The sequence below is a fragment of the Massilia yuzhufengensis genome, from assembly GCF_900112225.1.
GTDB classification, from domain to species: Bacteria; Pseudomonadota; Gammaproteobacteria; order Burkholderiales; family Burkholderiaceae_D; genus Telluria; species Telluria yuzhufengensis.
Genome location: NZ_FOLD01000028.1, coordinates 1 through 56,874 on the forward strand (window position 1 = coordinate 1; position 56,874 = coordinate 56,874).

Annotated in this window: 52 protein-coding genes and 1 pseudogene (1 of these 53 only partly in view); 26 read left to right on the top strand and 27 right to left on the bottom strand. The window is 66.7% G+C overall.

The features are described 5' to 3' along the window. Positions 1-185: 185 nt before the first annotated feature. Positions 186-1,214, bottom strand: a complete 1,029-nt coding sequence (locus tag BM031_RS19435; RefSeq protein WP_091876212.1) for a CDP-6-deoxy-delta-3,4-glucoseen reductase — start codon at positions 1,212-1,214, stop codon at positions 186-188. Between the two features lie 228 nt (positions 1,215-1,442). Here BM031_RS19435 and BM031_RS19440 point away from each other — a divergent pair, with 228 nt between their 5' ends. The 4 genes from BM031_RS19440 (at position 1,443) to BM031_RS19455 (ending at position 3,888) form a co-directional block, all read left to right on the top strand. Next, the gene (locus tag BM031_RS19440; RefSeq protein ID WP_091876213.1) at positions 1,443-2,150 is read left to right on the top strand and encodes a DUF2189 domain-containing protein; all 708 of its coding nucleotides are present in this window, start codon (positions 1,443-1,445) and stop codon (positions 2,148-2,150) included. A gap of 28 nt (positions 2,151-2,178) precedes the next feature. Next, positions 2,179-3,126, top strand: coding sequence for an SDR family oxidoreductase (locus BM031_RS19445; RefSeq protein ID WP_091876214.1), 948 nt, complete (start codon positions 2,179-2,181; stop codon positions 3,124-3,126). 2 nt (positions 3,127-3,128) lie between these two features. Next, positions 3,129-3,356 (top strand): hypothetical protein, encoded by a 228-nt coding sequence (locus tag BM031_RS19450; RefSeq protein ID WP_091876215.1) that lies wholly within the window; start codon positions 3,129-3,131, stop codon positions 3,354-3,356. A 265-nt stretch (positions 3,357-3,621) separates the two neighbouring features. Next, the gene (locus tag BM031_RS19455; RefSeq protein ID WP_091876216.1) at positions 3,622-3,888 is read left to right on the top strand and encodes a hypothetical protein; all 267 of its coding nucleotides are present in this window, start codon (positions 3,622-3,624) and stop codon (positions 3,886-3,888) included. Between the two features lie 56 nt (positions 3,889-3,944). Here BM031_RS19455 and BM031_RS19460 read toward each other — a convergent pair whose 3' ends face one another. The 3 genes from BM031_RS19460 to BM031_RS19470 all read right to left on the bottom strand — a co-directional run bounded on the left by BM031_RS19460 (position 3,945) and on the right by BM031_RS19470 (position 8,802). Beyond that, positions 3,945-4,625 carry a glycine-rich domain-containing protein gene (locus BM031_RS19460; protein ID WP_229409049.1) on the bottom strand — a complete coding sequence of 227 codons (681 nt, stop codon included), beginning with the start codon at positions 4,623-4,625 and terminating at the stop codon, positions 3,945-3,947. A gap of 317 nt (positions 4,626-4,942) precedes the next feature. Then, entirely contained in the window at positions 4,943-6,805 is a 1,863-nt protein-coding gene (locus BM031_RS19465) for a sensor histidine kinase (protein WP_229409051.1), read from the bottom strand. 239 nt (positions 6,806-7,044) lie between these two features. Further along, positions 7,045-8,802 carry a glutamine--tRNA ligase/YqeY domain fusion protein gene (locus BM031_RS19470; protein ID WP_091876217.1) on the bottom strand — a complete coding sequence of 586 codons (1,758 nt, stop codon included), beginning with the start codon at positions 8,800-8,802 and terminating at the stop codon, positions 7,045-7,047. A gap of 142 nt (positions 8,803-8,944) precedes the next feature. On the opposite strand from BM031_RS19470, the gene BM031_RS26255 reads away from it, so the two are divergent. The 6 genes from BM031_RS26255 to BM031_RS19495 all read left to right on the top strand — a co-directional run bounded on the left by BM031_RS26255 (position 8,945) and on the right by BM031_RS19495 (position 12,927). Continuing rightward, complete coding sequence (locus tag BM031_RS26255) at positions 8,945-9,067, top strand: hypothetical protein (protein WP_267873330.1); 123 nt, start codon at positions 8,945-8,947, stop codon at positions 9,065-9,067. A gap of 107 nt (positions 9,068-9,174) precedes the next feature. Further along, a complete protein-coding gene (locus BM031_RS19475; RefSeq protein WP_091876218.1) occupies positions 9,175-9,465 on the top strand; it encodes a DnaJ domain-containing protein in 291 nt (96 codons plus the stop codon). Between the two features lie 61 nt (positions 9,466-9,526). Further along, the gene (locus tag BM031_RS19480) at positions 9,527-10,036 is read left to right on the top strand and encodes a hypothetical protein (protein WP_091876219.1); all 510 of its coding nucleotides are present in this window, start codon (positions 9,527-9,529) and stop codon (positions 10,034-10,036) included. Further along, positions 10,033-10,827, top strand: a complete 795-nt coding sequence (locus BM031_RS19485) for a hypothetical protein (protein WP_091876220.1) — start codon at positions 10,033-10,035, stop codon at positions 10,825-10,827. Before BM031_RS19480 ends, BM031_RS19485 begins: the two co-directional genes overlap by 4 nt. Positions 10,828-10,844: 17 nt before the next feature. After that, positions 10,845-11,717, top strand: a complete 873-nt coding sequence (locus tag BM031_RS19490) for a hypothetical protein (protein WP_091876221.1) — start codon at positions 10,845-10,847, stop codon at positions 11,715-11,717. A gap of 10 nt (positions 11,718-11,727) precedes the next feature. Beyond that, entirely contained in the window at positions 11,728-12,927 is a 1,200-nt protein-coding gene (locus BM031_RS19495) for an MFS transporter (RefSeq protein ID WP_091876222.1), read from the top strand. 108 nt (positions 12,928-13,035) lie between these two features. Here the strand turns inward: BM031_RS19495 and BM031_RS19500 are convergent, their stop codons facing one another. The 7 genes from BM031_RS19500 to BM031_RS19530 all read right to left on the bottom strand — a co-directional run bounded on the left by BM031_RS19500 (position 13,036) and on the right by BM031_RS19530 (position 19,220). Next, a complete protein-coding gene (locus BM031_RS19500) occupies positions 13,036-13,578 on the bottom strand; it encodes a DUF2812 domain-containing protein (RefSeq protein ID WP_091876223.1) in 543 nt (180 codons plus the stop codon). After that, positions 13,575-13,913: a PadR family transcriptional regulator gene (locus BM031_RS19505; protein WP_229409053.1), complete on the bottom strand. Its 339-nt coding sequence runs from the start codon at positions 13,911-13,913 to the stop codon at positions 13,575-13,577. The genes BM031_RS19500 and BM031_RS19505 overlap by 4 nt, the downstream gene beginning before the upstream one ends. 169 nt (positions 13,914-14,082) lie before the next feature. Next, positions 14,083-15,378, bottom strand: a complete 1,296-nt coding sequence (locus BM031_RS19510; protein WP_307187327.1) for a Xaa-Pro dipeptidase — start codon at positions 15,376-15,378, stop codon at positions 14,083-14,085. Positions 15,379-15,478: 100 nt separating this feature from the next. Then, entirely contained in the window at positions 15,479-16,303 is an 825-nt protein-coding gene (locus tag BM031_RS19515) for an alpha/beta fold hydrolase (RefSeq protein WP_091876226.1), read from the bottom strand. A gap of 110 nt (positions 16,304-16,413) precedes the next feature. Beyond that, positions 16,414-17,160: a LytR/AlgR family response regulator transcription factor gene (locus BM031_RS19520; RefSeq protein ID WP_091876227.1), complete on the bottom strand. Its 747-nt coding sequence runs from the start codon at positions 17,158-17,160 to the stop codon at positions 16,414-16,416. Further along, entirely contained in the window at positions 17,157-18,311 is a 1,155-nt protein-coding gene (locus BM031_RS19525) for a sensor histidine kinase (RefSeq protein ID WP_091876228.1), read from the bottom strand. The genes BM031_RS19520 and BM031_RS19525 overlap by 4 nt, the downstream gene beginning before the upstream one ends. Positions 18,312-18,338: 27 nt before the next feature. Next, the gene (locus tag BM031_RS19530) at positions 18,339-19,220 is read right to left on the bottom strand and encodes a hypothetical protein (RefSeq protein WP_091876229.1); all 882 of its coding nucleotides are present in this window, start codon (positions 19,218-19,220) and stop codon (positions 18,339-18,341) included. A gap of 266 nt (positions 19,221-19,486) precedes the next feature. Between BM031_RS19530 and BM031_RS19535 the strand changes: the two genes are divergently transcribed. Beyond that, positions 19,487-19,810 (top strand): hypothetical protein, encoded by a 324-nt coding sequence (locus BM031_RS19535; protein ID WP_091876230.1) that lies wholly within the window; start codon positions 19,487-19,489, stop codon positions 19,808-19,810. A 50-nt stretch (positions 19,811-19,860) separates the two neighbouring features. Here BM031_RS19535 and BM031_RS19540 read toward each other — a convergent pair whose 3' ends face one another. Genes BM031_RS19540 through BM031_RS19560 form a run of 6 tightly spaced genes read right to left on the bottom strand, consistent with a single transcriptional unit; the run spans position 19,861 to position 24,583 of the window. Next, a complete protein-coding gene (locus BM031_RS19540; RefSeq protein WP_091876231.1) occupies positions 19,861-21,114 on the bottom strand; it encodes a CaiB/BaiF CoA transferase family protein in 1,254 nt (417 codons plus the stop codon). Between the two features lie 35 nt (positions 21,115-21,149). Continuing rightward, positions 21,150-21,509 (bottom strand): adenosylmethionine decarboxylase, encoded by a 360-nt coding sequence (gene speD, locus BM031_RS19545; RefSeq protein ID WP_091876232.1) that lies wholly within the window; start codon positions 21,507-21,509, stop codon positions 21,150-21,152. After that, complete coding sequence (locus tag BM031_RS25620; RefSeq protein WP_177207825.1) at positions 21,506-21,667, bottom strand: hypothetical protein; 162 nt, start codon at positions 21,665-21,667, stop codon at positions 21,506-21,508. The genes speD and BM031_RS25620 overlap by 4 nt, the downstream gene beginning before the upstream one ends. A 10-nt stretch (positions 21,668-21,677) precedes the next feature. Next, positions 21,678-23,120: a DUF4178 domain-containing protein gene (locus tag BM031_RS19550; RefSeq protein WP_091876233.1), complete on the bottom strand. Its 1,443-nt coding sequence runs from the start codon at positions 23,118-23,120 to the stop codon at positions 21,678-21,680. A gap of 10 nt (positions 23,121-23,130) precedes the next feature. Beyond that, positions 23,131-24,156 carry an SPFH domain-containing protein gene (locus tag BM031_RS19555; RefSeq protein ID WP_091876234.1) on the bottom strand — a complete coding sequence of 342 codons (1,026 nt, stop codon included), beginning with the start codon at positions 24,154-24,156 and terminating at the stop codon, positions 23,131-23,133. Between the two features lie 40 nt (positions 24,157-24,196). Next, positions 24,197-24,583 (bottom strand): DUF350 domain-containing protein, encoded by a 387-nt coding sequence (locus BM031_RS19560; protein WP_091876235.1) that lies wholly within the window; start codon positions 24,581-24,583, stop codon positions 24,197-24,199. 65 nt (positions 24,584-24,648) lie between these two features. Between BM031_RS19560 and BM031_RS19565 the strand changes: the two genes are divergently transcribed. Both BM031_RS19565 and BM031_RS19570 read left to right on the top strand, forming a co-directional pair. After that, positions 24,649-26,160: a polyamine aminopropyltransferase gene (locus BM031_RS19565; protein ID WP_091876236.1), complete on the top strand. Its 1,512-nt coding sequence runs from the start codon at positions 24,649-24,651 to the stop codon at positions 26,158-26,160. Further along, positions 26,160-27,761 carry an NAD(P)-binding protein gene (locus tag BM031_RS19570; RefSeq protein WP_091876237.1) on the top strand — a complete coding sequence of 534 codons (1,602 nt, stop codon included), beginning with the start codon at positions 26,160-26,162 and terminating at the stop codon, positions 27,759-27,761. The genes BM031_RS19565 and BM031_RS19570 overlap by 1 nt, the downstream gene beginning before the upstream one ends. A gap of 121 nt (positions 27,762-27,882) precedes the next feature. Here the strand turns inward: BM031_RS19570 and BM031_RS19575 are convergent, their stop codons facing one another. Next, a complete protein-coding gene (locus tag BM031_RS19575; RefSeq protein ID WP_091876238.1) occupies positions 27,883-29,490 on the bottom strand; it encodes a methyl-accepting chemotaxis protein in 1,608 nt (535 codons plus the stop codon). A 290-nt stretch (positions 29,491-29,780) separates the two neighbouring features. On the opposite strand from BM031_RS19575, the pseudogene BM031_RS25625 reads away from it, so the two are divergent. Next, positions 29,781-30,392, top strand: a pseudogene (locus BM031_RS25625) (PAS domain S-box protein); the annotation flags it as partial. A gap of 178 nt (positions 30,393-30,570) precedes the next feature. Continuing rightward, the gene (locus tag BM031_RS19590; protein ID WP_091876239.1) at positions 30,571-32,103 is read left to right on the top strand and encodes a response regulator; all 1,533 of its coding nucleotides are present in this window, start codon (positions 30,571-30,573) and stop codon (positions 32,101-32,103) included. Here BM031_RS19590 and BM031_RS19595 read toward each other — a convergent pair. From BM031_RS19595 to BM031_RS19615, 5 genes are read right to left on the bottom strand one after another with little or no spacing between them, the layout of a single operon-like run. Next, the gene (locus tag BM031_RS19595; RefSeq protein WP_091876240.1) at positions 32,100-33,356 is read right to left on the bottom strand and encodes an EAL domain-containing response regulator; all 1,257 of its coding nucleotides are present in this window, start codon (positions 33,354-33,356) and stop codon (positions 32,100-32,102) included. The two genes, BM031_RS19590 and BM031_RS19595, sit on opposite strands and share 4 nt — an antisense overlap. Before the next feature lie 9 nt (positions 33,357-33,365). Next, positions 33,366-33,731: an Hpt domain-containing protein gene (locus BM031_RS19600; protein WP_091876241.1), complete on the bottom strand. Its 366-nt coding sequence runs from the start codon at positions 33,729-33,731 to the stop codon at positions 33,366-33,368. Positions 33,732-33,743: 12 nt separating this feature from the next. Beyond that, positions 33,744-34,145, bottom strand: a complete 402-nt coding sequence (locus BM031_RS19605; RefSeq protein ID WP_091876242.1) for a response regulator — start codon at positions 34,143-34,145, stop codon at positions 33,744-33,746. After that, entirely contained in the window at positions 34,142-35,845 is a 1,704-nt protein-coding gene (locus BM031_RS19610) for a sensor histidine kinase (RefSeq protein WP_091876243.1), read from the bottom strand. Before BM031_RS19610 ends, BM031_RS19605 begins: the two co-directional genes overlap by 4 nt. A gap of 8 nt (positions 35,846-35,853) precedes the next feature. Then, positions 35,854-36,450, bottom strand: a complete 597-nt coding sequence (locus tag BM031_RS19615; RefSeq protein ID WP_091876244.1) for an excisionase family DNA-binding protein — start codon at positions 36,448-36,450, stop codon at positions 35,854-35,856. A 214-nt stretch (positions 36,451-36,664) separates the two neighbouring features. On the opposite strand from BM031_RS19615, the gene BM031_RS19620 reads away from it, so the two are divergent. Continuing rightward, positions 36,665-37,885: an HD-GYP domain-containing protein gene (locus BM031_RS19620; RefSeq protein ID WP_091876245.1), complete on the top strand. Its 1,221-nt coding sequence runs from the start codon at positions 36,665-36,667 to the stop codon at positions 37,883-37,885. Positions 37,886-38,114: 229 nt separating this feature from the next. Beyond that, a complete protein-coding gene (locus tag BM031_RS19625; RefSeq protein WP_091876246.1) occupies positions 38,115-39,731 on the top strand; it encodes a methyl-accepting chemotaxis protein in 1,617 nt (538 codons plus the stop codon). A 9-nt stretch (positions 39,732-39,740) separates the two neighbouring features. On the opposite strand, the gene BM031_RS19630 is transcribed toward BM031_RS19625, so the two are convergent. Beyond that, the gene (locus tag BM031_RS19630; protein WP_091876247.1) at positions 39,741-41,507 is read right to left on the bottom strand and encodes a cation:proton antiporter domain-containing protein; all 1,767 of its coding nucleotides are present in this window, start codon (positions 41,505-41,507) and stop codon (positions 39,741-39,743) included. Between the two features lie 207 nt (positions 41,508-41,714). Beyond that, the gene (locus BM031_RS19635) at positions 41,715-44,033 is read right to left on the bottom strand and encodes a family 1 glycosylhydrolase (protein WP_091876248.1); all 2,319 of its coding nucleotides are present in this window, start codon (positions 44,031-44,033) and stop codon (positions 41,715-41,717) included. 311 nt (positions 44,034-44,344) lie between these two features. Here BM031_RS19635 and trpS point away from each other — a divergent pair, with 311 nt between their 5' ends. Together trpS and BM031_RS19645 are read left to right on the top strand one after the other, a co-directional pair. Then, positions 44,345-45,367, top strand: coding sequence for a tryptophan--tRNA ligase (gene trpS, locus BM031_RS19640; RefSeq protein ID WP_091876249.1), 1,023 nt, complete (start codon positions 44,345-44,347; stop codon positions 45,365-45,367). A 127-nt stretch (positions 45,368-45,494) separates the two neighbouring features. Further along, positions 45,495-46,544 (top strand): zinc ribbon domain-containing protein, encoded by a 1,050-nt coding sequence (locus tag BM031_RS19645; RefSeq protein ID WP_091876250.1) that lies wholly within the window; start codon positions 45,495-45,497, stop codon positions 46,542-46,544. Between the two features lie 10 nt (positions 46,545-46,554). Here the strand turns inward: BM031_RS19645 and BM031_RS19650 are convergent, their stop codons facing one another. After that, positions 46,555-46,971 (bottom strand): DUF3597 domain-containing protein, encoded by a 417-nt coding sequence (locus BM031_RS19650; RefSeq protein ID WP_091876251.1) that lies wholly within the window; start codon positions 46,969-46,971, stop codon positions 46,555-46,557. 44 nt (positions 46,972-47,015) lie between these two features. Beyond that, positions 47,016-47,531 carry a hypothetical protein gene (locus BM031_RS19655; protein ID WP_229409055.1) on the bottom strand — a complete coding sequence of 172 codons (516 nt, stop codon included), beginning with the start codon at positions 47,529-47,531 and terminating at the stop codon, positions 47,016-47,018. Positions 47,532-47,716: 185 nt separating this feature from the next. Here BM031_RS19655 and ugpQ point away from each other — a divergent pair, with 185 nt between their 5' ends. From ugpQ to BM031_RS19690, 7 genes are all read left to right on the top strand, one after another. After that, on the top strand, positions 47,717-48,475 hold the full coding sequence (gene ugpQ / locus BM031_RS19660; RefSeq protein WP_091876252.1) for a glycerophosphodiester phosphodiesterase: 759 nt from the start codon (positions 47,717-47,719) through the stop codon (positions 48,473-48,475). Between the two features lie 103 nt (positions 48,476-48,578). Further along, positions 48,579-51,188 carry an alanine--tRNA ligase gene (alaS, locus tag BM031_RS19665; RefSeq protein WP_091876253.1) on the top strand — a complete coding sequence of 870 codons (2,610 nt, stop codon included), beginning with the start codon at positions 48,579-48,581 and terminating at the stop codon, positions 51,186-51,188. Positions 51,189-51,558: 370 nt separating this feature from the next. Next, a complete protein-coding gene (locus BM031_RS19670; protein ID WP_091876271.1) occupies positions 51,559-51,786 on the top strand; it encodes a sulfurtransferase TusA family protein in 228 nt (75 codons plus the stop codon). 129 nt (positions 51,787-51,915) lie between these two features. Further along, complete coding sequence (locus BM031_RS19675; RefSeq protein ID WP_091876254.1) at positions 51,916-53,613, top strand: hypothetical protein; 1,698 nt, start codon at positions 51,916-51,918, stop codon at positions 53,611-53,613. A gap of 161 nt (positions 53,614-53,774) precedes the next feature. Next, positions 53,775-54,524: an electron transfer flavoprotein subunit beta/FixA family protein gene (locus BM031_RS19680; RefSeq protein WP_091876255.1), complete on the top strand. Its 750-nt coding sequence runs from the start codon at positions 53,775-53,777 to the stop codon at positions 54,522-54,524. A gap of 31 nt (positions 54,525-54,555) precedes the next feature. Further along, positions 54,556-55,485: an electron transfer flavoprotein subunit alpha/FixB family protein gene (locus BM031_RS19685; protein ID WP_091876256.1), complete on the top strand. Its 930-nt coding sequence runs from the start codon at positions 54,556-54,558 to the stop codon at positions 55,483-55,485. A 198-nt stretch (positions 55,486-55,683) separates the two neighbouring features. Further along, on the top strand, positions 55,684-56,874 hold the 5' portion of the coding sequence (locus tag BM031_RS19690; RefSeq protein WP_091876257.1) for an acyl-CoA dehydrogenase. The gene runs 600 nt beyond the window's last position; only the first 1,191 of its 1,791 coding nucleotides appear in the window; the start codon lies at positions 55,684-55,686; the stop codon falls past the right edge of the window.

Below are 56,874 nucleotides of genomic sequence, written 5' to 3' on the forward strand. Positions count from 1 at the left end.
CTGACGGGTCACGTCCCAAACGAGCGAAAAGCAGGAAAAAGAACGAAACGCTTGACGGGTCAATACATATCAGGGTGGTCGGCTTCGCCGACCGCGCGTCCAGCCCATGCAGGAAATTTGGTGCATGTGAGCGAAGGTGCGTTGAACGCGCGGTCGGCATAGCCGACCACCCTACCAAGCCAGCATCACGGCTGCGCCAGGTCCGCTTCGCTCGTAAACGCGTCGGCAAAGAATTCGTCCTCCGGCAGGCCGCACTGGGCCACGTAGTCGCGCCGCGCCGAATCGACCATGACCGGCGCGCCGCAGGCATACACCTGGTGGCCCGACAGATCCGGCAAGTCCTGCATGACGGCGGCGTGCACGTAGCCGCTGCGGCCCTGCCAGGCGTCTTGCGGCAGCGCGTCCGACACCACCGGGATGTACTGGAAATCGGGCAGCGTGGTTTCCCAGGCGCGGCACAGTTCGTCCATGTACAGGTCCCGCGGGCGGCGGCCGCCCCAGTACAGGCGTACCGGACGCGTGGACTTCAGGTGCATCAGGTGCTCGACCAGCGCCTTCACCGGCGCGAAACCCGTGCCCGAGGCCAGCAGCACGATTGGTTTACTGGATTCCTCGCGCAGGAAGAAGGTGCCGAGCGGGCCTTCGAAGCGCAGGATGTCGCGTTCCTTCATGGCGCCGAACACGTGGTCGGTGAACAGGCCGCCCGCCATGTGGCGGATGTGCAGTTCGAGCGGGCCGCTGAACGAGGGCGCGCAGGCGATGCTGTAGGCGCGCCGCTTGCCGTCCTTGAGCAGGAATTCGATGTACTGGCCGGCGCGGTAGGCCAGCGCCTCGTTGGCCGGCAGCTGCAGGGTGACGACGGCGACGTCGTCGGCGGCCTTGCGCACGCCGGCGACCCGGGTCGGCATCTTGCGCACCGGGTACTCCGAGCTGCCGCCCACTTCGCGCGCTTCGATCACCAGGTCCTGCTGCGGCACGGCGCAGCAGAACAGCGACATGCCCTGGGTTTTCTCGATGTCGGATAGCGCGCGCTGCTGGTGCGCCTTGTGCTCGAGCGAGCCTTCGAGCACCTTGCCCTTGCACGAGCCGCAGGCGCCGTTCTTGCAGCCGTAGGGCAGGCCGATGCCGGCGCGGATGGCGGCGGACAACACGGTTTCGTCGGCCTCGCAGGTGAACTGGTGGCCGCTTGGCTGGACGGTGATCTGGAACGTCATGAATGGATTCTGGCAGGTGATGTGTGGCTCGAATGGCGTGTGTCGACGTGTGAATATCCTCCACCGTGACAATTCCAGCTATTTTACACGGCGCATGCGGAACACGCGCCCGCGCCAGGGGCTGCCGACGCCCCCCGTATCCACGCTGGGTTTTATGCGGTCCATCCCGAAAAGACGCAGCAAACTGCTATATCATCGCCTCGCACGCCACCCCAGGAGCCAGACCCCATGCAAGCAAGCCACACACTGAACACCGATCCGGCACCCGACGCGCTGTCGATCCACCGCGTGCCGGCCGGCCGCGGCCTGGCATGGCTGGCGTCCGGATGGGCCGACTTTCGGCGCAACATGGCGCCGCTGGCCGTGCTCGGCATCACGCTGCTGCTGGTCTCGTGGCTGCTCGTGGGCAGCAAGGGTGGCTTCATCTCCGTGATCATCTCGATCATCTACCTCGGCGTCGCCGCCGCCTACTGCCGCATGGGCGACCGGGGCGAAGTGTTCCTGGCCGGCAGCGGCACCTGGCGCAATCCGGCACTGTGGGCGCTGGCCGTCGTCGCCGGCATGGCCTCGGTGGCCATGGTGGGGGTCGTGGCGCTGGCCGCGGTGGCCGGATTCTCCACCGGTGTGCGCCCGGGGGCGCCGGTCGGCCTTGGCTGGTTCTACTTCTTCGGCGCGGCGCAAGTGCTCATCACGCTGCTGGTCTCGACCATCTGGATGGCTCCTGCGCTGGTGGTGAACAAGGGCGCCGGCGTGGTGCAGGCCCTGCGCCTGAGCGTTGTCGGCTCGCTGCGCAATCCGCTGGCCTTCCTGACGGTGCTGGTGCTCGGCTTCGTGCTGGTGGTGGTGGCGTCGATCCCGCTCGGTCTCGGCCTGGTGGTGGCGCTGCCGATGCTGGCCTGCGCCGCCGCGCGCGCCGCCGACGAGATCGTGGCCTGAGCGGCAGGCCGCGCGCGGCTGGCATACAATGCCTGCCGTGACCACGACTTCATCTCCATTTAATCGTCCGCGCCTGCTCATCGTCGGCTGCGGCGATGTCGGCCTGCGCCTGCTGCCGCTGGTGGCCGGGCGCTTCCGCGTCTTTGCACTTACCAGCCAGCCGGAGCGCTGCGCCGAACTGCGCGCGCTGGGCGCGGTGCCCATCGTGGCCGACCTCGACCAGCCGGCCAGCCTGTGGCGCCTGGCGGGGCTGGCCGACTGGGTGGTGCACCTGGCGCCGCCCCAGCTCGAGGGCGAGCAGGACCAGCGCACCGGCCACCTGCTGCGCGCGCTGGGCCGGGCAGGGCGCCTGGTCTATGTGAGCACGAGCGGCGTGTATGGCGACTGCGGCGGAGACCTGGTGCGCGAATCGCGCCCGGTCGCGCCGCGCAATGCGCGCGCGCTGCGCCGGGTCGACGCCGAACGCAGGCTGCGCGACTGGGCGCGGGCGACCGGCACGCGCCTGGCCATCCTGCGCGTGCCCGGCATCTATGCGAACGACCGGCTGCCATTGAAGCGCCTGGAGCTGGGCACGCCGGCCCTGCGCGCGGAAGACGACGTGTACACCAACCACATCCACGCCGACGACCTCGCGCGCATCGTGGCGGCGGCGCTGTTGCGCGGCCGCGCGGGACGCGTGGTGCATGCGGTGGACGACACGCGCATGAAGATGGCCGACTATTTCGACGCGGTGGCCGACGCCTTCGGCATGGCGCGCCCGCCGCGCCTGCCGCGCGCCGAACTGCAGGCGGTGGTGACGCCGGCGCTGCTGTCCTTCATGTCCGAATCGCGCCGCCTCGACAACACGCGCCTGAAACGCGAACTGCGGGTGCGCCTGCGCTATCCTGACGTTGCGGTGGCGCTCGCGCGCATGGCTACCGTACAATCACGGCCCGGCACACACAGCACGAACCAGCGAGCGGAGAATCCAGCATGAGCATGACCTATGAAGAATACCTCGACGAAGTCACCACCCTGATCGTCGAAAAATACGGCGCCTCCGACGCCGCCGCGATCCGGCTCGTCGTCGCCGCGCAGGACAAGGAATTTTTCGTGCCGCACGACGAGAAGCCCGAGATGCGCACCGTCGAACGCGCCCACGCCGACGCCCGCACCCTGTACCAGGCCAGCCCGATGGCCAGGTCCGCCCCCATCAAGAAGAAGTAAGCGTTCGTTCGCCGTCCCGCGCAGCCGGGGCGGTATTGCCTGCTGTTTCCAACAACGCCAGTGCGCCCGGCGGCCTTGGCGCGCCTGCGCGTCGGTGTATACACGGTCAGACTCTGATGGTCTTGTGCAAACAATAATTTAAATGTGTATCATTTCGCGTCTGACGAAAAATGCCATACAAATGATGCCTATTTGGCTTTGTATGCAAATAATTCGCGAAAGATCACGGAAAGTGACAAATTATTAACAATCCTGAAAGATTCACATGCCTATCCGACGACTTCCGCCCGGGGCGGAATACGACCCGAACCGCGTCCTCGACGCCATCATCGCCAAACTCCGCCTGAAGAACGACGCGGCACTGTCGCGCTTGTTGGAAGTGGCGCCGCCCGTGATCAGCAAGATCCGTCACAGCACGCTGCCGATCGGCGCCACGCTGCTGCTGCGCATGCATGAAGAGAGCGAGTACAGCATCGGCGAACTGCGCGCGCTGATGGTCAGGCAGGACGGCCGCCACGCCCTGGTCGCCTGAATGAAAAACGGCCGGTATGGCACGCGTCGCCATACCGGCCGTCGAAGCAAGAAGGATCAGGCGGCGTGCGCCACGTCCTTGCCCGTTGCTGCGCACTCGCTGGCCACGGGTTTGCCAGGCGAGGTGCACCATGCAGTGGCAGCGTTGGCCGCGTCGCGTGGCTTGCCCGGCGACGTGCACCATGCGGCGCTATCGACCTTCCTGCCTGGCGAGGTGCACCATGCACTGCCCTGCATCTGTTTGCCTGGCGAGGTGCACCATGCGGCGTCGAGTGGCTTGCCGGGCGACGTGCACCATGCGCTGGCGGCGACCGGCTTGCCTGGCGAGGTGCACCATGCGGCGTCGAGTGGCTTGCCCGGCGACGTGCACCATGCGCTGGCGGCTTCCGGCTTGCCCGGCGAGGTGCACCATGCCGCCTGCGCGCCGGCGGCGGCGCCGAATTCGGCTTCGTAGATGGCGCGCATGCGCTCGCCACCGCTCTCATGGTCGCCTTCGTCGGCGCCTTCGCCGATGCCGACATACGGATAGTGGTGCAGGAAGTAGCCGAATGCGGCTTCGCAGTCGCGTGCGTACTTCATCGTGTCCAGGATGTGGTAGTGCCAGAACGTGTCGACATCGACGCTCGGCGATGCCCCCGCGTCTGGATATTTTTTCATCAGGAACAGGAAGCGGCGGTACTCCGTTTCCACTGCGTCGGCCCGCATTGCGGACCAGCCCTCGCCGGATTCAACATGCATCAGTTTCATTTTGATCGGGGCGAGATCAAGTGCTTCAAATGCTGAGAATTCGATAGTCGACATGGTGATCACCTTTTGTTTGATACGTGTAGTTGGGCAGCTTTTTTATCCCTGGTTTTGAAGCGCTAAAACGGTCAGTCAGCATCCTCCTGAGTGTTCGATATGCGTTAATGGAAAGCCAAGGACAGCGTCTTGACCGGTGCCAGTGATAACAATTGTCCTGCGTGCGGTCAGGCTGAATGTTGAGTTCTGTCAAGCAACAAACTGCTGTGCTGAAACGCGACAACGAGCTTGGCATCAAGGTCTTTTGCGCCATCTCAAGCCATTGCGGACAGCGCATAATCGCGGTCGCGCGCTTCGTTTGCGGAGGCGCCGGGCGCGTGTTCATTCATGGGAATCGTGACGACAATGGTGGTGCCGGTATCGGGCCCGCTGCTGATCGAGAAGCTGCCGCCGAGGATGTTGACGCGCTCCTCGATCCCGACCAAACCGAAGGAGCCGTTGCGGTAGCGGCTGCCCGGCTGCATGCCCATGCCGTTGTCGCGGATCGTCATCGTCAGCATGTCGGCATGCTGGTGCAGGTCGATGCGCACCTTGCTCGCGCGCGCATGCCGCGCCACGTTGTTGAGCGACTCCTGCAGGATGCGGAACAGCGCGGTCGCGCAGTGGTCGTCGAGGTGGTGCTCGGCTTCGTCCTCGACCAGTTCGCAGGCGATGCCGGTGCGGCGCTCGAAATCGGCCACCTGCCAGTCCACCGCCGCGTTCAGCCCAAGGTCCAGCACGTTCGGCCGCAGGTCGTTGATGATCTGGCGCACGCTGCGGATCGTGGTGTCGATCTGGCGTACCGTCGCGGCGGCGCGCTCGTGCAGGCGGCCGTGCTTCCCGCGCGTGCGGCTGGACAGGATCTCGGCTTCGATCTTCAGCGCCAGCAGGTTCTGCGCGAGGTCGTCGTGGATCTCGCGCGCGATGCGCTTGCGTTCGCCTTCCTTGATCTGTTCCGCATGCGCGGCCAGCTGGCGCAGCTTCTCGTTGGTGGCCTGCAGCTTGGCCTGGCTGGAGCGCAGCTCGCGCGTCATGTCCTCGGCGATGCGCAGCGCGCTGCGGCGCGACGAGGCCATGGTCTGGAACAGCGCATACAGCAGCGCGGTGCTCAGGGTGCCCGCCAGCGCGGCCATCCACGGGTAATACAGGTCGAAGCGCGTGTACAGCGCCGGCTTGGCGATACTGAAATCGGCGCGCCACTGGCGCTGGTTGAATTCGATCGGCAGGCTGGCCTGCAGCAGGTTGGCGGGATCGGCCACCGGCGGCGGGAACGGCGTCTTCACCGTCGCATGGCTGTCGTAGAGGATGGCGCTGGTGCGGGCCTGGCCCGGCTCGGCCGGCACCTCGGTGAGGTCGTTGAGCACCAGGCGCACGCCCTTGACCGGGAATTCGTCGAGCACGCCGCTCACCAGCTTGGTCACGCCGAAGCCGATGCCGGCCGAACCCACATAGGCCGCGCGGCGCTCGGCCACGGTGCGGATCGGCAGGCCGCTGCGGTACACCGGCAGGCGCATCGCCAGCCCGTTCTGGTTGGGGCCGGGCAGCATGCTGACCCGGATGCCGGAAGCGGCGATGGTGTTGTTGTCGCGCGCTTCGCCCGCCGTGCGGCGCGCGTAGCTGCGTGCTTCCAGGTCCAGGTCCAGCTTGTCGAGCGTCTGCGGCGTGGCCGGTTCCATGTAGGTGATGATGGTGTAGCTGTCGCGCCCCGGCACCGGGCGCAGGCGCTCGCTTGGCTCGGGCACGCCGTGCTGGCGCAGGCGCCGCCGCAGCTCGGCATCCACCGCCGCCAGCTCATGCGGGCCGACGGTGCGCGCGTAATTCATCACCTCGATACCTGGGAAGTTGCGGCGCGTATCGAGCTGCTCGACGTAGTGGCGGAAATCGTCGGCGCTGGCGTCCGGATGCACGCGAAACAGCCCGGCCGCGCCCCGCAGCACGTCGGAATAGCTCTTGATGCGCGCGTCGATGGTGTACTGGGCGGCCCGCGCCATGGCGCGGAACCGGGTCTTGGTATCGCTTTCGATGGCCTCGGCCGTCGCGAGGTAGAGCCCGATGCCGATCGTCACGGACAGCAGCGCCCCGGTCAGCAGCGTCGTGGGCAACGCAACCATATGGGCGGGTGGGCGGCGGGAAGACATGGTCCAGAACCTCAATAGCAAGCGTGCGTCGTGATAATGCGACAAACATGCTTACCGTAAGCGTCTTTAGCGAACCAAGTACCTATCAGGATCGATAGGTTTACCAAATGTGCAACGAAGTGGACGGGGTGGAAACGTTTCGGGGAGGGGGGCTAAATTGGGGGGGGACAATGCCAGTGGCATTGTCCCCCCCAAGTTTTGCGAACACCGTTACCCCCCCCATCCAGCCACACGGGGATCTACTTCGCCCAACTATCCTTCAGCGTCGTCACCCGGTTGAACACCGGCTTGCCCGGTTTCGACTCCACGCGATCGGCCACGAAATACCCGTGCCGTTCGAACTGGAAGCGCTGGTCCGCCACCGCCTGGACCATGCCCGGCTCCAGGTAAGCCGTGATGGTCTCGAGCGCATTCGGATTGAGCGCGGCCTTGAAGTCCTTGCCGCCGGCATCCGGCTGCGGGTCGGTAAACAAGCGGTCATACAGGCGCACCTCGGCCTCGAGCGCCGTGGCGGCGCTGACCCAGGTGATGTTGCCCTTGACCTTGTAGTTATCCGCCCCCGGCGTACCCGATTTCGAATCCTCGAAATACTTCACGTGCACGGCCGTCACCTTGCCGTCCGCATCCTTGTCGAAGCCGGTGCATTCCACCACGAAGCCATACTTCAGGCGCACGCGCGCGCCCGGCTGGTCGCCGACGGGCGGGGTGAAGCGGTGGTAGCCCTTGGTCGGCACTTCCATGAAGTCTTCCTGCTCGATCCACAGCTCGCGCGTGAACGGGAAGCTGCGCACGCCCATCTCCGGGTGGTGCGGGTGGACCGGCGACGTGCATTCGACCGACTCGCCTTCGGGGAAGTTGTCGACGATGAGTTTCAACGGACGCAGCACGGCGATGGCGCGCGGCGCCTTCGGATCGAGGTCGTCGCGCAGCGCGCCTTCCAGGGTGCTCATGTCGATCCAGCCGTCGGCTTTCGACACGCCGATGCGCTCGCAGAACAGCTGGATCGATTCGGGCGTGTAGCCGCGCCGGCGCAGGCCGACGATGGTGGGCATGCGCGGGTCGTCCCAGCCCGTGACCACGCCTTCGTCGACCAGCTGGCGCAGCTTACGCTTGGAGGTCACGACGTAGGTGAGGTTGAGGCGCGCCATCTCGTACTGGCGCGGCACCGGGCGCGGGAAGAAGCCGCCGTCGGCCAGGGTCTCCACCAGCCAGTCGTACATCGGGCGGTGGTCCTGGAATTCGAGCGTGCAGATCGAATGGGTGATCGACTCGAGCGCATCCGAGATCGGGTGCGTGTAGTCGTACATCGGGTAGATGCACCAGTCGTCGCCCGTGCGGTGGTGGTGCGCGTGGCGGATGCGGTACAGCGCCGGGTCGCGGTTGGTCATGTTGGGCGAGGCCATCGCGTCTTCGCTCATCTTGGCGCGCAGGATGTGTTCGCCGTCCTTGAACTTGCCGGCCTTCATGTCGCGGAACAGCTGCAGCGACTCGTCCACCGGGCGGTTGCGGAAGGGCGAGTTGGTGCCTGGCGTGCCGAAGTTGCCGCGGTTCTTCTGCATCTCTTCGGCGCTCTGGCTGTCCACATAGGCCTTGCCTTCGCGGATCAGGTACTCGGCCATCTCGTAGAGCTTGTCGAAGTAGTCGCTCGCGTAGTGCAGGAATTCCTCGCCGCCCTGGTTCCACGAGAAGCCGAGCCATTTCACGCTGTCCATGATGGTGTCGACGTATTCCTGGTCTTCCTTCTCCGGATTGGTGTCGTCGAAGCGCAGGTGGCAGCGGCCGGCGTAATCGCGCGCCAGGCCGAAGTTCAGGCAGATCGATTTGGCGTGGCCCACGTGCAGGTAGCCGTTAGGCTCAGGCGGGAAGCGCGTGATGACTTGCGGCATGCCTTCGCGGGCGTGGGTGCCGGCCGCAAGGTCGTTGTCGATAATGGCCCGGAGGAAATTCGACGACGGGGCATTGCCCGTTGCCGGGTTATTCTTCTTTTCGTTGCTCATGAAAAAGGAATTGAATAGAGGGAAGTGGCGGACATTTTACCGTACCGACGCCAAGGCGGCCTCCTATGTGGCGGAACGCACGGTGAGGCGGGTCAGGCCGCAGCATACTTGGGCTCATTCGGTCCACCTGCAAGGTTCACCCATGAAAACCCTCGCCACGCATCCGGAGCTGGTGCGCGCCTGGCTGCTGGCTGTCGCCGGCATGCCGCCGCCGCCGCCGGCCCGTCCCGCCAAACCGGCGCCGGCCAAGCCCCTGCAGCACTGAAACGCGCTGCCGGCAGGCCTGCGCGCCGGCCGGTCACGCCACGGTATCGTTTTCTATAGGATAATCTCGTTTTTGCCGTCTTGCGGCTGTTGCGGGGAGAGTTCCAGTTGGAAAATTTATACGCGATCCTCGGCGTCGCCCCCAATGCCGGCGACGACGAGATCAAGAAAGTCTATCGCTCGCTGGCCATGCGCTACCACCCGGACCGCAACCAGGCGCCGGGCGCCGAGGCGCGCTTCAAGGCCGTCAGCAAGGCCTACGAGATCCTGTCCGATCCCGTCAAGCGGGCCGACTACAACCAGAGCGTCAACCACCGCATCGTGCTCGATGCCGAGGCCGAAGCCTTCGAGCTGTGGCGCTCGCTGTTCGCCCTGAACGGCGTCAACCTGCAGGTCTGAGCCGCAATCCGGCCCGCCCCGCCGGCGCCTCCATTACGCACACGAATCAACAAGGCACACCATGAAAAACGTACATCCCGAATTCTCGTTCCAGTCGCGCGAGCTGGACGGGCAGATCGAGGGCACGCTGGGCGACCCGCCCAACAAGAAGAACTACAACATGATGGTCGGCGCGCTGGTCTCCGAATACGCCAGCGGCTCGGGCCTGGATGACGTCAACCTGATGGCCTTCGCACTCGTTGACTGTATCAAGTTCAAGGATCCGAAGGGCCTGCTGCGCGAAGCGGCGGACTATGAAGGCAGCGACCCTGCGCGCGTATTCGCGATGGCCGAATGCGACGGCGAGCAGGGCGGCGCCATGTATGCGGCCATGACCGCCAACTACCCGGAACTGGCGCGCCAGGCCATCATCACGGCCTTCCTGTACAAGAACCAGGCGCGCTGGGAAGACGAGGACCGCGACTTCGACCGCCTGGCCGAAGGCGACGAGGGCGATGACGACGACCTGGAAGACTCGGCCGCCACCGACGACTTCACCCAGCTGTTCGATGGCGAGGGAGAGCGCGAATGAGCGATGAAAGCACTAGCGACAACCCATCCATGTTGCCCGCGCTGACCCGCCAGGTCAGCGAACTGGTGCTGGCCGGCTCGCTCGACCACGCCGAGGAAGCGTTCTCGCAGGCCGCCGACGAGCACGGCGACTACGCCGTGGCCGAAGTCCTGTCGACCCTGCCGCCGCAAGTGACCGCGCTGCACCTGGCCGGCTTCGACGGCGGCAAGACCTCGATCGCGACCCTCCTGGTGCCGCCGAAGGCCTGGGCCGACAGCCTGGCCTACATCGCCGCCACCTGGCCGGACAACATGATCGAGGACGATCCCGAGCGCATCGCCGAGAACCTGTTCAACCACGTGCACGGCATCGTGTATGCCAACGACGACGAAGACCGTCGGCACGAACTGCTGCTCGAAGCCGCGGCCACCGACCACGGCGCGACCGTGTTCGCCATCATGTGGTCGCTGGCCCCGAAGGAAATCCTGGAACTGGCCGGCGAAATCCTGAGCAAGGGCCGCTACGTCACGGCCCAGACCAGCGGCGACAGCGACATCGCGCCGCTGGCGGTCGACCTGGCCAAGGCCAGCGAAGACGGCTGGGAGCGTTCGCTGCTCGAACTGTTCCCGGAATTCCGCCACAGCGCCGAAATGGCCGACGTCGAGCTGCCGGACGACCCGGACGAAGAATCGCCCTTCATGCAGCGCAGCACGCGCGAACTGCTGTACCGTCTGCGCAAGCAGGTGCCGTCGGTGCGCAGCTCGCCACGCCGCAGCACCCGCAGGAGCCTGGGCACGGACATCTTCTCGTGAGCGGGGCGCCAGGATCCATGCTGCCCGCCATCGTCATCGAGAAGCTGCCGCGCCTGGTGCGCGTGATCAAGCTGCTGCCGGCCGAAGCCACGCCCGATGAAGCGCTGGGGCTGGCGGACGAGCTGTCCGGCATTACCGCGATGGTGGCCGAGAAGTTCACCAACGACCGCACCGCCGAAGGCATCCAGCGCGCCATGCTGCTGGCCGTGGGCGGTGTGTCGCTGGGCCTGGAGCAGCTGGTGGAAAGCGAAGACGACCTCGACGCGCTCGACGTGCTGGTCGAGGATGGCGCAGAAGCCGTGTTCCAGGCCGGCTTCCGGCTGGTGCGCGAACTCTCTGCCATGCCCGAGGACAGCCTGGTGGGCGAATACGACACCGACCCGATCTACGCCCAGCGCCGCCTGAAGGAACTGTTCGTCGACCTGTGCACGGCCGACCCCGGGGAAACCTGGACCGGCTACGAGCGCTACCAGGGCCAGCTCAAGCAGCGCCACCAGGTGCAGGCAATCGTGCGCGCGGCCCAGTGGCTGCGCCGGCATCACTACGAAGGCCCGATCAACGACCCGGACCTGAACGCCGAAGGCGTGATCGCGCTGGCGATCATCTTCGCGGTGGAGGGCGGCGCGCGCGTCACCGCGCGCACCGGGCAGAAGGAGTTCGAGCGCCTGGTGAAATCGGTGCGCAAGAACAAGCCCGATTTCGAGGCCGGCTGGGCCGAACTGCTCACGCGCATTCCGGTGGCGCACCAGGCAGTCATCGCCGAGCGCATCGCCACCTACCGCGCGCACTGCACGGTGCTGCAGCTGTTCAAGACCAAGGCCACCATGAAGCAGCTGTTCGCCGAGCTGGAAAACTACGCCGGCTCCGAACTCGAAGCCGACTACCCGTGACGGCGCTGCCATGAACACGCGCGGTCCGATCGCAGCGGGAAGCCCAGCCTTCCGCCGCATCAACCGCGCCATGGCCTTCGGCGGCTTCTCCGTCTTTGCGCTGCTCTACTGCGTCCAGCCGCTGATGCCGCTGCTGGCGCGCGATTTTTCCCTCACTCCCGCACAAAGCAGCCTGGCGCTGTCGGTGTCCACCGCCACCCTGGCGGTGGCGCTGCTCGCATCCGGCTTCCTGGCCGAGCGCATCGGCCGCAAGCAGATCATGACGGCCTCGATGCTTGGCGGCGCGCTGCTCACGCTGGGCTGCGCCTTCGCGGCCGACTACACCCAGCTGGTGGGCCTGCGCGTGCTGCTTGGCCTGGTGCTGGGCGGCCTGCCGGCCGTGGCCATGGCCTATCTCAGCGACGAGATCGAAGGGTCTTCGCTTGGCCTGTCGATGGGCATGTACATCAGCGGCAGCGCGTTCGGCGGCATGAGCGGGCGGGTGCTGTCGTCGGTGATCAGCGATTATTCCTCGTGGCGGGTGGCGGTCGGGGTGCTGGGCGTGGCGGGGCTGTACGCGGCCTGGGAATTCGCGCGCAGCCTGCCGCCCTCGCGCCACGCGGGCAGGGAGAGCGCACCCGGGCCGGGCTTGCGCGCCGGCTTGCGCACCCACCTGGCAGACGCTGGCCTGCCCTGGCTGTTCGTGCTGTCCTTCCTGCTGATGGGCTGCTTCGTGAGCCTGTACAACTACATCAGCTACCGCCTGCTGGGCGCGCCGTTCGGCCTGAGCCAGAGCGCGGTGGGGACGGTGTCGCTGCTCTACCTGCTCGGCATCTTCAGCGCGATGTGGGCCGGCAAGCTGGCCGACCGCCTGGGCCGGCGCAACGTGCTGTGGCTGGTGCTGGGCGTGATGCTCGCCGGGCTCCTGGTGACGCTGCACGATTCGGTGCCGGCGGTGGTGCTGGGCACGGGCCTGGCCACCTTCGGCTTCTTCGCCTCGCATTCGGTGGCCAGCAGCTGGGTCGGTCGGCGCGCTAGAGCGCCGCAGGCGCTGGCTTCGGGCATCTACCTGTTCTGCTACTACCTGGGCTCCAGCGTGGTCGGGTGGTTCACCGGGTATGTGTGGGAGCACTGGGCCTGGCCGGGCGTGGTGGCCGTGCTTGGCGCCCTGCTGGCGCTGGCGATGGCCATCGCGCTGCGCCTGCGCTCGCTGGCGCCGATCTCTTCGTAGGGTGGTCCGGGCCACGAAAGGCGGCTCCGCCGACCGCGCGTTCGACTCCGGCTGGCGCAGCGGGAGAACAGGCACTGGCTGGACGCGCGTTCGGCGTAGCCGAACACCCTACGCAGCGATGGGCCCGCCCAGCTGCCGGATCCGCGCCATCAGCTTCACCACCGTGTACGGCACGATCAGCACGTACAGCGCCAGCACCACGCACAGCGGCACCAGGAAGGGCAGGGACAGCTGCTCCCGCACCAGCTGCTTGTCGGTGATGACGACCATGACGAACAGCGGCAGGCAGCTGGCCACCAGCATGGCCAGGCGGTCCTTGAATTTCTTGGCCTTGGACGCGTTGTCGGTGAACAGTTCCGGCGCCTTGCCTTGCACGGCCTGGGTGCGCCAGTAGTGCCAGCCCACCGTCGTCGCGGCCAGCGACCAGCCGGCGTCCTGCATCAGCTGCTGGAAGGACGGATCCTGGCTGGCGCCGGGGTAGTCGATGCGGTAGATGGTGTCGGCCGGCTCGCCGCGGCGGAAAGTCCAGAAGCACAGCGGGTTCACATCGAGCAGGTGCAGCCCTTGCCGCGCCATCGCGCGCAGCCACGCCTCCTGCTGTTCGTCCTCGTGGGCCCAGAAAAACTTGAAAGTCGTCACCGTCTTGCTCACGCTGCTTCTCCCTTGCTGAAATGTGATAGTGCGAACTGCCCGTTGCGTACCATGATGGCGAGCCGCCGCACCTGCTCGGCCAGCACCGCGCGGCCCTTGTCCGTCAGGCCGTAGGTCTTGCGCCGCTCGATCTCGCTTACCTTCTCGATCAGGCCCTGTTTCTCCAGGGTGGAAAACGCGCCGTACAGGGTGCCCGGCCCAATCGCGATGCTGCCCTCGCTCATCGCTTCCACTTTCTGCATGAGCGCGTAGCCGTGCAGCGGTTCGCGCAGCGCGGCCAGCACGTAGAAGGTCGATTCCGACAGGGGCAGGTATTTCGAAAAATTGAGGTCCACGATCGCTCCCGTTGTATGTCGTTGCCCGGTATATCGAGTGACGACATATCGAGTGTCGCTATAGTAGCAGCGAACCTGGCCGTGTCAACAACTTTTTCGCAGGGATAGGGAGGGGTGCGGGCCGGACGCCCGGCCCGTGATGCGGGCAGGTATCCGGCCAGGGCTTGCGTCAGGGAGCGCTGCCCTTGACCACGCTGCCGCCCTGGATCACCACCGCCGGCGCTTCCAGCAACGTGACGTCGACGGTGGGGTCGCCCTTGACCGCCACCATGTCGGCAAAGCGGCCCGCCTCGACCACGCCGACATCCTTGCGCGCCAGCGCTTCGGACGCGTTGATGGTGGCGGCCTGGATCGCCTGCAGCGGCGTCATGCCATACTTGACCATCACCGCGAACTGCTTGCCGTTGCCGCCGTGCGGATGCACGCCGGCGTCGGTGCCGAACACCATTTTCACGCCGGCCGCATGCGCCTTCCTGAAATTCTGGCGCTGGAGGTCGGTCACTTCGCGGTCCTTGCGCAGGTTATCTTCCAGCACGCCGTTCTTCTTGCCCTCGGCGGCGGTGTAGTCGCCGTTATAGATGTCCATCGACAGCCAGGCGCCATGTTTCTTGGCAAGCGCAATGCCTTCGTCGTCGATCAGGCTGGCGTGCTCGATGGTGTTGACGCCGGCCCGGATCGCGTCCTTGATGCCGGCCGCGCCATGGGCGTGGGCCGCCACCTGCAGGCCCCACTGGTGGGCCTCGTCGACGGCGGCGCGCATCTCGGCCAGGTTCATCTGCTGCTGGCCGGGTTCCGTGTTGCGCGAGAACACGCCGCCGGTGGCGCAGATCTTGATGACCTGGGCGCCGTACTTGCGCAGGGCGCGGATCGACTTGCGCACTTCGTCCGGACTGTCGGCGTTGTACGGGTTCTTTTCGTCCATCGACGGCGGGAAGTAGGTGCTGTCGCAGTGGCTGCCGGTGGGCCCGAACGACCATGCGGCCGGGACGATGCGCGGACCGCGCACCTTGCCGGCCGCGATGGCCTGGCCCAGGCCCACGTCGTTCCAGTCCGAGGCGCCCAGGTTGCGCACCGTGGTGAAGCCGGCGTCCAGGGTCTTGCCGGCGTGGACCACGCTCAGCGCCGACCAGAAGCGGTCGTTGTATTCGAGGCCCGTGTAGCCGCCGTAGGTAGGGTCGGAATCGAGGTGGACGTGCATGTCGATCAGGCCGGGCACCAGGGTCATGCCGGGCAGGGCGATGCGGGTGGCGCCGTCGCCGGCGGCGGCGGCGCGCGCACCGGGCTTGATGCTCACTACCTTGCCGTCGCGCACCAGGATTTCCGGGTTCGGGATCATGCGGCCGGCGCGTACGTCGAGCAGGCGGTCGGCGGTGATGATGACGTCGGCCGCCAGGGCGCCGGAGCAGGCCGTTGCCGCCAGGCAGAACAGGGCAATGCGCGAAGTCGAACGATGCAGTCGGTCCAAGAGATTCCCCTTCATGTTGTTGAATATGTACGAGATGCAACTTATACAGACAGTCGCAGCTGGCGTCCAGAGGCATGAAGGGGCGGCGCGGCAGGCCGGGTCAGCGCGCGGCGGTGGCCGGCCCTGCCGCAGCCTGGATCGCCTGCACAATGGCGGCGGTGACGATCTCGGGCGAGGTGAGCGCCATCTGGTGGCTGGAGTCGGCGACCACGGTGCGGGCCTTTGGGTACAGGCCGCGCACCAGGTCGCGCGTCGCGTTGTCCATCCTGAAGGCGCCGAAATCGACCGGGATCGCCGTGCTGGAGGTCGGCCGGTTCACCAGCCGCACGATCGGCATGTGGTCGATGCCGCCCAGCGCCAGCACCATGTCGCCGGTTTCGTCGATCTTTTCGATTTCGCGCCAGACCGTGCGGGAAAACGCCAGCTGCCCGGCCAGGCGCGAGGTCCATGGGAAGTCCTCGACCCGCTTGACCATGCGCGGATACATCGCGTCCACCAGCACCAGCGCTTTTACTTCGGCCGGATAGGCGCGCGCGAACAGCTGCATGTACAGGCCGCCGAGCGAGTGCCCGACCAGCACATACGGCGGCTGCAGGTTCTTGTGGCGCAGCACGCGCCGCAGTTCTTCGACGATGGTGCGGCCGTCGCGCGGCGTGGCGGCGGCCTCGCTGTTGCCATAGCCGGGACGGTGGTAGGCGAACACCGTCGCTTCCTGGCCAAGCTGCTGCGGCACGCTGCCCCATTTGTCGATCGTATTGCGCGAGCCGCCCTCGAACACCACCACGTCTTTTGACGCGGGATGGCGGATCGTCAGCGATTCGACCTGGCGCCCGTCGATGGATTCGACGACCGTCGCGGGCGCGGCGACGGCGTTCCCCAGGCAGGCCAGCAAAAGGACGGACAGGAACAGGGCAGGCTTGGACATCGGTGTCTCCGTGGAAGAAAACACCAGCATCGCCGCCCAGGAGGCTCCGACGCATCCGCTTTGCGATGGATCGACAGCCGGCGCGACGAGCGGCAAGCCTGCGCCGTGGGCTACATCGCCCGGAACAGGTGGACGAAGGCCCGGCTCACCGGCAGCTCGGCATCGTGCCCGCGCATGCGCAGGAACAGCCGGCTGGCGTCATCGCGCCTTGTGCCTTCCAGCCAGGCCAGGTTGATCACGGTGGAGCGGTGCACCTGCCAGAACAGCTCGGGATCGAGCTGCGCGGCCAGGTCGGTGATGGTGGTGCGGATCAGGTATTCGCCATGGATGCTGGCCACCACCGTGTACTTGTCGTCGGCCTGGAAGAAGCGCACATCGGCGACATCGAGGTGGCGCGCGCGCTCGCCCTGGGCCGCGAGGATGTAGCGCAGGCGTGGCTGCTGCGGCGGCGCGGGCGCCAGCTGGCGCAGGGCCTGCGCCATGCCTGGGCCGTTCGGTGCGCCGGGCGCCGCGCGCAGGCGCGCCACGGTGCGCGCCAGCCGCTCGGTGCTGACCGGCTTGAGCACGTAGTCGAGCGCCGCATGCTCGAAGGCCTGCAGCGCGAACTCGTCGAAGGCGGTGACGAAGACCACCCGGGTATCGCCCTCGATGCCCTGCGCCACTTCCAGTCCCGACAGGCCCGGCATCTGGATGTCGAGGAAGGCCAGGTCCGGCTCCAGCTCGGCGATGCGGGCGGCGGCGTCGACCCCGTTGCGCGCCATATGCACCACTTCCAGCCCCGGCCACAAGGCCAGCAGCTGGTCGCGCAGGTACTGGGCCAGGTGCGGCTCGTCGTCGGCGATCAGCGCGCGCGTCATGCCGCTTCCTTCAGGAGCGGCGCAGCCGGGCCGCCGAGCCAGGGCAGCATGAGCACCGCTTCGGTCCCTTCGGTGCGAGCCCGCAGTTCCAGGCTGGCCGAGGCGCCGAACTGGGCCTGCAGGCGCGCGCGCAGATTGGCCAGCGCCATGCCGGCGCCGGGACGCAGGCGCCGGCCCGGCTTGTCCAGGCCGATGCCGTCGTCGCTCACACGTATCTCGAGGCGGCCGTCGTGCAGGGTTGCGCTGACCACCACGGTGCCGCCGTCGAGCTTGGGTTCGAGCCCGTGGTGGATGGCGTTTTCCACCAGCGGCTGCAGCATCAGCGGCGGCATCCGCGCCGCGCGCGCCTCCACGCCGGCCTCGATGCGGAAGCACAGCCGCTCTTCCATGCGGATCTGCAGCAGCGCCAGGTAGCTGTGCACCATCTCCAGTTCGGCCTCCAGCGTGCTGTCGGTCTGGCGCAGCTGGGTCAGGCCGGCGCGCAGGTAGCTTGAGAAGGTCTCGAGCATGCGCTTGGCGCGCGGCGGGTCGTAATCCATCAGGCTCTGGACATTGGCCAGCGTATTGAACAGCAGGTGCGGCTCGATCTGGCCCTGCAGCAGGCGCAGGCGCGCTTCCAGCGCCTCGTGCTGCAACTGCTGCTGGCGCAGGCGCGAGCGCCACCAGGCCCAGTTGCAGCCCATGACGAACAGCAGGAATACGGCGAACTTGGTGAGCGCGGCGGGCAGCGAGATGAACATGCCGCCCAGGTCGAAGCCGACCAGGATCGGGACGATGGTGAAGCCGATCGTCATGCCGAGGATGATGGCGCCCAGGGCCAGCGCACTGAGCGCCATTCCGGCGCGCATGTCGCGCACATTCGACATGCGCTCCACCAGCCGCGCCGGCAGGAAGCGTTCGGCCAGGCGCAGCACGGCGAACAGGGTGTGCACGATGCACAGGCAGATGCCGATGTTGGGCAGCAGCGAGGCCCACCACCAGCCGGGCCGGTCGACCCGCCCGAAGATGGCGACGAAGGACATCAAGCCCAGGGCCAGCGCGATCGCGATCAGCGTGGCGGCCAGCAGGCGCGTGAAAAGGGGAGCCGGATAGTTCGGGCGCAGTTCCCACAGCGAGCGCCACCCCAGCATCAGGCTTGTTGTTCTGAGCATGGGCGCCAGTGTAGCCGGGTTCGAGCACTAGCGATACTTCGACGCCAGCGCCTTGAGTTGCGTCGTCGCGGTGCGCACCGTGGCGGCGAGCTTCGGTCCGTGCTCGTGGTTCTCGACCGTGAGCAGCTGCATGCGGGTCCTGGGGTTGTACAGGTCGTCGAGGTAGACGTCGTACTTGTCCAGGAAATGCAGGCCGATCTGGCGTGTCTTCGCCTCGATCGCCGCAAGTTGGTTGATGTCCAGGCGGGCCGGGATCATCTCGCGAAACGCCGGCTGCTCGTCGAGGGTCGCCAGCGCGAAGCGCACCTTGGCCTCCTCGTCGGTCAGCGACACCCGGCGAATGTCCTGCAGCAGCTTGCGCGTGGCGGGCAGGTGCAGGTCGCGCAGGCGCCTGGTGTCCGGGTTGAAGGCATCCGGGCGCAATGCCACCGCGAGGTTGATGGCGCCGTTGAGCGTGATGAGTTCGGTGCGGAAGCGCGCGCTGATCTCCGCCCAGCGCAGCGCGTGCTTGTCGGCCAGGAAACGGTCCCAGCCGTTTCCCGACAGGCTGGATCCCAGCAGCTTGCCGTAGCTGCGGGCCCAGGCATCCTGCCCGGCATACACGGCAGTGACCGCATCGCACAGCTGGGCATTGATTTCGACGTAGCGCGTCGCGATCTCGCGTACCTGCCCGCGCGAGAGCGCGGGGCGCTGGTTCACGCCGACTCCCTGGTTGAGATTCTGGAGCAACTGCACGCTGACCAGGCCCAGGTGGTCGCAGCGCTCGCGTTCCAGGAAACGCGAGGTCAACAGGGTGTTGACCACCTCGCTTGCGGTGGTGGCCTGGCAGGGCGACGCCATGCCGAGCAGGAGCGTGGCGCAGGCGCAGCGGATGGCCAGGTGGGAGAGCGCGGGTAGGGAAGCGTGCATGGCGGGGCCTGGGAGGGAAGCGGGTTGTCTCCAAGAATTGTAGTGAGTCTGCTTGGGGCCAGTCCCGCGCAATCCCGCCCGGGAACGCACTTTGTGCACGCTTGCATTTGAGCTGGATCACGACCGCAGCGGATAGTTCGGCCCGGTGCATCGGGCCTGCCCCTTGTTTGCCGCGCGCACTGCACAATTGCGGACTTGATATCGCCGCTGAGAGGACTAAAGTTAATGAATCAGGCGGGTCACCGCGATACTTTCAGGAGATCATCATGCTGCAAACTGCCGAAATCCAGCAACGCTTCAGCCAGATCCAACAAACGATCAACCAGGCCGAAGAGGTCACCCGGAACGACCAGGGGGCGCCCAGCGAGATCCGCGACTGCATCCAGAAAATCGCCCGGGAAATGCCAAACGCCCAGCGCGTGATGCAGTCGAACGACCAGTCGCGCATGGTCGAGTGCATCGATAAACTGGAGGAAATGGGCGACGACGCCAAGCGTCTGTGCCGCAGCGCCCAGCCATCGCCGCAGGTGGCGTCGGTGGTGACGCGGGTGCATGACGTGCTGTCGGACCTCAAGCACCAGTTGCACTGATTCAGGCGGGCTTCGTAGGGTGGGCAGCGTAGCCGCCCACCCTGCGTGAATCAAACGATACCTTTACCGCGCAAGGCGGCAATCTCCGCTTCGTCCAGGCCCAGCACATCGCCCAGCACTTCGTCGGTGTGCTGGCCCAGCAGGGGCGGCGCCTTGTCGCTGGTAGCCGGCGTCACCGACATCCGGATCGGGTTGCGCACCAGCTTGACCTTGCCGGCCGTCGGGTGCGGCAATTCAAACGCCACGTCGCGCGCCTGCACCTGCGGGTTGGCGAACACGTCGCCGATGTCGTTGATCGGCCCGCAGGGCACGCCCACGGCTTCCAGCAAGTCGATCCAGGCGTCGCGCCCGCGTTCCTTCACCATCTCCGCCAGCAGGGGCACGAGAACATCGCGGTTCTGCACGCGCAGCGGGTTGGTGGCAAAGCGCGGGTCGCTGCCCAGTCCCGGCCGGCCACCGGCTTCGACGAACTTCTGGTACTGGCCGTCGTTGCCGGTGGCGACGATGATGTGGCCGTCCGCGCAGGCGAAGGTCTGGTAGGGCACGATGTTGGCGTGCGCATTGCCCCAGCGCTTGGGCGGCTTTCCGCTGTTGAGGTAGTTGCTGCCCATATTGGCCAGCATCGCCACTTGCGTGTCGAGCAGCGCCATGTCGATGTGCTGGCCCTCGCCGCTGCGGTCGCGGTGGGTCAGCGCGGCCAGTACCGCCACGGTGGCGTACATGCCGGTCATCAGGTCGGTCAGCGCCACGCCGGCCTTTTGCGGGCCGCCGCCGGGCAGGTCGTCGCGCTCGCCGGTGACCGACATCAGGCCGCCCATGCCCTGGATCAGGAAGTCGTAGCCGGCGCGGTGGGCGTAGGGGCCGTCCTGGCCGAAGCCGGTGATCGAGCAGTAGACCAGGTCGGGCTTGATAGCCTTGAGGGTATCGTAGTCGAGGCCATAGCGCTTCAGGTGGCCTACCTTGAAGTTCTCCAGCACCACGTCGCAGTAACGTACCAGCTCGCGCAGCAGGGCCTGGCCTTCGCTGCTGGCGATGTCCACCGTGACCGAACGCTTGCCGCGGTTGGCCGACAGGTAGTAGGCCGCTTCGCTGGTGTCGCGGCCTTCCGCGTCCTTGGCGTAGGGCGGGCCCCAGGCGCGCGTGTCGTCGCCGTTGCCGGGACGTTCGATCTTGATCACGTCCGCGCCGAGGTCGGCCAGGTTCTGCGAGCACCACGGGCCCGCGAGCACGCGCGACAGGTCGAGCACGCGGATGTGGCCGAGCGCCTTCGGCAGCGCTGGAGAAGGAGTGCCTGGTTGGGTCATGCTGTTCCTGCGAGGTAGTCGGGACAAGCCAGCGATTATAGCTGGCCGCGTGCGATGGTCTTGACCGAGCGCGAGCCTGGCTGCAATGCCGCATCGATGACGTCGAGCGCGCGCTGCGGCTGCGCCTGCCCGCACATGAAGATGTCGGCGGCGGCGAAGCCGTGCTCCGGCCAGGTGTGGATCGAGATGTGCGATTCGGCCAGCAGCAGCACGCCGGTCACGCCCATGCCGGGGCCGAAGGCGTGGAAGTGGCTGTGCAGGATGCACGCGCCGGCGGCCTGCGCGGCTGCGCGCAGCAGCGCATCGATTGACTGCGGGTCGGTGAGCAGGGCGGCATCGATGCCGGCCAGGTCGGCCAGCAGGTGGATGCCGGCGGGGCGGTGAGGGTGGCTCACTTGTGGCTTCCGCCCGAATAGCCGCCACCGCTGCCATAACTGTGGCTGCGCCAGCTGTTGCCGCCACCGGTGCGGGTGGACGAGGCCATGCTGACCCAGCAGATGACGGTGGTGACCAGCGCGACCACGATCGCGTACAAAAGGAATTTGGTTCTCATGCGTGCCTGTTCATTTGTCGGGGGCCAGCATCAGCGGCAGGAACAGCGCCAGCACACCGACCAGCAACCAGGCCACGGTCGCGCCAAAGTTGAAGATGAGCGGGATGAAGTTCAGGCCGACGATCCAGAGCAGCGTCTTCCAGGCGATGTCGCGGCCGCTCATCGGCCCCTTCGTCGCTTTCGGCGCGGGCGCGGCCAGCTTGAACCAGGCGCGTATCTGGTCGGCGGCCACCGGGGTGGAGCGCGACCAGGTCAGTTCTTCCACGGTGTGCTCGGCCGCCAGGCTGTTCTGGCCATGCTCGAATTCGGCGACATCGACCACGTCGCCCGCCGCCACGCGCCAGTTGAAGGCGCCGGCCGCGTACAGCACACGCGCCTGGTAGACCCAGGTGCGCCGGTATTCCACGCCGTCCACCTTCACCGCATTCATGGCCGGCAACGGCGGCGTGGGCCAGTCGTCCATCACGTCCGAGCGCGACCAGCCTTCATCGGTTTCCACCAGCCAGAAGAACGGGCCCTGGGTCGAGTACAGCAGGTATTCGCTCCAGGCCTCGCCTTCGTTGTCCTCGCGCCGCATCACCCCCAGCACGCGGTAGTCGTGCGCGCCGATGGTCGCGATCGCGCCCAGGCTCAAGGTGAAAGGCACGCGCTCCTGGTCTTCGCCCTTGCGCAGCACCTCGGCCTTGGGCGACGAGGCGTCCAGCCGGGTCGAGCACGACGGGCAGATGCAGTTGGCGGCCAGGCCGGGAATGTAGCGGATCGACGATCCGCAGGAAGGGCACTGCAGCAGATCGACCTTGCCGCGGTACTTGCCGGCGCTGGCCTTGATCTGCTCGTCGTCGCGCAGCAGCTGGCACTTCATCGCTTCCAGGGTCACCGCATTGCCGGCGAAAAGCTGGGGCGGGGTGCCGTCGGAATAATCGAGGGTAGCGAAGCTGGGCCCGCGCCGGAAGTCGGCCACGCGCGCCTCCCAGCCTTCGCCGACCCGGAACGGCAGCTCGCCCTGGCCGCCGGTGCAGGTGGCGACGCGCTTGTCGGCGGCCGCATAGGGGCCGAAGCCGATGTCGTATTCGCGCGTCACCTTGACGTCGTCGAACGCCGGCCAGCCGGGCGCCAGTTCGCGCTTGGTGGTCAAGGTGTACTGGCCGGACGCTTCGCCCAGCCAGCCGTCCGTCCCGTCGTCGAACAGCAGGTACCACTCGTTCCACATGCCTGCCTCGTAGCGCAGCTGGATGCGGCCCACCACGGTGAAGCTGCGGCCCGCCAGCATTCCCGAGGTGCCGAGCTGGATGCGCGAGTAATCCTCCAGCACATCGGACATCTTGCCGAGGTCGCGCACCGCGCCAGCCTCCTTCACCACCGTGGCGCGGCAGAACTCGCACACCGCCAGGACGGAGGCGTGCGAGCGGAACCCGATCGGTGCGCCGCAGGAAGGGCAGGAGACGTTCTGCATCGGGCGCGGCCTAGCCGATCAGCTTCTTGAGCAGCTCGGCCTTGGTGCTGTCGTAGTCGCCCTGCGAGATCAGGCCCTTGTCGAGCAGGCCCTTGAGTTTACCGAGGCGGTCTTCGATCGATTCCGAACCCACCGGCACGGCGGCCGGCTGCGGCTGGGCGAAAGCCCCGGTCATCCCTTGCGCCATGGCCTGGCCGATGGCGATGCCGGCGCCCGCGCCGGCGCCGATGCCGGCCAGGCCGCCTTCGTTCTGGGCCGCCAGCGGAATGCTGCTGGCCACCTGGAACTGGGTGAAGCCGCCCATCTTGTCGGCGCCCAGGCTGGCCTTCATGCCGGCCGAAATGCGCTCGTCCAGCGCCGATTGCAGTTCTTCCGGCAGGCTGACGCTGGCGACGTTGAATTCGTCCAGGCCGATGCCGTAGCGGGCAAAGGCGGTGGCCAGGTCGCCGCGGATCTGCTGGGCCATCAGGGTCTGGTTGGCCGCCATGTCGAGGAAAGCGATTTTTGACGCGCCCAGCGAGTTGGCCATGGTGGCCAGCATCAGGCCGCGCAGCTGGTCTTCGACTTCATCGCGCGAGTAGGACGCGCGGGTGCCGCTGATCTCGGTGAAGAACAGGCGCGGGTCGGCGATGCGGTAGGAGTACATGCCGAAGGCGCGCACCCGGATCATGTCGAAGTCCTTGTCGCGGATCGTCACCGGCTGCGGCGTGCCCCACTTGCGGCCGGTCTGCACGCGGGTGGAGAAGAAGTACACGTCCGACTTGAAGGGCGAGGCGAACAGCTTGTCCCAGTTCTTCAGGTTGGTCAGCACCGGCAAGGTGGAAGTGGTGAGACGGTGCGTGCCGGGGCCGAACACGTCGGCCACGCGGCCTTCGTCCACGAACACGGCCACCTGCGACTCGCGCACCACCAGCGTGGCGCCGTTCTGGATTTCGAAGTCTTCCATCGGGTGGCGCCAGGCGAGCAGGCCTTCGCCTTCTTCATTCCACTGGAGGACGTCGAGAAACTGCTTCTTGATGAATGAGCCGAGAGACATGATGGGTTCCTCTTCTATGCGACGTGAATAAGCGTGGGAGTCAGGAGATGCTGCCGGCGTTGACCAGGCCGATCGATAGCGAAATGGCGCCCAGCAGGATGCCGAAGCCGACGTTGTTCGCTTCGATCTGGTCCTTCGACATGCGCAGCATGCGGGTGGCGACCACGAACACCAGCACCTGGATCAGCATGGCCAGGCCCGCCCAGCCACAGAATTCATAGTAGTCGTCGGTATGCATCAGCGCCGAGGCGATGGTGACCGAGAAGCCGAGCAGGGTGCCGCCCAGCGAGACGGCGGCCGCGCAGTTCCCCTGGCGGATCAGCAGGATCTCGTCGTAGGGCGTGACCCGCGTGTACACCACAAAAAATGCCAACACCAGCGCAATTGCCGTCGCAAGATGCAGCACATAGTTTAGGATGGCGGGCACGACATTCTCCAGAGAAAAATAGACAGGATTGCAGCACTTTGCGATCTTAGAACAAAAGCCGTTTCATGACCAAAAGAATTCTTATCCTGTCCGTGTTCGTGGTCGCGTCCTGCGGCCTGGCCTATGAACTGATTGCCGGCGCATTGTCCAGCTACCTGCTGGGCGATTCGGTGCTGCAGTTCTCCACCATCATAGGCTGCTACCTGTTCGCCATGGGCGTCGGCGCCCACTTCTCGAAGTATGTGCGCGACGAGGACGTGCTGTCGCGCTTCATCGACATCGAGCTGGCGGTGGGCCTCATCGGCGGGACCTCGAGCGCGGTGCTGTTCCTGACCTTTACCTGGATGGGCGCACCCTTCCGCACGGTGCTGTACGTGATGGTATTCCTGATCGGCGCCATGGTCGGCATGGAGATACCGCTGGTGATGCGCGCGCTGAACGAGCGCCGCACCGGGTTCGCCGAGATCGTCAGCCGCGTGCTCACCTTCGATTACCTCGGCGCGCTGGCGGTGTCGCTGCTGTTCCCGCTGGTGCTGGCGCCCCACCTGGGCCTGGTGCGCAGCGGCTTCCTGTTCGGGATGCTCAACGTCGGCGTGGCGATGTGGACGTTATACGTGTTCCGGGCGGAGCTGGACCGCCTGCGCGGCCGCGTGATCCGCGCCAGCGCCGTTCTGTTCGCGCTGGTGCTGGGTTTCGGCTTTTCAGACCGCATGGTGGAGTGGGGCGAGCATGGCCTGTTCGGCGACGACGTCGTCTATTCCACCACCACGCCTTACCAGCGCCTGGTGGTCACCCGCTGGAAGGACGACCTGCGCCTGTACATCAACGGCAACCTGCAGTTTTCTTCGCGCGACGAATACCGCTACCACGAGGCGCTGGTGCATCCGGCGATGCAGTCGCTGCCCTGGGCCAGGCGGGTGCTGGTGCTGGGCGGCGGCGATGGTCTGGCGCTGCGCGAAGTGCTGCGCTACCCGCAGGTGGAAGAAGTGACCCTGGTCGACCTGGATCCCGCCATGACGCAGGCCTTCGCCACCCGCCCGGAACTGGTGAAGCTCAATGCGAACGCGCTCAAGGACAAGCGCGTGAAGATCATCAACGCCGACGCCGGCATCTGGCTGCAGAAGGACGCCGGGATGTACGACGTGGCCATCGTCGATTTCCCCGACCCCTCCAGCTTCGCCCTCGGCAAGCTCTACTCGGTGCCGTTCTACGGCATGCTGCGCAAGCACGTCGCCGCCAATGGCCTGATCGCGGTGCAGTCCACCTCGCCCTTCTTCGCCCCCAACGCCTACTGGACCATCGAAGCGACGCTGCGCGAAGTGGGCCTGCAGACCTGGCCGTATCACCTGTATGTGCCCTCGTTTGGCGAGTGGGGCTTCATCATGGCCTCGCCCCAGGGCCGCTTCGTGCCGCCCACCGGCTACCGGCTGCCGATGCGCTACCTCACCGGCGAGACCACCCGCGCCATGTTCAGCTTCCCGCCCGACATGCAGCGCCGCGCCATGCCACCCAACCGCCTGGACACCCAGTCGCTGGTGCGCGAATTCGAGGAAGACTGGCAGCAGGTGATCCGCTGATGGACCGCCGTTCCTTCTTGCTGACGGCGGCGGGCGCCGGCGCCGCAGGCCTGGCCACAGCGGCCGGCTTCCTGCACTGGCAGGAAGTAACGCCCCGCGTGCATGCGCCGGGCAGGGCGGAAGGCCACACCCTGCGCGACCGCGGGCAGCTGCCGCCGCCATCGAGCACCATCGAGACCGATGTCGTCATCCTCGGTTCCGGCATCGCCGGCCTGAGCGCGGCGTGGCAACTGGGGAAGCTGGGCCACGAGGATTTCCTGCTGCTCGACGGCCCGGAGGCCTTCGGCAACGCCGCCGGCAGCCGCTACGGCGACCTGGCTTGCCCGACCGGTGCGCATTACCTGCCATTGCCTGGGCCGGAGTCGACCCATGTGCGCGCGATGCTGGCCGACCTCGGGATCCTGCTGCATGGCGCCAGCGAAGAGAAACCCACCTACGACGAACGCTTCATTCTGCACGGCCCGCAAGAGCGCCTGCTGCGCGACAACGTCTGGCACGAAGGCCTGGTGCCGACGGGCGCCTCGGATGCGGCCGAACACAAGCTGTTCTTCGACGAGATGGCGCGCCTGCGCCACCAGCGCGGCGCCGACGGCCTGCGCGCCTTCGTGTTCCCGCTGGCGCGTTCGTCCAGCGACCCGGCCTTCGCCGCGCTCGACCGCCTCAGCTTTGCGCAGTGGCTGGGCGACCAGGGCTACCGCTCGGCGAGCCTGCGCTGGTACCTCGACTACTGCTGCCGCGACGACTACGGCGCCGGCATCGACCGCGTCTCCGCCTGGGCCGGCATCCACTACTTCGCCGGCCGCTGGGGCCAGGCCGCGAATGCGGACGAGAACGCGCTGCTGACCTGGCCCGGCGGCCTGGCGCCGCTGGCCGACGCGCTGGCCGCAAAAGCCGGCCCGCGCCGCCGCGCCGGCACTGCCGCATCGGTGCGCGAAGTCGATGGCAAAGTCGAAGCGCTGTGTTTCGTGCTGGAAGACGGCAAGCCGCGCAGTTTTACCGTGCGGGCGCGGCGCGCAATCTGCGCCATGCCGCTGTTCGTCGCCAGCCGTGTGGTGGAGGGAATGGAACGTTACGGCTTCGACCCACGCCGCCACCTGCCGGAATACGCCCCCTGGATGGTGTCGAACTTCCTGATGCGCGACTTCCCGCGCGAGCTGCCCGACGCCCAGCTGGCCTGGGACAACGTGGTCTATAACGGAAAGGGCCTGGGCTACGTCGTCTCGACCCACCAGGACATCCGTTCCCGCCCGCCCGACAAGACCGTGTTCACCGCCTACACCGCGCTGTCGAGCCGTACGCCCAAGGAAGCACGCCGCTGGATGCAATCCGCCAGCCCCGCCGAACTGCTGGAGCTGGCCAGCAGCGACCTGAAGGCAGCCTACGACTGGGCCTTCGCCCCCTGCGTCGAGCGCGTCGACATCACCCTGCGCGCCCATGCGATGGCCGTGCCGCAACCGGGCTTTCGCAGCAACCCCGGCCTGGCCGCCCTGCGCGCCTCGAATGGCCCGATCCTGTTCGCCCACGCCGACCTGTCCGGCCTGTCGGTGTTCGAAGAAGCCGCCTGGTGGGGCTGCCTCGCCGCCACCCGCTCCAACACCTGAACTTCGGGGTCAGGTCTGACATTTGGACACGAGCTCAGCCTTAAGCAAGCGTTCGATGGCGATTGGCAGGCTTCTACAGTCGAGGTCGTGTCCGATTGTCAGACCTGACCCCGAAGTTTGCTTAGGCTGCGAGCAGGCGGGTTGCGCGGGTAGTTACTTGGCGGCGCTGGCCGGTAGGGGCCAGGTCGACCGTGAAGGTGCTGACCAGTTGCGCGAGGGTCGCGGCCTGGTCCTGCAGGGATTCGGCGGCGGCGGCCGCTTCTTCCACCAGGGCGGCGTTATGCTGGGTAACGCTGTCCATCTGGGTGATGGCGGCATTGACCTGTTCGATGCCGGCGGTCTGCTCGGCGCTGGCCGAGGCGATCCCGGACATGATGTCGGTCACCCGGGTGATGCCCTGCACGATTTCCTGCATGGTCGAACCGGCTTCGTCGACGAGGCGTCCGCCGGCGTCGACCTTCGAGACCGAATCGGTGATCAGGGTGCGGATTTCCTTGGCGGCGCCAGCCGAGCGCTGGGCCAGGTTGCGCACTTCGGAGGCGACCACGGCGAAGCCGCGGCCCTGCTCGCCCGCACGGGCCGCTTCGACGGCGGCGTTGAGCGCCAGGATGTTGGTCTGGAAGGCGATGCTGTCGATCACGCCGATGATGTCGCGGATCTGCTTCGACGACGCATTGATCGATGCCATCGTGGACACCACCTGCGCCACCACGTCGCCGCCGCGCACGGCGATTTCCCATGCGCTCAAGGCCAGCATATTGGCCTGGCGCGCGCTGTCGGAATTCTGGCGGACCGTGCTGGTCAGTTCTTCCATCGACGACGCGGTTTCTTCCAGCGAGCTGGCCTGCTGTTCGGTACGGGCCGACAGGTCGAGGTTACCCGATGCGATCTGCTGCGAGGCGGTGACGATGGCGTCGGTCCCCATGCGCACTTCGGTGACGGTCTTGCGCAGGCTGCCGTTCATGACTTTCAGCGCGGCCAGCAGGTCGCCGACTTCATCGCGCGACGTGACTTCGATTTCGGCCGTCAGGTCGCCCGAGGCGACTTGTTGCGCGAGGCTCACGGCATGCACCAGGGGGCGCGTGATGCTGCGCGCCAGCACGAAGCCGAAGGCGGCGCCGCACAGGATCGCCGCAACGCCGATGGCGACCAGCATGCGCCGGGCACGCTTGTTGAGCTCGTCGATGCCGCTGCTCGCTTCCTTGAACAGCCGCTCCTGGTGGTCCACCACGGCTTCGACCGATGCGACGTATTCTTTCATTGCTGGAATCATCTTGCCATCGGCATAGGCCTTCAGCTCCGCATCGACGGCGCCGAGCGCTGCCTTGCGCTTGAAGGCTTCGTCGCGGATCGCCGAGTATTGCTTGCGGCGCTCGGCGACCTCCTTCATCAGTTGCTTGCCGCTGCCGTCGACGACCATGCCGTCCAGTTCCTTCTGATACTTCGACACTTGCGCGCTGACCGACTTCATCTCGGTGTCGAGCTGCTTCTCGTCTTCCTGGTCAGCACTCTTGAGCTTGGCGACGGTGCGCACGCTATTGGTGGCGATTCCTTCGAGCCAATCCTGCGCCAGACTCGACTTTTGGCTGGCCGAAGCCATGACCTCCTTGCCCGCGGCAATATGGTCGAGCTGCCAAAGCGCGCTTGCCAGCATGATGGCCAGCAGGACGAGGATTGCAGCGAATGCGCTGCCGAGGCGGGTACCAATACGGAAATTATTCAAGTTCATCTTCTACACCGTCAACCGCAACAAACACCACCGGCAATACAGCGCAAGCCGTGCGGACCAGACATACCGAAGACAATTCCAGGTAATGGCGTCGATCAATTCCACACTATCAGTGTGGAATTAGGGTGGGCATGTGTTATTGGCAAGTTCTTTGCTCTCAAAAACAAGGAAACAGTATGTGTTTGATAAGCAACTTGTCATGCATGCAAACCGCTGGTGCAGATACCAATGATCAGGTAACGAGAAAGCGGTGTAGCATGTCGACCACGCAACAAGTCGGCGGAGGTGCCATGCACAATTCTCTCAGCCCGGAGCAGGTGCTCGGGATTCTGGATATCGCCGACAATGCGATCATCTGTACCGACGCCGGCGGGCAGATCGTGTTTTTCAACCAGGGCGCCGAGCGGATCTTCGGATGGCGGACTGCCGAGGTGGTCGGCCGGGAGTTGTCGATCCTGATTCCCGAACGGTTCCGCAGCGGCCACGGCCAGCGCATGGCGGGCTTCCACCATGGCGACGCCACCGCGCGCCGGATGGGAGAACGCGGCACCATCTATGCGCTGCGCAAGGACGGGACCGAATTCCCCGCCGAGGCCTCGATCTCGCGTTCGCAGTCGGGCGGGGAGTGGGTGCTGACGGCGATCCTGCAGGATATCTCGGACCGCCGCGCCTACGAGCGCGAGCTCGAGGCGGCGAAGGAAAAGGCCGAGGCCGCGATGCTGGCCAAGGGCATCTTCCTGGCCAATATGAGCCACGAGATCCGGACCCCGCTCAACGCCGTCATCGGGATGACCACGCTGCTGCTCAACACCGGGTTGGACGACGAGCAGCGCGACCACGCCCAGACCATCCGCAACAGCGGCGAAGCCTTGTTGGCGATCATTAACGACCTGCTCGACTATTCGAAGATCGACGTCGGGCGCCTCGACCTGGAACGCCAGTCCTTCGACATCCGGCGCAGCGTCGAGGATGCGCTCGACCTGGTGGCGCCGGGCGCCGGCGGCAAGCAGATCGAACTGATGTGCACGATCGCGGCCGAGGTGCCAGAGATCATCGTGGCCGACGCGACGCCTGCGCCAGGTGCTGGTCAACCTGCTGTCGAACGCGGTGAAGTTCACCCAGCAAGGCGAAGTCGTGGTCGAGCTCACTGCGAGGTGGGTGCGCGCCAAGCAATATGCGCTGCAGTTCGCGGTGAGCGACAGCGGCATCGGGATCCCGCCGCACCGGCTTGACGACATCTTCGAATCCTTCACCCAGGTCGACGCCTCCACCACGCGCCAATACGGCGGCACCGGCCTGGGCCTGACCATCAGCAAGCGCCTCGCGGAAATCATGGGCGGCACCATCAAGGTCACCAGCGAACCGGGACGCGGTTCCTGCTTCACCCTGTCGATCATGGCCGATGCCGGGGACGGCAAGTCCAGCAGCGCGCAGCTGCGCACCCGCGCCGCGCCGCTGGCGGGCCGGCGCATCCTGATCGTGGACGACAACAGCACCAACCTGCGCATCCTCCACATGCAGGCCTTGCAGTGGGGGATGCAGCCTTCGGCGGTGTCCTCAGCCAGCGAGGCGCTGGAACTGGTGATGCACGCCGAACCGTTCGAGGTGGCGCTGGTGGACCTGCACATGCCGGACATGCCGGGCACCGCGCTGGCCGCCGCGATCGAGCGCCTGCGCCCGGGCGTGGCGCCGCCGATGGTGCTGCTGATGCCGATCGGGGAACGGGTGCAGGCCCAGGACGGCGACGACGTCCTGTTCGCGGCGCGCCTGGGCAAGCCGGTCAAGCCGGCGATGCTGCTCGAGGCCTTGCTCAAGGCCCTGGGTGTGCACCGGAACGAGGCGCCGGCGCCGGCGGCCGTGCACCGCGCCGACCAGGCCGGCGTCGAGATCCTGGTCGCGGAGGACAATGCCATCAACCAGAAGGTGATCCAGCAGCAGTTGCGGCGACTGGGCTACCAGGCCGATATCGTCGGCAACGGCGCCGAGGCGGTGGCCGCCCTCGAGCGCCAGCACTACGGTGTGGTCCTGATGGACGTGCAGATGCCGGTGATGGACGGGATCGAGGCCACGCGCCGCCTGCGCCTGCGCTTTCGCGGCCTGAACGTGCCGTACATCGTGGCCATGACGGCCAATGCGCTGCCGGGCGACCGCGAGCGCTGCCTGGCGGCAGGCATGGACACCTACCTGCCCAAGCCGGTGATCTTCGACGAGCTGCGCCAGACGCTGGCGCTGGCCATCGAGACCGTCACCGCGCGCCGCTCGCCCACCGCGATCGATCCGGCGCGGGTGCAGGAACTGGCGGCCGGCGCAATGGGCGAGGACGGCGTGCTGCACGATGTGGTCGCCGTGTTCCTGCAGGAGGTGCCGGACGCCCTGGAGGCGGCCGCGCAGGCCATCGGGCGGCAGGATGGCGAGGCGCTGGCGGCCACCGCCCATTATCTGTTGACGAGCATCGGTGCGATTGGCGCGCTGCGCATGCGCGATCCCTGCAGCCGGCTGCAGATGCTGGGCAAGCTGGGCGGCTTCGAGACGGCGCAGGACGCGCTGGCGGCCCTGGCGCGCGAATTCGAAGCGGCCAGGGCGGAATTGCTGGTCCTGCAGGGCCGCGCCTAGCCGGCAGTGACAGGCGTGTCGAGGGCGCGGGCCTTTGCCAGCAGGGCCTCGGCCGGCATCGGCATGCCCACATGCCAACCCTGGGCGATATCGCATCCGAGCTGGCGCGCGAACGCGAAGTGGGCGGCGGTTTCGATGCCCTCGGCGACGGTGCTCAGGTGCAGCTCGCGCGCCATGCGGATGATCGATTGCAGGATGACCATCGCGCGCGGCGACACCATGGCGCGCGCCACGAAGGAGCGGTCGATCTTGACCTCGTTGGCCGGTAGTTCGCTCAGCTGCTGGAGCGAGGAATAACTGGTGCCGAAATCGTCGAGCGATACCCGGAACCCGTGCATGCGCAGCCGCGTGATGCTTTCAAGCAGGTTGCGGTAGTCGCGCGCGATCGCCGTCTCGGTCACTTCGATGGTCAGGACACCAGGATCGATGCCGCGCCGCTCGGCCCGGTCGCGCCAGCGGTTGGGAACCCCGATATCTTCCAGGGTCAAGGGCGAGGCGTTGATCGACACCGGGATCCGCAGGCCCTGGCTGGTCCAGCGCGCGATGGCGTCGAGCGAACCGTCGAGCATCTGGTCGAACAGCTCGTCCACCATCCCGCCGGCTTCCATGCAGGGCACGAAATGCGAGGGATCGAGCAGCCCGGCCTGCGGATGCTGCCAGCGCGCCAGTGTTTCCACGCCGACGATGCGCCCGGTCGCGAACGCGACCTGGGGCTGGAAATACGGGACGAACTCGTGTCGCGCGAGCGCCAGCCGCAGTTCCGATGGGGTCCTGGGTGGCAGCGGATCGCGTTGCGCGCAGCGCGGCCGCGCCGGGGATGCGGCCGCGGCCAGGCAGGCCAGCAGCTTGTCGCGCAGCGTGTCGACGTCGATCGGCTTGCGCAGGATGCCGCCCCAGGCCGCGTCGTTGCCGCCGGCCAGGATTTCGGTCGCCATGAGCAGGTCCTCGTCCAGTCCCGACAGCACCACCAGGCGGCCGATCGGCCGCAGCGCGGCCACGCGCAGGAACTCGATGCCGTCCATGCATACCGGGTCGTGCATGCGCAGGTCGCACAGGATCACGTCGAAGCGCACCGCATCGTTGTCGATCAGCTTCAGGGCCTCGCTGCCGTTGGCGGCGCTGGCCACATGGCCCAGGCCCAGGCGCCGCAGCATCGTGCTCAGTACCTTTCGCTCGAACTCGTTGTCTTCGATGACCAGGACGCGGCAGGCATGCAGGCGGACGACGGGAAGCGAAGCGGGGATGGGCCTCATGGAGTTCTTTCACCCGCCTCGGAGAGGGCGGGATGCCTGGTAATCGTACACCTGGGATGTCAATACGTCCACATCATCGCACAGTCCGGTTCCGGTCCCGTCGGGCGGGGCGATGCCGCGCCGCGCCGCGTTCTCCAGCGCCTTGCAGCGTTCCTGCAGGCCGTTGGCGCCGACCACGGCCAGGCAGCTGCGCAGGCTGTGCGCCTCTTCCGCCATCGCGGCGGTATGTTTGGCCACGAGCGCCGCGCGCAGGCGGCCGTTCATCGGCGGCACGATGCGCAGGTAGATGGCCAGCAATTGGTCGACCAGGTCGTCGTCGCCGCCGGCGGTGTCGTGCAGGATGTCCGAGCGGAACTGCGTGGAGAGGGTTCTCATCGTGTGCGCCGCTCAGGGATGGGAAAACTGCCCGAGCGGACCCAGCCAGGGTTCCAGCGCGGCCTGCAAGGCCTGCATCTGGGCCGGTTTGGGAACATGCAGGTCCATGCCGGCGGCGGCGCTCTGGCCGCTGTCTTCCTCCACTGTGCCGGCCGACATGGCGATGATGGGCAGGTGCTTGCCGCTGAAGCGCTCGGCGGCCCGGATCCTGCGGGTCATTTCGAACCCGTCCATTTCCGGCATCTGGCAATCGGCCAGCACCAGCCGGCACTCGTGTTCCACCAGCCAGTGCAGGGCATCCAGGCCGTTGGCGGCGACCGCGACGTCGGTCACGCCCAGGTGGGCGAGCTGGCGGACCAGCAGGTGCTGGGTCATCTCGTTGTCCTCGACAATCAGGATGGTTGACGAACTCATGCAGTCTCCTCGCTCGAACGTGCCGCCCTGCCGTGCATGCCGTCCCCGGGCGTGCGCGGCAGGGTGAAAACCACCGTGGTGCCGATCCCGGGCGCGGACTTGATCTCCACCTCGCCACCCATGAGGGCAAGCAGCTCGCGCACCAGTGTCAGTCCAAGTCCGGCGCCATCGCTGCTGCGGGTATCGCTGGAGTCGACCTGGAAGAACCGGTCGAACACCCGTTCCTGCGCGGACGCGGGGATGCCGGGGCCGGTGTCGGCGACCGTGAACACCAGCCTGTCTTCGGCCGCCTCCAGCGCCAGCTCCACCTGGCCGGCATCGGTGAACCTGATGGCATTATGCAGCAGGTGATCCAGCACCTGCCGAAGTTTTTCGCGGTCGCAGACCCAGCGTTGCGGCACGTCCTCGCCGATCCGGCAGAGCAGCGCCAGGCCCCTGGCGCGCGCCGCGCCGTGGTGGCCGGAGACGACCTGCTCGACCAGCGCGCGCAGGTCCTCCGACGCCAGTTGCGGCAGTTCGGTTCCCGCCTCGAGCCTGTTCAGCTGGAGCAACTGGTCGACCAGGGACAGCAGATGCAGTCCGCTGCTGCGGATGACCTCGGCGTATTCGCGGTGCTCGGCGTCACGGGCATCCATCGACAGCAGCTCGGCATACCCGAGGATGCCGTTGAGCGGCGTGCGCAGCTCGTGCGACATATTGGACAGGAACTGGGTCTTGGCCGCGTTGGCCTTGACCGCCTGGGCACGGCTGAGCAGCAGGCGCCGCGCCAGCAGCAGAAGGACGGCGCTGAACACGACGATGCCCACGGTCGACAGGCTGGCATGCAGGATTTGCTGCGAACGCAGCGCCAGCAGGTGGTCGTCAAGGTCGGACAGGTCGATGCCCACCACCACGATCAGCGGATAGGCGTCGAGTCGCCGGAAGGCCGCGAGCCGTTTGCGGCCGTCGATGTTGCTGCGCACCGTCACCAGTCCGTTGCGCCGGCCCCCGATCTGGCGGAACTGCGCGCTCGCCGATACGTCCTGTCCCAGCGTGCTGGCATCGGTCGACCGGCGCGCCCTGACGATGCCGTCGGTGCCCACCAGGGTCACGACGCTGTTCGGGCTGATCTGCGCGGATTCGTACAGCCGGGTGAAGTAGAACGGGTCCAGCGAGACCGCGGCCACGCCGCCAAGGCTGCCGTCGGCCAGGTCGATGCGGCGGGTCAGCTGGAGCGACCACTGGTGGGTAATGCGCCCCAGAACAGGCTTGCTGATGATCAGTCCAAGGCCCGGCTGCTCCAGGTGCGACCGGATATGCGCCCGGTCAGCCAGGCTGAGCGGCGGCGATGGCTTGCTCGCCAGCACAAGTTGTCCATCGGGTCCAACGACTGAATACAGGTTGACGATATCGCCGGGAATGACTCCCTTGTCGAGCAGGGAGGAAAGGTCGAGCCGGGCGCCATGTTCGATGTATTCGTGGCGAATGAATTGCAGGGCCTGGTCGCCGGCCCGGATGGTGCGCACCGTATGCTCTTCGATCATGCGCGCGAAGTTGCCTGCGTCGCGGCCGGCGTCGCGCAGCGCGCGCTGGTGCGCTTCCTGGTCCTGCCGTGCGAGCGAGTACCACACGTCCGCGATCCACACGGCCGAGAAGCAGCATAGGGCGATCACCAGCGGCGCGGTGCGGATGCGGACCAGGAGGGGGTATGGGATCTGCACGGGTTGGCTCAGGCCTGCGCGCGCTGCTTGTGCATGCAGCAGGCGGTCACGAACCCGCGCAGCTGCTCCAGGGGCAGCGGCTTCTGGAAGAACGCGACACCCGGCGGGATGCCGCCGCGGGAGTCGAGTTCTTCGCGCTCCAGCCCGGTGACGATCGCGATATGGACATGGCGCAGCGCAGGGCGCGCCAGCACGGTTTCCATGATCTCGTAGCCGTCGATGCCGCGCATGCTGATGTCGAGCAGCAGGATATCCGGTGCATTCACGCCGATCTCGATCAGGCCATCGTAGCCGCTGCGGCAGATGGTCAGGTCGAGCGGCAGTTCCCATTGCGCGATCCGGGCCGCGTAGACAGCGCGCAGCATGGGGTCGTCCTCCACGACGATCAGGCGCGAGCGGGCGGCGCGCTGGGCGCCAGCCGGCTCCAGGCCGCCCTTGTAGGCAAGCAGCGCTTCCCGCGGGATCCGGCGATGCCCACCCTGGGTGCGCCATGCGCTGAGGACGCCGCTTTCCACCAGCTTCTGGACCGACGACACCGACACGCCCAGGTAGGACGCAGCCTCCTGGGTGGTCATGACGTCGACGGGTTCTTTGAGAGTCGGCATATTCAGAAAGTTTCCGTAAGTAAAATAAATTTGGCAAAATTGATTAATTCGTGCAAGAATCGTGAAAATCATGTGAAAAACGATTTTTGGCGATCATAGCCCCGTTTCGGTGTTTGCAACATGATTTTTCACTGCCGTTACAAAAAAAACGTCGGCGTGACTGATCCTCTCCGACATCGGGTCGGCAGCCGCTACGCACCTGGAGAACGACCTTATGTTGAAGAAAATCGATGCTTCCGAGCTCAAGATCGGCATGTTCGTCCATGACCTGGACTGCGGCTGGGCCGATCACCCCTTCCTGCGCAACCGCTTCGCCCTGACGGCCGAAACCGAGATCAGCCGGATTCGCGACGCCGGTATCCGTGGGGTGGTGATCGATTGCGGCAAAGGACTGGACGCAAGCAATTCGCCGACGCTGCACGAAGCCGCGGCGGCCACGGAGGCCGAGCTGGCGACGCTGGCCGCCAGGCCGGCCAGCCCGATGCGCGTGACCATGTCGGAAGAGATCGGCAAAGCAGCCGCGATCCGGCGCCAGGCGGCGGACGTGGTGCGATCGGTGATGGCCGATGCGCGGCTGGGCAAGGCGGTGGAACTGGACAATGTCAGTCCTGTCGTCGAAAACATCACGGCATCGATCCTGCGCAATCCTGGCGCCTTGATGGGCCTGCTACGCATCAAGACCAAGGACGACTACACCTTCCTGCATTCGGTCAGCGTATGCACGCTGCTGGTGGCGTTCTGCCGTTCGCGCGGCCTGCCAGCCGACAGCACCTACGAAGCCGGCATGGGCGGGCTGCTGCATGACACCGGCAAAGCCTTCGTCCCCGACGCCATCCTCAACAAGCAGGGGCGCCTGACCGAGGACGAATTCGCCGTCATGCGGCGCCATCCCCGCGATGGCTACGAGGTGCTGGTGAAGACGCCGCAGATCGGCGCCATCCCGCTCGACATCACCCTGCATCACCACGAACGGCACGACGGCAGCGGCTATCCCGATCGCCTGGCCGGGGATGGCATCGGCGAGTTCGCGCAAATGGCCTCGATCGTGGACGTCTACGATGCGATCACGTCGGACCGCTGCTATCACAAGGGCATGTCGGCGGCCGAGGCGCTGCGCAAGATTTTTGAGTGGAGCAAGTTCCACTTCAATCCCACCCTGACCCAGGAATTCATTCGCTGCATCGGGATCTACCCGGTGGGCACCCTGGTATTGCTCGAATCGGGACGCCTCGGGGTCGTCTCCGAACAGCACGACTCCAGCCTGCTCACCCCCAAGGTCAACGTATTCTTCAGCACCAGGAGCAAGCTCTACATCCGCCCCGAGATCGTCGACCTGGCAAGGCCGCTCGGCTTCGGGGGCGGTGACCGGATCGTCAGCCACGAGTCGACCGAGACCTGGAACGTCGACCCGCTCAAGTTCATCGCCATCTCCTAGCGAAGGGACTTGCAAACACTTGGAAGGTGATCATCTTCGATATCGAATCACTACTACTTCGTTGTTTTTTAAAGAAAATTTAACGCTGAACGACCAGTAAACGGCAGCTTCGCAGGGTTTTGCTGGAGTTGTCCTGGATCAATATCTAGAATCGTTAGCACGCGTTCCAACTCCTTATTGGCCTGCATGTCCCGGCCTGGTTTCAATCTTTACTCAGGGTGGTCCTACCATGATTTTCACTAACTTCCGCATCGGTGCCCGCCTCGGCATCGCATTTGCCGCGATCCTGATCCTGCTGTCCGCCATGCTGGGCACGGCCCTGTGGCAGCTCAGCCGCATCTCCGACGGGAAAGAAATTATGTCCACGGCCAGCGTCAAGTCGACGATCGCCAGGCAGTGGCTGGAAGGGATTGCAACGAACGGCATCAGGACGCTGTCCAAGCTCAAGAGCACGGACCAGGAAGACGAACAGCAGATCGGCGCCGAGATGAAGGCGGTCAGCGCGAACCTGTCCGTGCTCCAGAAACAGCTCGAAACGCTGGTGGACAGCGAACAAGGCAAGCAGCTGCTCAAGACCGTGGGCGAGCGCCGCAAGCAGTACACCACGATGCGCGACGCGGCCTTCAAGCGCAAGGCGGCGATCGGCACTTTCGATGCCGACCTGAAGGCCAGCACCAGCACCAGCCTGGTTCCGGCGATGAAGGCCTACGTTGCATCGGTTGAAGCCGTGGTTGCCTACCAGGATCAGCTGTTCACCGATGCGAGCGCGCGCATCGATGCACGGTCGCGCGACGCCCGCAACCTCCTGATCGCCATGGGGGCCCTGGCGATCGGCTGTGGCGCCGTACTCGGCGTCCTGCTCACCCGCAGCATCACGCGCCCCCTGTCGCACGCCATCAGCCTGGCCAAGCAGGTCGCTTCGGGCGACCTGACCGCCGATATCCAGGCCAGTTCGCGCGACGAAGTCGGCGAGCTGCTGACCGCCTTGCGCGCCATGAACGGCAGCCTGCTCAAGACCGTTACCGAGGTGCGCAGCGGCACCGACGCCATCGTCACCGCTTCGCAGCAGATCGCATCGGGCAACCTCGACCTGTCGGCCCGTACCGAGCAGCAGGCCGGTTCGCTCGAAGAAACCGCGTCGACCATGGAAGAACTGACCAGTACGGTCCGCCAGAACGCCGACAGCGCGCGCCAGGCCAATACGCTGGCCTTGAGCGCCTCGGAAATCGCGGTACGCGGCGGCGAGGTGGTGGCGCAGGTGGTGTCCACGATGGCATCGATCAATGCGTCGTCGAAGCAGATCGGCGACATCATCGGCGTGATCGACAGCATCGCCTTCCAGACCAACATCCTGGCGCTCAATGCCGCCGTCGAAGCGGCCCGTGCGGGCGAGCAGGGCCGCGGCTTCGCCGTGGTCGCCTCCGAAGTGCGCAACCTGGCCCAGCGCTCGGCTGGCGCCGCCAAGGAAATCCGCACCCTGATCACCGATTCGGTCTCGAAGGTCGACGCCGGCGGACGCCTTGTCGACGAAGCCGGTTCGACCATGCAGGAAATCGTGCAGGGCATCACCCGGGTGACCGACATCATGTCCGGGATCGCCTCGGCCAGCGCCGAGCAGACCGCCGGCATCGAACAGGTCAACGCCGCCATCACCCAGATGGACAGCGTCACGCAACAGAACGCCGCCCTGGTGGAAGAAGCGGCCGCCGCTGCCGAATCCCTTCAGGACCAGGCGGCCACGCTGGCGCAGCTGGTCAGCACCTTCACCATCGATTCCGCGGCAGGGACCGGGCAGCGCCGCGCAGTCGCTGGCGCCGGCAGGCAGGCCCGCCTGCTTGCTGCCTGATATCCTTGCCTAGGCGCGCGGGCCCGGCGGCTCGGGTTCCAGCAGCCTGGCGCTGAACAGCTCGCGCTCGTGGTCGACGATGCCGTCCACCAGGCGCTCATCCAGCCCCATCGCCTCCAGCACGAAGGCCGACAGCTGCAGGCTCGCTTCCAGCGTTTCCGGCACCACCACGCTGGCCCCGGCCAGGCGCAGGGCGCGGGCGTGCTTCTCGTCGCGCGAGCGCACGAACAGGCGCGCATGCGGGAACTCGCGGCGGATGCCGCGCACGGCGTGCATGGCCGACGCCGGATGGTCCATCGTCAGCACGATCGCCGGCGCCTCGCCGGCGTGCACGCGGCGCAGCAGCTCCGGACGCGACGCGTTGCCGAAGTAGACCGGCTTGCCTTCGGCATGCAGGCGGGACACCAGCTTGGCGTCGCATTCGAAGGCGACGAAGGGGATGTTCTGTTCGCCCAGCAGCTTGGCCAGCTGCTGCCCCACGCGCCCGAAGCCGGCGATGATGACGCGACCGCGCGCCGACGCCAGCTCATGCTCGCTGCCGTCGGCCAGCGCGGCGTGCCGGGCGCTGTCGTGGCGCTCGCCGATGGCGCGGCCCAGGCGCGCCAGCAGCGGCGTGATGAACAGCGACAGGCCGACCACCAGCATGACCTGGGCGCCGAGCGCCGGGTCGAGCACCCTGGCCGACATGGCGTAGCCGATCGCCACGAACGCGAACTCGCCGCCCTGGCCCAGCAGCAGGCCGCCTTCGAGCGCCCGGCCCCAGGGCAGCTTGCCGGCGCGCAGCAGCAGCGTCACCACCAGCGCCTTGACCAGCACCAGAGCGCCCACGCAGGCGGCCAGCACGAGCGGCGCTTGCAGCACCTGGCGGGTGTCGATGCTCATCCCGACGGTCATGAAGAACAGGCCCATGAGCAGGCCCTTGAAGGGTTCGATCATCAGTTCGACTTCGTGCCGGAACTCGGTCTCGGCCAGCAGCAGGCCGGCGATCATCGCGCCCAGCGCCATCGACAGGCCGGCCGCCGCGGACAGGCCGGCGATGCCGAAGGTGCTCAGCAGGATCAGCGCCATGAACACGTCCGGCTGGCGATGCGCCGCAAAGGAGCGGAACAGCTTGTGCACCACGCGCCCGCCCACCAGGTAGATCAGGGCGATGGCCACGGCCGCCTTGGCCACCGTCGCCAGGGCCAGCATCGCCACGCCGTCGCCGCCGCCCTTGCCGAGCGCGCCGATCAGCAGCAGGATCGGCACCACGGCCAGGTCTTGCAGCATCAGGATGGCAAACGTGGCCTGGCCCAGCGGGCTGCCGGTGGCCTGCTGCTGTGCCAGCAGCTGCATCACGACGGCGGTGGACGAGAGCGAGAGCACCAGGCCGAGGATAATGGCGGTCTGGGTGTCGAGGCTGGAGGCGAGCAGCAGCGCGGTGCAGACCAGGATCGCACTGAGGATGACCTGCGCGGTGCCGGCGCCGAACACCCAGCGCCGCATCGCCCACAGGCGCGCGGCCGACAGTTCGAGGCCGATCATGAACATCAGGAACAGCACCCCGATCTCGGCCAGCATCGAGATGCCCTGGTCGCGCGGGAAGGTGAGGAAGGCCAGCCACGGAATGTCGCCGGCCAGCAAACCGAGGCCGAACGGCCCGACCAGCGTGCCGACGGCCAGGAAACCGACCACCTGGTTGATGCGCAGGCGCTGCAGGGTGGGGATCAGGATGCCGGAGAGGATCAGGAAGAGCAGGATCTCGCGGAGGAAGGGGAAGGCGTGTTGCTCTTGCACGGTGGGGCGCCTGAAGGGTGGATGTTCGGGCAATTGTAGCGTGGTGTTTGGGAGCCGGGCGGTTGCGTCGGTGGCTGCGGAACGAAATTAGGTACCGGCCTTCGCCGGTACGACGGTTCTACGGATGGGGGTCGAAACATACGATCCGGCCCGCTCCCTCAGCACGTCGTACCGGCGAAGGCCGGTACCCAAGTTGAAGTTATACGGTCAGCACTTCCCCACCTGCACCGCCTCCACCGGCGTCTCCTCCTGCTGCCGGTGCCCGCTGGCCAGCGGCTGGCGGCTTTCGGCGGTTTGTTGCAGTTCCTCGATCTCCGGATCATCCACGTTGCGCAGTTCGAGGTAGCGGTCCAGGGCCTGGTCCAGGCGCGGCAGCAGGATGCCGCGCTCGCTGGTCAAGGCGCAGTAGGCCGGGCGCGCGGCCGGGAAGGACAGGGCGCGCGCCTCCAGCCGGCTGGCGTCCACGCCGGCCCGCTCGGCCGCTTTCAGCGCCAGTTCGGCCCAGGTCAGCTCACCGCCGTTGGACAGGTGCCAGATCCCGGCCTCGCGGTCGATCGCCAGGTCCAGGCAGGCGTGCACCAGGTCCGGCACGTAGGTCGCGGTGATGGTCAGGTCGTTCGCCGCAACAAAAGGCTCGCCCCGTTCGAGGGCCTTCAAGGCCTGGGTGACGAAGTTGTACTGGTCCCAGGGCCCGAAGAAGGCGCTGGTGCGCACCACCAGGGCGTCCGGGTGCTCGTCCAGTACCGCCACCTCGGCCTCGGCCTTGCTGCGGCCATACACATTGAGCGGGGCCACCGGGTCCGATTCCACGTACGGGCGGTCCTGGCGGCCGTCGAACACCAGGTCGCTCGAGAAGGTGGTCAGGTGCACGCCGTGGCGGGCGCAGGCCGCTGCCAGGATGGCCGGGCCGGCGGTGTTCTCGCGCAGACAGCGCTGCACGTCGTGCTCGGCCTCGTCCACCCGCACATAGCCGCAGGTGTTGATGACGGCCCAGGGCTGGTGGACGGCCAGCGCGCGTTCGACCGAGGCGGCATCGGCGATGTCCATGTCCTGGCGCGAGAGCAGGCGGAAGGCGAGGTTGCGCTTGCGGCAGACGCGGGCGAAGGCGCGGCCCAGGGTGCCGGTGGCGCCCAGGATCAGGATGGGCGCGGCGCCGGTGCCCACCAGGCGGTGGCCGTCGGCCGAGATCGAGGTGAGCGCGGCCGGCGTGGCCACCGGCGGATGGCACAGGAAACGGCCCGGGCGGCGCCACCAGCCCTGGCCGCGCAGCACCGGGTGCGACAGCGGCGCGCCGGAGGACAGCTCTGTCATCATCTTCGCCAGCGCGGTGGGGCGCGGCAGCGGGGAGCGCACGTCGAACGGGCCCGGTTCGTAATAGCCCTTGTTCTGCGTGACCAGGCTGTTCCAGTCGAAGGAGCCGAGCAGCGACCAGACCGTCACGGCGCGTACGTCGACGCCGTTCTGCTGCGACTGCTGGGCCGCTTCCCACACTTCGAGCAGCCAGCGCAGCTGGTCTTCGCGGTTGGCGTCGATGTGGGCTTCGGTGATGGCCAGCGGGATGCCGTAGCGGTCCCAGATTTCCGAGAGCAAGGGGGCGATGCCCGGCGTCGGCGTGGCCAGCACGCGCGAAGCCTCGATGTCGGCGCAGGGAATGCCGTCGGCCACGCCGCGGTGGTGGGCGGGGAAGCGATCCGGGCGGTGGTCGAGCCAGCGCTCGGAGGTGACGTAGTAATTGACGCCGATGATGTCGGGTGGGCAAGGGTTCTCGCGGAACCACAGGAATTGCGCGGCGTCGATCCCGGTTTTCATCAGGTACTTCCACAGCTTGTGCTCGGGCCCGACCATGCCGCACAACAGGTCCCAGGCCAGCCAGCGGCGCTCGTTGTAGAACTCGGCGACGTGGCCGAGTTCCGGGGTGCTGTAGGTCTTGCCGAGGTCGTCGGTCTGGACCAGCTTGGCGTGTGGATTGACGGCGCGGATCGCGCGCATGGCCAGCACGGTGGCGCGGCATTGCACCAGCAGGGCTTCGATGAAGGTGCGGTCGTCGCGGCCGTGCGGGTACCAGACGCCGTACAGGCCGGCGAAGCGGGCGGTGGTGCAGGGCTCGTTGACCGGGGTGTAGTGCTCGATCCACGGGTAGCGCGCCGCCACCGCGCCGGCGTACTCTGCCAGCTGTTCGGCGAACAGCGGATCGACCAGGCTGGTGTGGCGCGGGCCGCTACCGTGGTGCACCAGGCCGGCGATCGGGGTGACGCCCTCGTCGCGCAGCGCGTTCAGGCGCTCGTCGGCCCAGCTCCAGTCGGCGCTGGCCAGGCCATCGGGTGCGGTCCGTTCCCACAGCACGGGGTAGCGGATGGCGCGGATGCCGGTGGCGGCGAAGCGCCGGATGTCGCAGGCGCGTCCCGCGTGCCCGTTGCGATCGAGCTGGCTGAAGTAGTCGTCGCGCACGCGATTGACCGTGCATTCGAGGCCGCCCCAGAGTTCGAGGGGACGGGCGTGGCTGTTCGTGCTCTTTTTTGGATTCATCAATTTCACCAGTTTATTAGTTTTTTTACAACAAAATCAAGGCAAGCCGGCGTCCCGTGTGAAGAAAGTGCCGAGGGGGAGCCGCGCCTGCCGGTGCATCCGGCCTGGTATCGGTTGACAGCGCGGCGTCAACCTGCAACCATGCCGTCCATGAATTTTTCGAAAACACATCGCATTCTCCCTACCTGGTGGCGCCGCTGACAGCGCGCGGCCACGGGAAATGATGTGTATTTCAAACAACGCCGCCTCGATCCGGGTGGCGTTTTGTTTTGTCAAGCGCAGGAGGGTCGGGGCCTAGACAAGGAAACTTGATGAGCTCGCAAAACCCCTCCGCTTCCACGCCAATCATCCTCACCGGCGACCGTCCCACCGGCCCGCTGCATCTGGGTCACTTCGTGGGCAGCCTGCGCAACCGTGTCGCTTACCAGGACACCTACCGCCAGTTCGTCATGCTCGCCGACGCCCAGGCGCTGACCGACAACATGGATGACATCGGTAAGGTACACCGGAACGTGGTCGAAGTGGCGCTCGATTACCTCGCCGTGGGCATCGATCCGGCCCGCACGACCATCCTGATCCAGTCCCAGATTCCGGAACTGACCGAGCTCACCTTCTACTACCTGAACCTGGTGACCGTGGCCCGCCTCGAGCGCAACCCGACCGTCAAGCAGGAGATCATCCTGCGCGGTTTCGAGCGCGACATCCCGGCCGGCTTCCTGACCTATCCGGCCAGCCAGGCCGCCGACATCACCGCCTTCAAGGCCACCGTGGTGCCGGTCGGCGACGACCAGATCCCGATGATCGAGCAGTGCAACGAGATCGTGCGCAAGTTCAATCGCAACGTTGGCCAGGAGATCCTGGTCGAGTGCAAGGCGATCGTGCCGGAAGTGGGCCGCCTGCCGGGCATCGACGGCCGCGCCAAGATGAGCAAGTCGCTGGGCAATACCATCAACCTGGGCGCCAGCGCCGACGAGATCCGCGCCGCGGTCAAGCAGGTCTACACCGACCCGCTGCACCTGAAGGTGGCCGATCCTGGCCACCTGGAAGGCAACGTGGCCTTCATCTACCTCGACGCCTTCGACACCGACAAGGCAGGCCTGGCCGAGATGAAAGCGCACTACACGCGCGGCGGGCTGGGCGACAGCGTGGTGAAGAAGCGCCTGGAAGGCATCCTGCAGGAACTGCTCGAGCCAATCCGCGCCCGCCGCGAAGAGTTCGCCAAGGACCGCGGCCAGGTGCTGCAGATCCTGAAGGAAGGCACGATGCGCGCACGCGAAGTGGCGGCCGCCACGACGGACGAAGTGCGCAAGGCGCTGGGCCTGTCCTACTTCTGACCGGCCATCCGACGGTACCGTGGCCTGCGCCACCCGGTATCGTCACCTGCGTCCCTTGCGATCCGCGCTGGATCGCAGGCACCTCCCGTGGCACAGTGCACGCTTCGTCGTCACTGGAGGATCCCCCATGAGCAAAGGCCTGCGCCTGACCGAGAAATGGATGCAGCGCGCCCTGTGGCTGGTCGCGTTCGCGTTCGCCGCCTTTCTGATTGGCCTGGGCGGCAAGATCGTCGCCAACCTGTGGGATGTCGAGCAGCCCTTGAGCGTCGAGCAGTTCATGGACCCGGCCCAGGTGGCCGCGCTGCGCACCGAGCAGGAGACGGCGCGGGCGCGGCGCGACAAGGCCCAGCTCGACCTGGAGCAGGCGGCCCAGCAGCACGAGGTGGCGCGCGCCAACACACGGTCGGCGCGCGAGACCTTTGACAACTGGCTGGCGACGCGCCGCGCCACGGCCAGGCCCGACCAGGATCCTGAATTAATTGAGCGCACCCGGGCGCTCGACAAGCTTGAAGCCGGCGAGCGCGCCGCGCTGGCGCTGGTCCAGGCCCAGCAGCAGGTGCTGCTCGATGCGAACCACGTTCTGGAGCGCGCCCAGGCGCGCTGGGAGCGCCTGGCCGGGCCGGCGCGCGACGCCTTCGAGGAGGCATCGACGGCCAAGGAACTGCGGGTGTTTGCCTACCGCCTGGCGCTGACCTTGCCCTTGCTGGTGCTGGCCGGCTGGCTGTTCGCCCACAAGCGCCGCGGCCAGTACTGGCCGTTCGTGTGGGGCTTCATCATCTTTGCGCTGTTTGCGTTCTTCTTCGAGCTGGTGCCTTACCTGCCCAGCTACGGCGGCTACGTGCGCTACCTCGTCGGCATCGCCGTCACGGTGCTGGTGGGCCGCTACGCGATCGTCTCGCTGCAGCGCTACCTGGCGCGGCAACGGGAAGCCGAAGCACTGCCTGATGTGCAGCGCCGCCAGACGCTGCGCTACGACACCGCCCTGGCCCGGCTGGGCAAGGGCGTGTGCCCGGGCTGCGAGCGGCCGGTCGACCTGAAGGACACCGGCGTCGACTTCTGCCCGCACTGCGGCATCGGCCTGTTCGATCGCTGCGCCTGCTGCACGAGCCGCAAGAACGCCTTTGCGCGCTTCTGCTTCTCGTGCGGGACGGCAGCCAATACGACGCTGGCCGACTGAAGCGCGGACCTCAGTCGCGCAGGTCGGCCGGCACCTTGCCGCCGTTCGCGGCCAGCTTGTTCATGACCTGCTTGTGCAGCCAGATGTTCATCGAGGCCGAGTCGCTGGTGTCGCCGCTGTAGTGCAGCTCGGCAGCCAGTTCCTTGCGCGCCTGCAGGCTGCTGTCGATGTCGAGCAGCTTGAGCAGGTCGACGATCGAGGTGCGCCAGTTCAGCTGCTGGCCCGAGGATGCCAGCTTGGCGGCCAGGATTTCCTCGACGTCCACCTGGTCCATCGGGGCCGGCGCGGCGGCGGCGGGAGCCGGCTGCTGGGCCTGGGGTGCTGCCGGGGCCGGGGCGGCCGGCGCCGGGGCCGGTGCGGCAGGTCCCTTGTTGGCGGCGTGCGATTTCGGGAAGATCTTGCTGAAGATATTGCTCAGGATGCCCATGGGGTTCTCTCTGTCGGTTGGTTGGTCGGATACAGCGTTGAAAATCAGCGGCGCATGTTCTGCGCCATGTGGCCGAGGGCGATGGCGAGCGCGGCGCCGCCAATGGCCTTGACCAGGGTCGGGTTCTCGGCATAGAAGTCGCCCATGCGGTCGACGATGCTCGGGTTCTCCTGTTCGGCCTTTTCGGCCAGCTCGCGCACCTGCTCGGGCGAGACCTGGGACGCCTGTTCGGGCGTGACCTGGCTTGGGGTGCGGCCGCCGAACAGGCTGCCCAGTCCGCCATTGGACAGCGATGCCATGACCGTCGGGCCAAGGGTTGCGATCAGCTGGTTGAGCATGCCCGCACGCTGGTTCGGGTTACTCTGGCCGAACATCTGGCTGACCATCTGCGGGAAGGGCGGGGTCTGGTCGGAGCGCAGGGCCCCGGTCACGCCTTGCGCCAGGGCGTCGCGCGGGGCCGATTGCGCCACGCGGTCGAAATCGTCCGTGGCCTGGTTGTGGTTGGCGCCGGCGGCGCCGCCGAGGTATTGCGTCAGTAAATTCCCTAAGTCAAATGCCATTTCAATCTCCCGGCTATGCATGGTGAAAGATCGAGGGTAGGGGGAAGGCCCGCGTTTCTCTGTTCGGTATTCAACCGTGGCTCATTGAAAGCGGTATTTACTTTCCATGTAGACATCTTCACAAGAGCCGGGGTAAGCTCGGGGCATGCCTTTCCATCACCGTATCCTGCCTGTAGGAGTGGAGCATGTGGCGTTACCCCCGGATCCTGGCCCATCGCGGCGGCGGCACACTGGCGCCTGAAAACACCTTCGCCGGCCTGAAACGCGGCATGGACTTCGGTTTTCGCGCCGTGGAATTCGACGTCATGCTGGCGCGCGACGGGGTGCCGGTGGTGATGCACGACCCTTATCTTGGCCGCACGGTGAGCGGCGCCGGCCATGTATTCGACTACGACGCACTGGAACTGGCGCGCATGGACGCCGGCAGCTGGCACGGGGCCGACTACCGCGGCGAGCCGGTGCCTCTGTTCGTCGAGTTCGCCCAGTACTGCAAGGCGCACGGCATCTGGATGAATATCGAGATCAAGCCGGCGCGCGGCTTCGACCGCGAAACCGGCGACACGGTGGCGCGCATCACGCGCGCCCTGTTCGCCGACGACATCGCCAGCGGCGCGCTGGCGCGGGTGCCGCTGCTGTCCTCGTTCAGCCTGGCCGCCCTGGACGCAGCGCGCGCCGCCGCCCCGGACCTGCCGCGCGCCTGCCTGATGAGCGAGCTGCCGCCGGGCTGGGAGCCGCTGGCGCGCTCGGTCGAGGCAGTGGCGATCCATACCAACCACACCCACCTGAGCCCGGAGTTGGCGCAGGTCGTGCGCGACGCCGGCTTCGGGCTGTTCTGCTACACGGTCAACGACCCGGTGCGGGCGCGCGAGCTGCTGGGCTGGGGTGTCGAGGCCTTCTGCACCGACCGCGTCGACCTGATCGGGCCGGATTTCGGCATCGCCTAGCGGCGCCTGCCGCCATCGATATCGCCCTGGCGAATGACCCCGCCACCAGCTAGGCTATAATCGTTTCTTTATAGCGCATGCTCCCTTATTCCGCCCCCACGACATGAAATCCTCCGAAATCCGCGAAAAGTTCCTCAAGTTCTTCGAGTCCAAAGGCCACGCCATCGTCCGCTCCAGCCCACTCGTGCCGGGCAACGACCCGACCATGCTGCTGACGAACAGCGGGATGGTGCAGTTCAAGGATGTGTTCCTGGGCCTGGATACGCGCCCGTACTCGCGCGCCACCACCGTGCAGCGCTGCGTGCGCGCCGGCGGCAAGCACAATGACCTGGAAAACGTCGGCTATACCGCGCGCCACCACACCTTCTTTGAAATGCTGGGCAACTTCAGCTTCGGCGACTATTTCAAGCGCGACGCCATCAACTACTGCTGGGAGCTGCTGACCAAGGTGTACCAGCTGCCCGCCGAAAAGCTCACCGTCACCGTCTACTTCGAGGACGACGAAGCCTACGACATCTGGGCCAACGAGATCGGCGTGCCGAAAGAGCGCATCATCCGCATCGGCGACAACAAGGGCGCGCGCTACGCATCCGACAACTTCTGGCAGATGGCCGACACCGGCCCTTGCGGCCCGTGCACCGAAGTGTTCTACGACCACGGCGCCGACATCTGGGGCGGCCCTCCCGGCTCGGCCGAGGAAGACGGCGACCGCTTCATCGAGATCTGGAACCTCGTGTTCATGCAGTTCAACCGCGACGAATCGGGCACCCTCACCCCGCTGCCGAAGCCGTCGATCGACACCGGCATGGGCATGGAGCGCCTGGCCGCCGTGCTGCAGCACGTGCACAGCAACTACGAGATCGACCTGTTCCAGGCCCTGATCAAGGCCGCCGCGCGCGAAACCGGCGCCGACGACCTGAACAACAACTCGCTCAAGGTCATCGCCGACCACATCCGCGCAGCCTCGTTCATGATCGTCGACGGCATCATTCCAAGCAGCGAAGGCCACGGCTACGTCCTGCGCCGCATCATCCGCCGCGCGCTGCGCCACGGCCACAAGCTGGGCCAGACCAAGCCGTTCTTCCACAAGCTGGTCGCCGACCTCGACGCCGAGATGGGCAGCGCCTATCCGGAACTGCACGAGGCCGCGTCGCGCGTCGCCCAGACCCTCAAGACCGAGGAAGAGCGTTTCGGCGAGACGCTGGAAAACGGCATGAAGATCCTGGAAGCGCAGCTCACCAAGGATGCGAAGCAGCTCGACGGCGCCACCGCCTTCACGCTGTACGACACCTACGGCTTCCCGCTCGACCTCACCGCCGACATCTGCCGCGAGCGCGGCATCGTGCTCGACGAAGAAGGCTTCACCGCCGCCATGGAGCAGCAGAAGAAAACCGCGCGCGCCGCCGGCAAGTTCAAGATGGCCGCCAAGGTGGAGTACGCAGGCGAGAAGACCAAGTTCGTCGGCTACGAATCGCTCACCCACAACACCCACGTGCTGGCGCTGTACGCCGATGGCGTGAAGGTCGACGAGCTCAAGGCCGGCCAGGACGGCATCGTGGTGCTCGACACCACCCCGTTCTACGCCGAATCGGGCGGCCAGGTGGGCGACCAGGGTGAGATCCGCGTGGGCGACAGCGTGTTCGAAGTCGAAGACACGCTCAAGATCCAGGCCGACGTGTTCGGCCACCACGGCGTGCTGCGCGCAGGGTCGCTGAAAATCGGCGACACGGTCGATGCCCAGGTCGACACCGTCAAGCGCGCGCGTACCATCCGCAACCACTCGGCGACCCACCTGATGCACAAGGCCCTGCGAGAAGTGCTGGGCAGCCACGTGCAGCAGAAAGGCTCGCTGGTCGATGCCGAAAAGACCCGCTTCGACTTCAGCCACGGCGCGCCGCTCACCGCTGAAGAAATTGCCAAGGTCGAGACCATCGTCAATCGCGAGATCCTCGAGAACCACGCGACCGCCTCGCACAATATGTCCTTCGACGACGCCCTCAAGCATGGCGCCATGGCGCTGTTCGGCGAGAAGTACGGCGACACCGTGCGCGTGCTCGACATCGGCACGTCGAAAGAGCTGTGCGGCGGCGTCCACGTGACCCGCACCGGCGACATCGGCCTGTTCAAGATCGTGTCCGAAGGCGGCGTCGCCGCCGGCATCCGCCGCGTCGAAGCCGTGACCGGCGAAGGCGCGCTGGCGCTGGTGCAGTCGATCAACCGCAAGCTGCAGGAAGCCGCCGGCTTGCTGAAAACCAGCCCGGACGAACTGCCGTCGCGCATCGCGCACGTGCAGGACCAGGTGAAACTGCTCGAGAAGGAAGTCGCCGCGCTGAAATCGAAGCTGGCCGCAGGGCAGGGCGACGAGCTGCTGGCCAAGGCCATCGACGTCAACGGCATCAAGGTGCTGGCCGCGACCATGGAAGGCGCCGACGCCACCGCGCTGCGCGAGACCATGGACAAGCTCAAGGACAAGCTGCAGACCGCCGCCATCGTGCTGGCCAGCGTCGTCGACGGCAAGGTCAGCCTGATCGCGGGCGTGACCAAGGACGCCACCGGCAAGGTGAAGGCGGGGGAACTGGTGAACTTCGTCGCCCAGCAGGTGGGCGGCAAGGGCGGCGGCCGTCCGGACATGGCGCAGGCGGGCGGTACCGACCCGTCGGGCCTGCCGGCGGCGCTGGCCGGCGTGGCGGCCTGGGTGGGCGAGCGCGCGTAAGCCTGCTTGCTTCGGCTAACAACGCCGCCTTCGGGCGTAATGCTGGCCAGTCGAGTTGAAATAAGCACGTCGTTCCGGCCTCCGCCGGAACGACGTTTTTACGTTAACGAAGGAATATGTTCAGCCTAACTGGACGGCATTACCGCCTCCGGCGCCTGCTGCCGTGCACCACGGCTGTGCCTTTTAGTGTGCTGGTGTTGCAATAAAGTGCACAGGCATGGTGTATTTGACATTCGGTTGCAGGCCTGCAACAATGCGTGACTATTTTGGTGCGCTGCGTCATTGCCCCGAAATTGGAGTAGTATTCAAGTTCCGGCATCACCACTGAGTAGGGCAAGCGATGAGCGTCACCATTATCGACATGGACACCATGGAATTCCAGAAAGACCTGGATGCGCGCGGACTGAATTGCCCGCTGCCGATCCTGAAAGCCAAGAAAGCACTCGCCGAGATGGAGAGCGGGCAGGTGCTGCGCATCGTTGCCACCGATACCGGCTCCGTCCGCGATTTCCAGGCCTTCGCCAAGCAGACCGGCAATGCCTTGCTGGCGCACACCGCCGAAAACGGCGAGTTCACCTTCTGGATGCAGCGCAAGTAAGCTGCGCAGCAGCGGGCGCCGGCCCCGGTCCGGCCGCCCGTAAATAATCCTCTCCCCGGCGCGGGCGCCTGTGGCAAAATCGGCAAGTCGGCGGCGTAGTATGCCGCTCCATGCCCAGCCAGGTGGCCCATGCGCACACTCTTTCGTTTCCATCACGCGCAGCGCCTCGGCACGGTTGCGCTGTCCCTGTCGCTCATTGGCGCCTGCAGCGTGACGCCGCCCGGCCCCGCTGCCACGGCGCCCGCCCTCGATGGCTATGGCAGCGTCACCATGATTCCCTCGCAGGGCAACGAGGCCGCGCGCGCCCTGTTCGCCCAGGGCATGGCGCAGGCCTACGCCTTCAACCGTCCCGAAGCCATCCGCGCCTTCAAGGCGGCGCTGGCGCGCGATCCTGGCTGCGGCATGTGCGCCTGGGCCGTGGCCTGGCAGCTGGGCCCGAACATCAACAACCCCAAGCGCGGCGACCTGGGCGAAGCGCAGCGCTACGTCGCGCTGGCCATCAAGAACAAGCAGAACGCTTCGGCGCGCGACCAGGCCCTGGTGGCGTCGCTGGCGCTGCGCTACGGCCATGCCGGCGCCGTCGCCACGGCCATTCCCGTCGCCGAAGTGTGCCGCGCCCCCGGCCGCGGCGAGCCGGCCGACCCGCTCGACATCGCCTATGCCGCCGAATTGCGCGCGCTGGTCGCGCGCTACCCGCAGGATCCGGATGTGCTCACGCTGTACGCCGAAGCCGAGCTGGTGGCGACCGAGCGCGATTGGTGGGACGAGGCCAGCGGCAAGCCCAATGGCCGCATCGGCGAGGTCGCCGACCTTGTCGAAGCGGCGCTGGCGCGCACGCCCGGACACGTCGGGCTGAATCACTACATGATCCACGCCGTCGACGCGGTGCCGGTGGCCGGGCGCGCCGTCCCCGCGGCCGACCGGCTCGGCCGGCTGGCGCCAAAGTCGCCGCACCTGCTACACATGCCCTCGCATACCTACGCCCACGTGGGACGCTACGCCGACGCCACCCGCGTCAACCAGCAGGCGGTGGCGGCCGATGAGGCCCTGATGCTGGACCTCAAGCGCCAGGGCTTCGACGTGGCCTTCGACTGGCGCGGCCACAATACCCACTTCCAGTGGTATGGCGCGCTGATGGAAGGGCGCGCCGCGCTGGCGCTGGACACCGCGCGCGCCGCCTCCGGGCGCGCCAAGGGCAGCTCCGAGTACAGCGAGTACGTGCGCAGCCTGCCGATCCTGACCCTGCTGCACCTGCAGCGCTGGGACGCGTTGCTGGCCGAGCCGCTGGCGGCGGGCGACAAGGGCCTGGGCGCGGTCCTGGGCGAGAGCGCGCGCGGGATCGCCATGGTGCGAACGGGCGACCTGGATGGCGCGCGCAAGGCGCTGGCGCGGGCCCAGCCGCAGGCCGACGCCCTGGTGGCCAAACATCCGGGCAAGGACTACATGGCGCGCATGATGCGCACCCTGGCCGGCAGCGCCGCCCCGCAGCTGGCGGCCGAACTGGCCTTCGCCGAAGGCCGCATCGATGCCGCGCTGGCGCTGCAGGAGGGGGCGGTGGAGGCGGCGCTTGACGCCGGCCGCACCGAACCGCCGATGCTGGCCAGCGGTCCACGCCTGCGCCTGGGCGAGATGCAGCTGCGCGCGCGCCGCTACGCACAGGCCGAGCAGAGCTACCGCGCCGACCTGGCGCGCCATCCGCGCAATGGCTGGGCGCTGCAAGGCCTGGGCAAGGCCTTGACGGCCCAGGGCAAGGACGCGGGCGCCGCGCAGCGCGAACTCGACAGCAGCTGGGCGCGCGCCGAAGAAGGCGTGCGCGGCGCGCCATGAGAGCGCGGCGGGGCGGGCCCCGCACCTGCGCCCAAGCAAATTAGGGGCATTCCTCTAGCCTAAAATCGCACGATCGTGCTTTAATTTCGACCTGAAGCTGAAATTCTCATATAATCTAGGCCATTTCGTCTGTCACCCATTCCATTTTCTAAAGGCACCCTATGAAAGTCCTGGTACCCGTCAAACGCGTGGTCGACTACAACGTCAAAGTCCGCGTCAAATCCGACGGCAGCGGCGTGGATATCGCCAACGTCAAGATGTCGATGAACCCGTTCGACGAGATCGCGCTGGAAGAAGCAACCCGCCTCAAGGAGTCGGGCAAGGTCACGGAAGTGGTGGCGGTGTCGGTGGGCGTGGCCCAGTGCCAGGAAACCCTGCGTACCGGCATGGCGATCGGCGCCGACCGCGGCATCCTGGTGGAAACCAGCGGCGAGACCGAACCGCTGGCCGTGGCCAAGATCATGAAGGCGCTGGCCGACAAGGAGCAGCCGCAGCTGATCATCCTGGGCAAGCAGGCGATCGACGACGATTCGAACCAGACCGGCCAGATGCTGGCAGCCCTGCTGGGCTGGCCACAGGCGACGTTTGCGTCGAAGGTCGTGCTGGAAGACGGCAAGGTGACCGTGACCCGTGAAGTCGACGGCGGCCTGGAAACCGTGTCGCTGAGCCTGCCGGCGATCATCACCACCGACCTGCGCCTGAACGAGCCGCGCTACGTGACGCTGCCGAACATCATGAAGGCCAAGAAGAAGCCGCTGGAAACCGTCAAGCCGGAAGACCTGGGCGTCGACGTGGCCCCGCGCCTGAAGACATTGAGGGTCGTCGAGCCGGCCAAGCGCTCGGCCGGCGTGAAGGTGCCGGACGTGGCGACCCTGGTGCAGAAGCTGCGCACTGAAGCCAAAGTCATCTAATCGCAGCACGGACCCAATTCAAGGAAATAACATGGTCGCACTCGTCATTGCAGAACACGACAACGGCTCCCTCAAGGGCGCTACCCACCACACCGTGACCGCGGCCGCCCAATGCGGCGGCGAGGTCCATATCCTGGTTGCAGGTTCGGGCTGCGGCGCCGCCGCCGAAGCCGCCGCGCAGATCGCCGGCGTCAGCAAGGTGCTGGTCGCCGACGCGCCGCACTTCGCCGACGGCCTGGCCGAGAACGTCGCCGAGCAGGTGCTGGCGATCGCCGGCAGCTACTCGCACATCCTGGCCCCGGCTACCGCCTACGGCAAGAACATCCTGCCGCGCGTCGCCGCCCGCCTGGACGTGGCCCAGATCTCGGAAATCACCAAGGTCGATTCGCCCGACACCTTCGAGCGCCCGATCTACGCCGGCAACGCCATCGCCACCGTGCAGTCGAGCGACAGCGTCAAGGTCATCACCGTGCGCGGCACGGCGTTTGATTCGGCAGCCAGCGGTGGTACGGCTGCCGTCGAACAGATCGCAGCCGTGGCCGATTTCGGCAAGTCGGCCTTTGTCGGCCGCGAACTGGCCGTCTCGAGCCGTCCGGAACTGACCGCGGCCAAGATCATCGTCTCCGGTGGTCGCGGTATCGGCTCGGCCGAGAACTTCAAGATCCTCGAGCCGCTGGCCGACAAGCTCGGCGCCGCCATGGGCGCCTCGCGCGCCGCGGTCGACGCCGGCTTCGTGCCGAACGACTGGCAGGTCGGCCAGACCGGCAAGATCGTCGCCCCGACCCTGTACATCGCGGTGGGCATCTCGGGCGCGATCCAGCACCTGGCCGGCATGAAGGACTCGAAGACCATCGTCGCCATCAACAAGGACCCGGAAGCGCCGATCTTCTCGGTGGCCGATTACGGCCTGGTGGGCGACCTGTTCGAGGTCGTGCCGGAGCTGGTCAAGGAACTGGGCTAATCGCCAACGGTGGATTTCACCATCACCATTTGAACCGTCGTACGCGCCACTGGCGCCTACGACTTCCGGCGCAGGCCGGAACCCAATTTCTGGTGCGTACCCTGTAGCGTTCGACGCTATCGGCAGCGCGAGCAAACCTGGGTTCCGGCCTTCGCCGGAACGACGTTTTCACGTATAGCACTACATCAGGAGACACAGGTGAGCTACCAAGCCCCGCTGAAAGACATGCAGTTCGTGCTGCACGAACTGGCCGACCTGGCCGAGATCAACCAGCTGCCCGGCTGCGAAGACGCGACCGAAGACACCGTCGCGGCCGTGCTTGGCGAGAGCGCGAAGTTCTGCAGCGAAGTGATCGCCCCGCTGAACCACGCCGGCGACAAGGAGCCGAGCTTCTGGCACGACGGCCAGGTCACCACCTCCAAGGGCTTCAAGGAAGCCTTCCACGCCTTCGGCCAGGGCGGCTGGCAGGGTATCCAGCATCCGCAGGAATTCGGCGGCCAGGGCTTGCCCAAGCTGGTGGCCACGCCTTGCATCGAGATGCTGCACGCGGCCAACCTGTCGTTCGCGCTGGCCCCGCTGCTGACCGACGGCGCCATCGAAGCGCTGCTCACCGCCGGTTCCGATGAACAGAAAGCGCTGTTCCTCGAGCCGCTCATTAGCGGCAAGTGGACCGGCACCATGAACCTGACCGAGCCGCAGGCCGGCTCCGACCTGGCCGCCGTGCGCACCCGCGCCGAGCCGCAGGGCGACGGCACCTACAAGGTGTTCGGCACCAAGATCTTCATCACCTACGGTGAGCACGACATGGCGGAGAACATCATCCACCTCGTGCTGGCGCGCACCCCGGACGCACCCGCGGGCGTGAAGGGCATCTCGCTGTTCATCGTGCCGAAGTTCCTGGTCAATAGCGACGGCTCGCTGGGCGCGCGCAACGACGCCCACTGCGTCTCGATCGAACACAAGCTGGGCATCAAGGCCTCGCCGACGGCGGTGCTGCAGTTCGGCGACCATGGCGGCGCCATCGGCACCCTGGTGGGCGAAGAGAACCGCGGTCTCGAGTACATGTTCATCATGATGAACGCGGCCCGCTTCGGCGTCGGCATGCAGGGCGTCGGCGTGGCCGAGCGCGCCTACCAGCAGGCGGTGGCGTTCGCCAAGGACCGCGTGCAGTCGCGCGAAGTGGCCGGCTCGCCCGGCCCGGTGGCCATCATCAACCATCCGGACGTGCGCCGCATGCTGATGTCGATGCGCGCGCAGACCGAAGCGGCGCGCGCGCTGGCCTACGTGGGCGCCGCGCTGTCCGACATCGCGCACAGCCACGCCGACGAAGCCACCCGCAAGGCCAGGCTGGCCGTCTACGAATACCTGGTCCCGGTCATCAAGGGCTGG

Coding starts and splice junctions, on each gene's coding strand:
- BM031_RS19435 (WP_091876212.1), bottom strand. CDS start 1,214: ATGACGTTCCAGATCACCGTCCAGCCAAGCGGCCACCAGTTCACCTGC.
- BM031_RS19440 (WP_091876213.1), top strand. CDS start 1,443: ATGCAAGCAAGCCACACACTGAACACCGATCCGGCACCCGACGCGCTG.
- BM031_RS19445 (WP_091876214.1), top strand. CDS start 2,179: ATGCCTGCCGTGACCACGACTTCATCTCCATTTAATCGTCCGCGCCTG.
- BM031_RS19450 (WP_091876215.1), top strand. CDS start 3,129: ATGACCTATGAAGAATACCTCGACGAAGTCACCACCCTGATCGTCGAA.
- BM031_RS19455 (WP_091876216.1), top strand. CDS start 3,622: ATGCCTATCCGACGACTTCCGCCCGGGGCGGAATACGACCCGAACCGC.
- BM031_RS19460 (WP_229409049.1), bottom strand. CDS start 4,625: ATGCATGTTGAATCCGGCGAGGGCTGGTCCGCAATGCGGGCCGACGCA.
- BM031_RS19465 (WP_229409051.1), bottom strand. CDS start 6,805: ATGTCTTCCCGCCGCCCACCCGCCCATATGGTTGCGTTGCCCACGACG.
- BM031_RS19470 (WP_091876217.1), bottom strand. CDS start 8,802: ATGAGCAACGAAAAGAAGAATAACCCGGCAACGGGCAATGCCCCGTCG.
- BM031_RS26255 (WP_267873330.1), top strand. CDS start 8,945: ATGAAAACCCTCGCCACGCATCCGGAGCTGGTGCGCGCCTGGCTGCTG.
- BM031_RS19480 (WP_091876219.1), top strand. CDS start 9,527: ATGAAAAACGTACATCCCGAATTCTCGTTCCAGTCGCGCGAGCTGGAC.
- BM031_RS19485 (WP_091876220.1), top strand. CDS start 10,033: ATGAGCGATGAAAGCACTAGCGACAACCCATCCATGTTGCCCGCGCTG.
- BM031_RS19490 (WP_091876221.1), top strand. CDS start 10,845: ATGCTGCCCGCCATCGTCATCGAGAAGCTGCCGCGCCTGGTGCGCGTG.
- BM031_RS19495 (WP_091876222.1), top strand. CDS start 11,728: ATGAACACGCGCGGTCCGATCGCAGCGGGAAGCCCAGCCTTCCGCCGC.
- BM031_RS19515 (WP_091876226.1), bottom strand. CDS start 16,303: ATGTCCAAGCCTGCCCTGTTCCTGTCCGTCCTTTTGCTGGCCTGCCTG.
- BM031_RS19520 (WP_091876227.1), bottom strand. CDS start 17,160: ATGACGCGCGCGCTGATCGCCGACGACGAGCCGCACCTGGCCCAGTAC.
- BM031_RS19525 (WP_091876228.1), bottom strand. CDS start 18,311: ATGCTCAGAACAACAAGCCTGATGCTGGGGTGGCGCTCGCTGTGGGAA.
- BM031_RS19530 (WP_091876229.1), bottom strand. CDS start 19,220: ATGCACGCTTCCCTACCCGCGCTCTCCCACCTGGCCATCCGCTGCGCC.
- BM031_RS19535 (WP_091876230.1), top strand. CDS start 19,487: ATGCTGCAAACTGCCGAAATCCAGCAACGCTTCAGCCAGATCCAACAA.
- BM031_RS19540 (WP_091876231.1), bottom strand. CDS start 21,114: ATGACCCAACCAGGCACTCCTTCTCCAGCGCTGCCGAAGGCGCTCGGC.
- BM031_RS25620 (WP_177207825.1), bottom strand. CDS start 21,667: ATGAGAACCAAATTCCTTTTGTACGCGATCGTGGTCGCGCTGGTCACC.
- BM031_RS19550 (WP_091876233.1), bottom strand. CDS start 23,120: ATGCAGAACGTCTCCTGCCCTTCCTGCGGCGCACCGATCGGGTTCCGC.
- BM031_RS19555 (WP_091876234.1), bottom strand. CDS start 24,156: ATGTCTCTCGGCTCATTCATCAAGAAGCAGTTTCTCGACGTCCTCCAG.
- BM031_RS19565 (WP_091876236.1), top strand. CDS start 24,649: ATGACCAAAAGAATTCTTATCCTGTCCGTGTTCGTGGTCGCGTCCTGC.
- BM031_RS19570 (WP_091876237.1), top strand. CDS start 26,160: ATGGACCGCCGTTCCTTCTTGCTGACGGCGGCGGGCGCCGGCGCCGCA.
- BM031_RS19575 (WP_091876238.1), bottom strand. CDS start 29,490: ATGAACTTGAATAATTTCCGTATTGGTACCCGCCTCGGCAGCGCATTC.
- BM031_RS19595 (WP_091876240.1), bottom strand. CDS start 33,356: ATGAGGCCCATCCCCGCTTCGCTTCCCGTCGTCCGCCTGCATGCCTGC.
- BM031_RS19600 (WP_091876241.1), bottom strand. CDS start 33,731: ATGAGAACCCTCTCCACGCAGTTCCGCTCGGACATCCTGCACGACACC.
- BM031_RS19605 (WP_091876242.1), bottom strand. CDS start 34,145: ATGAGTTCGTCAACCATCCTGATTGTCGAGGACAACGAGATGACCCAG.
- BM031_RS19615 (WP_091876244.1), bottom strand. CDS start 36,450: ATGCCGACTCTCAAAGAACCCGTCGACGTCATGACCACCCAGGAGGCT.
- BM031_RS19620 (WP_091876245.1), top strand. CDS start 36,665: ATGTTGAAGAAAATCGATGCTTCCGAGCTCAAGATCGGCATGTTCGTC.
- BM031_RS19625 (WP_091876246.1), top strand. CDS start 38,115: ATGATTTTCACTAACTTCCGCATCGGTGCCCGCCTCGGCATCGCATTT.
- BM031_RS19635 (WP_091876248.1), bottom strand. CDS start 44,033: ATGAATCCAAAAAAGAGCACGAACAGCCACGCCCGTCCCCTCGAACTC.
- trpS (WP_091876249.1), top strand. CDS start 44,345: ATGAGCTCGCAAAACCCCTCCGCTTCCACGCCAATCATCCTCACCGGC.
- BM031_RS19645 (WP_091876250.1), top strand. CDS start 45,495: ATGAGCAAAGGCCTGCGCCTGACCGAGAAATGGATGCAGCGCGCCCTG.
- BM031_RS19650 (WP_091876251.1), bottom strand. CDS start 46,971: ATGGGCATCCTGAGCAATATCTTCAGCAAGATCTTCCCGAAATCGCAC.
- BM031_RS19655 (WP_229409055.1), bottom strand. CDS start 47,531: ATGGCATTTGACTTAGGGAATTTACTGACGCAATACCTCGGCGGCGCC.
- ugpQ (WP_091876252.1), top strand. CDS start 47,717: ATGTGGCGTTACCCCCGGATCCTGGCCCATCGCGGCGGCGGCACACTG.
- alaS (WP_091876253.1), top strand. CDS start 48,579: ATGAAATCCTCCGAAATCCGCGAAAAGTTCCTCAAGTTCTTCGAGTCC.
- BM031_RS19670 (WP_091876271.1), top strand. CDS start 51,559: ATGGAATTCCAGAAAGACCTGGATGCGCGCGGACTGAATTGCCCGCTG.
- BM031_RS19675 (WP_091876254.1), top strand. CDS start 51,916: ATGCGCACACTCTTTCGTTTCCATCACGCGCAGCGCCTCGGCACGGTT.
- BM031_RS19680 (WP_091876255.1), top strand. CDS start 53,775: ATGAAAGTCCTGGTACCCGTCAAACGCGTGGTCGACTACAACGTCAAA.
- BM031_RS19685 (WP_091876256.1), top strand. CDS start 54,556: ATGGTCGCACTCGTCATTGCAGAACACGACAACGGCTCCCTCAAGGGC.